The organism is Leifsonia sp. 71-9, from assembly GCF_001898805.1.
Classification (GTDB): domain Bacteria; phylum Actinomycetota; class Actinomycetes; order Actinomycetales; family Microbacteriaceae; genus Leifsonia.
Genome location: NZ_MKVJ01000022.1, coordinates 166,761 through 207,614, shown reverse-complemented (window position 1 = coordinate 207,614; position 40,854 = coordinate 166,761). Strand labels below are relative to the sequence as shown.

Here is a 40,854-nt window from a genome sequence, read left to right as displayed (position 1 = left end):
CGGCGACGCGGCGCACATGTCCCGCCACAGCGCACTCGGCAAATGCATCGGCCGCCGCGTTGCCGCAGGCGGGGCGTCGGGGCTCGCGTGTTGGGAGCGGGCGACGGCGACGCGGCGGGACGTCTGCGGCGCGGCGACATGTCAGGAACGTCCCGCGAGACCGCCGATGCACCGCGACTCCACGCGCGCGCACGGGAATGGGCACACGCAGGCGCTCGGCCCTGTGCCGCGGCGCCGAGCGGTGGACAATGGGGGCATGACCCGCGCCACCTTGCTGACCGTGACCGCTCCGACCGTCTCCGACCCGGCCGCGACCCGCGCCGACGGCGACCCGGGCTTCGTGCTCGCCGATTTCGGTGCCCCGCAGGCCCGGATCACCGACCTCGGCATCACGCGCGGCGACGGCGTGTTCGAGACGATCGCGGTGATCGACGGGCACCCGCAGGCGCTCGAGCCGCACCTGGAGCGGCTGGCGCACTCGGCGGCGCTCCTCGACCTCCCGGAGCCGGATGCCGCGGTGTGGCGGGAGGCCGTGCTGGCCGGGGTCGCCGACTACCGGTCCCGCAACGGCGACGGCGGCGAGCTCTTCGCCAAGCTCATCCTGACCCGTGGAGTCGAGGGCGAGGGCCGGGCGAGCGGCTGGGTCTTCGTCGACGAGGGCGAGGACTTCGCGGCCCAGCGCCTCGGCATCCGCGTGGTGGCGCTCGACCGCGGCTGGCGGCACGACGTCGCCGAGACCTCGCCGTGGCTGCTCGCCGGAGCGAAGACGCTGTCGTACGCGATCAACCGGGCTGCGGGCCGGGAAGCGGCGCGCCGGGGAGCCGACGACGTCATCTTCATCAGCTCCGACGGCTATGCGCTGGAGGGGCCGACCTCCAATGTGATCTTGCTCTCCGACGGGGTCGTGCGCACCCCGCAGACCGATCAGGGTATTCTCGCCGGCACCACGCAGGCCGCCGTGTTCGCGTTCTTCGAGGAGCGCGGCTACCCGACCGAGTACCGCCGCATCACCGCCGACGAACTGCGCGATGCCGACGCCCTCTGGCTGGTGTCGAGCGTCCGCCAGGCGGCGCCGATCACGACGCTCGACGAGCGCGACTACCCCGTCGACGACGCGCTGACCGCCGACCTGAACGCGTACCTCCTGTCGCGCACGGACTGAGTCGCGCGCAGGCCTGAGTCGCGCGCAGGCCTGAGTCGCGCGCACGGCCCGACCGGGCCGGTCGTCTGCCCCGATGCTTTCATCGTTCGGCTACTGCGGCGGAGCGGATGGATTCTGCGCCGGCGGCGCGCTGGCGGGCGGCGCACTCGCGGGCGGCGCACCCGCGGCTGCTTGCGAATCAGGTCGCCCGGATCCCGGGTAGGGAGGGAACGACCCACCCGAGGGCGGGGAGACCAGGCCGGACTGCCCTCCGTCGTGCGGTAGGTGCGCGTACCCCGGGGGCCGGTATCCGGCGGGAGCCGTGTCGCGCCCGGCACGCGGAGCACGCGGTTCGAAGGCGCGCACGACGAGGGGGATCACCGCGAGCACGACGGCGACGAGCGCGGTGGCGCCCGCTGTCCGCATCCACCAGTCCGGCCAGTCAGGTTCGGGGAAGGCGGCCGTCGCGGCCAGCAGAAGGGCCGTCAGCCAGAGGAAGGCCAGCGTGACCAGAGCGGAGGTCCTCGCGATCGTCCGCGTCGCCCTGACCACGAAATAGAGTCCGTAGAACTGCGTGATCAGCAGTGCGAGGCGGAGAAGGACCACCAGGGCGAGGAACAGGAAGAGCTGCTGCGTCCAGACCCGCGCGTCCGCCGTGTCCGCCGGTTGCAGCCAACCGTTCCAGATCTTCATGAGGCCGAGGGCGACCAGGACCACGTTCGTCATCACCGAGGCCGGCGTGTACCAGCGGTTCGGACCGTCGCCGTAGGTCGCGTCGAGGAGCACGGCTCCCGCGAACCCGGCGACGAGGACCAGCGTCAGCCAGGCACGTCCGGCGACGTTCGCCTGATCCCCGACGATGATGAAGAACCCGCCGAGCAGCGCGGCCCCGACCAGCATGCCGATCGCGAGCGCGAGCGCCAGCGTTCGGGTGCGCGTCGGATGTTCCGCCATCGGTTCGGTGCTGGTCATCGGTTCCTCCTCGGGGAACGACGCCCCTCATCCGATCGCACGGTGAGCGTCGGCGAGGGCTGCCCCCACGCCGACGACTCGCTGTCGCCTGACATTCAATCACGCTTGACGTGAAGCATCAAATACACCGTTTTTTATATGGCAATGGCCGGCGGGCTCGGGAGGGACGACCCCTCGCCTGCGAGCGGCCCGGCCCCCACGGGGGCGGTAGACCTCTCGTTACGCCCCGATTCGCGAGCGTCGGCCGTGCCGTCTAGGCTGAACGCACCGTTCCGGCGACGAGGCCGGATCCACCGTCAGCGGAGGGAGGTCGCCCGTGACAGAACACGTACCCCGGAGCATCGAAGTGCTCCGTCAGCAGGCGCGCGATGAGCTCTCCGCGATCATCGAGCACCGCTGCCGCGCGGGCGAGGACCCGTGGCACTTCATCCCGGACCTCCCGAGCGTCGACGAGCAGGTCGTCATCTCGCTGCGGGCGACCGCGATCGAGGCGTTCGACCTCGGCGAGCAGCAGTCGCGGGCCCACCATCCGGCCGCGGGCCGCGAGATCTTCACGCGCTTCGAGTACTCGGTGCTGCGCCGCATCGCACTGGAGCATCCCGAGCTCAGCGAAGCCGTCTGGGGCATGCTCGACAAGCTCGAGCGCGCCTGACGGCCGGCGCCGCCGGCGCCGATCGCGGCGCCAACTCCGGCGATCTCGCGGCATCCCGGCCCGTTCTCCGTTCGAACGGAGAACGGAGCGGCGTTGCGTGGCCGATTGCCGGAGTCACGCGCCCGCGCCCGTGCCGCCGGCACGACGGCCAGCGCGGTGCCAACTCCGGAGATCCTCCACGACACGCCGACGAGACCGCCGTTGGTCCGGCGATTCCGCGCCGATCGCGCGACATCACCGGAGTTGCGCGGCCAGACGCGCACCCGCCCGGCTCACGCGCCCGCGGCCTCCCGCAACTGCTCCGGCCGCGTGACCGGCAGCCGGCACACGAAGTCGCGGCAGAGGTACGCGGTGGGGAGCCCGTCGTGCGCCGTCCGCCCGGCGAACAGGTCGAACCCTTCGTCCGCGAGCGCCGCGGCCTGCGCCTCCCCGACGACGGCGACCACGGCTGCGGGATGGGTCCGCACCGCTCCCAGCAAACCCTCCGGATCCGCCGGGCCCGAGGGATGCGCGCCCGGTTCGGCCCCGGCTGGCAGCACGGTCACGAGCTGCACGGCGTCGGCGTCGAGGCGCGACATCAGGGCGAGGGAGGCGCCGAACCCGGTCGGGCTCTGCACCGCCTGCGCGGCGACCAGCCGCATCCCCTCGCGCGCGGCCCGCTCGTAGCGCCGCTCGCCGGTCAGCAGGAAGAGCGTGTGCGCGGCGCTCGCCATCGACGACAGGCCTGAGGGATACGCACCCTCGGAGGGATCGACGCGCACGGACAGCCCCGTTGCGGCGAGCACCGGATCGCCGCCTCCCGGCGCTTCGAACGGCCCCGACCCCGGAGCAGCACCCGACGCTCCCGAAGCACCCGCCCCACCTCCGGCGTCGAGGCAGATGTCGACGAGGTCCCGCGCGGCGACCGCCATCGCCGGGTCCCCCGACGCGAGCGACAGCTCCAGGAGGCCCGCGGCCAGCGCGCCGTAGTCCTCCAGCGTCGCCTCCGCGTCGGAGAGCCGGTCGTCGAGCGACATGCGCAGCAGCGTGCCGTCGGCGCGGCGATGCCGCTCCAGCAGGGTGTTCGCCGCCGTGGTCGCCGCGACGATCCACGCGGGCCGGTTCAGGATGCGCGCCGCGCGGGCCAGCGCGCCGATCGCCAGGCCGTTCCAGCCGGTCAGCACCTTCGCGTCGACCGGCGGCGCCTCCAGCAGTCCTCGTTCGGCGGCCGGCCGCTTGTAGTACTCGCCCTCGACCCGGGCGCCGTCGATGACGCTCTCGGAATCCTGGGCAGAGGCGAAGCCGCCTCCCGGCCGGCGCAGCACGCCGAGCAGGAACGCCGCCACACCGTCGGCGGTCTGCTCCGCCCACGGCTCGCGCGTCTGCAGCCACGCCGTCGCGTAGGCGTCCAGCAGCAGGGCGTTGTCGTAGAGCATCCGCTCGTAGTGCGGGTCGCCCCAATCGCGCCGGGTCGCGTAGCGGAAGAACCCGCCGTCGACCGGGTCGCGGAGCGGGGAGTCCGCCATCCGCCGCAGCGTCCGGTGCGCCAGCTCCTCCCCCGAGGGGCGGCCCAGCAGGAACCCGAGCACTGGCGCGACCGGGAACTTCGGGGCCGCGCCGAACCCGCCGAACTCCTCGTCCTCCGCCCGCGCCAGCAGCGCGACCACCGTGTCGAGCTCGCGGCCGTCCGGGAGGTCGTGGACCGCGGTCGCGGACGCGGAGGCCGCGGCGAGCGCCGCCACGACGCGCCCCGCATCGGTCTCCACCTGCTCCCGCCGCTGCTCCCACGCGTCCGCGACGGCGTCGAGCACCTGGCGGAACGACGCGCGGCCGCCGACCGGGATCGGCGGGAAGTAGGTGCCGGCGAAGAACGCCCGCCCGTCGGGGGTGGCGAAGACGGTGAGCGGCCAGCCTAGGTTGTCGGTGAAGGCGCTGGCGGCGGAGAGGTAGGCGGCATCCACCTCGGGATGCTCCTCCCGGTCGACCTTGATCGGCACGAACCGCGCGTCGAGCTCGGCGGCGAGCGCGGGATCGGAGAAGCTCTCGCGCGCCATGACGTGGCACCAGTGGCAGGTCGCATAGCCGATGGAGATCAGGACGGGCACGTCGCGCCGCCGGGCTTCGGCGAACGCCTCCGCTCCCCACGGCCACCAGTCGACCGGGTTGTCCGCGTGCGCGCGGAGGTAGGGACTGATCGCGTCCTGCAGCCGATTCGCCATGGCCACACCCTACGACCGCTGACCGCGGCCGCAACGGCTGGTAGCGTGGTGGATATGGTTGCAAACGCAAATACTCCGACCCTGACCCTCAACAACGGAACCACCATCCCGCAGCTGGGCTTCGGTGTCTTCAAGGTCGACCCGGCCGAGACGACGCGGATCGTCACGGATGCGCTCGAGGTCGGCTACCGCCACATCGACACCGCCGCGATCTACGGCAACGAGAAGGGTGTGGGCGACGCCCTCGCCTCCTCCGGCATCGCCCGCGACGAGCTGTTCGTCACCACGAAGCTCTGGAACGACCGCCAGACCGACGCGCAGGCCGCGTTCGACGAGTCGCTCGAGAAGCTCGGCCTCGACTACGTGGACCTGTACCTCATCCACTGGCCGACCCCCGAGAAGGACACCTTCGTCGAGGCGTGGAAGTCGCTCGAGACCATCTACGCGTCGGGCCGCGCGAAGGCCATCGGCGTCTCGAACTTCCTCGTCCCGCACCTGGAGAAGCTGCTCGCGAACACCGACATCGTGCCGGCCGTCAACCAGATCGAGCTGCACCCGGCGCACCAGCAGCCGGCCGTCACCGCGTTCGCCCGCGAGCACGGCATCGAGATCGAGGCGTGGGGACCGCTCGGCCAGGGCAAGTACCCGCTGTTCGAGCTGCCCGAGGTCGCCGGCGCCGCCGAGGCCCACGGCAAGACCCCGGCCCAGGTCGTCATCCGCTGGCACCTGCAGACCGGCAACATCGTGTTCCCGAAGTCGAACCGCCGCGAGCGCATGGCCGAGAACTTCGACGTCTTCGACTTCGAGCTCACCGACGCCGAGGTCGCCGCGATCACCGGTCTCGAGCGCGAGGGCCGCGTCAGCGCGCACCCGAACGAGGTCAACTGACCCCCGCCGGATAAGCTCTCCCTCGTGAAGTTGAGGATCACGACGGCAACGGGCAAGGTCGCCTACATCATCGGGGGCTACGGCCTCCTGCTGGCGTTGAACGTCTTCCTGTTCCAGCAGCTCGTCGACGCGACCGCCGACGTGCTGATCGTGGCCGTCCTCAACCTGCTCTACGTCGGATTCGGCGTCCGCATCTTCCGCGGCGCCGGTGAGAACCGCGAGGACCCGCGCCCCTGGTGGCGCGCGACCGCCCGGCCCGCCGCCGGTTTCTGGATCGGCGGCGGGTTCACGGCGGCCGCCTTCGTCTCGTGCGTCGGCGCCCTCGCCAGCCGGCCGGAGAACGCGTTCATCCCCACCGTGGCGTGCATCTGCTACGCGGTGCTGGCGGCGTTCTACCTGCACTCGTCGGTGCGGCTGGTCACGATGGACATGGCGTCCTGACACGGCGCGCCGCGGCGCTCGGCACCGCAGCGCCCGGCGTCCGCGGCGCCCGGCACCGCAGCGCCCGGCACCCGCATCACACGGTCGCGGCCGCCTCGTAGCGCGCGACCAGCTCCCGCTTGAGCACCTTCCCGCTCGGTCCGAGCGGGAGCGCCTCCAGGATCTCCACCCGTCGCGGGAACTTGTACGCCGCGACGTGCTCCTGTGCGAACGCGACGAGGTCCTCCCCGGTCGCCTCCGCGCCCGGCATGAGCGTGACGGCGGCCATGACCTCCTGGCCGTGCGTGTCGTGGGCGACGCCGAACACGGCGACCATCGCGACAGCGGGATGGGTGGAGAGCACCTCCTCCACCTCGCGCGGGTACACGTTGTAGCCGTTGCGGACGATCATGTCCTTCTTGCGGTCGACGATGGTGATGTAGTCGTCGTCGCTCTTCGTGCCGAGGTCGCCGGTGCGGAACCACCCGTCGACCACCGCCTCCGCGTTCGCCTGCGGGAGGTTGAGGTACCCCTTCATGAGGTTGTGCCCGCGCACGACGATCTCGCCGAGCTCGCCGCGGGGCAGGAGGTCGATGCGGTCGTCGACCTCGGCGTCCGCGATCTCCACGTCCACGCCCCAGATCGGCGTGCCGACCGTGCCGACCCGCGTCGGGCGGCCCCGGTGGTTGAAGGAGGCGACGGGGGACGTCTCGGTGAGACCGTAGCCCTCGTGGACGTCGATGCCGTAGACCTCCTTCATCCGCTCGATCACGGCGACGGGGATGGCCGCGCCGCCGCTCATGCCGTAGCGCAGCGGCGGCCGTTCGGGATTCGTCTTGGCGGCCTCCAGGAGCGCGATGTACATCGTCGGGACGCCGGTCATGATCGTGCAGCCGTGCTCGTTCAGGAGCCGCAGCGCCGTGGCGGGGTCGAACTTGGGGACGAGCACGACGGTCGCGCCCGCGCGGAAGCCCATGTTCATCACGCAGGTCTGCCCGAAGGTGTGGAACAGCGGCAGGCAGCCCAGGATGCGGTCGCTGGGCTCGATGTCGAGCGTCCCGGCCAGCAGCACGTTCACCTGCTCGATCAGCGAGAAGTGGCAGCCCTCGGCGCCCTTGGGCTTGCCGGTGGTGCCGCTGGTGTAGAGGATGGTCGCCGTGTCCAGCGGGTCGCGCGGCACATAGGTCAGCACGGGCTCAGCGGCTGCGGCCTCCACTTCGAGCCGGGGGAACGGCAACTGCTCCGCCAGTTCGTCGGGCACGAGCACGGAGAGCACCGGGATGCCGGCGAGTGCCGCTCCCTTCGCACCCTCGCCGAGCAGCGGGGCCGCGCAGATCAGCAGGGCGGCGCCGGAGTCCTGCAGCACATAGGCGATCTCCTCCGCCTTCAGCAGCGCGTGGATGGGGACCACCGTCGCGCCCAGCGCCAGCGCGCCGTAGTAGACACGCGGGAAGTCGGGCACGTTCGGGATCATCAGGGCGACGCGGTCGTCCGGCCCGATCCCCCGGTCGCGCAGCGCCCCGGCGTAGTGGAGCGTCTGCTCCCAGAGGTCGCCGTAGCTGATCTCGGTGCCGTCGAAGATCAGCGCGACGCTCTCGGGGCTGCGATGCGCCGTCTCCGCGAGGATGCTCGCGACGGACATGGTGGCGAAGCCGTGGGACATGGGGTGGTCTCCTTCATCGTCGTTGACAAGGACCGGGTGAGGGAAACCTACTCCATTCACCCCCCGATGATGCTGCGAAGTGCCGCCGTGTAATCCTCGAATGCGCGGCGGCCGGTCGTCGTGAGGGCGAGGTAGGTGACGGGGACGCGGCCGCGGTGCGTCTTCTCGACCGTGATGTAGCCGGCATCCTCCAGTTTGCGCAGGTGGGTGGCGAGGTTGCCCGCGGTCAGGTCGAGCAGCTCCTGCAGCCGGAGGAAGGACATGCTGCCGTCCTCGGGGACGGTCGCGAGGGTGGCCGTGATCTTCAGACGCGCGGCCGCGTGGATGACCGGGTCGAGCTCGTCCACGGGCCTCAGCTCCGCAGCGAGCGGGCCGTGACGACCGCTCCGGAGCCGAAGATGACGGCGGCGGCGATGGCGAGCACCAGGAGGTTCGGGCCGAGACCGAGGAACGGGACGACCGCCCCGACCACCAGCAGTGCCAGGCCGAGGACGAGCTGCACCGTGTCGTGCCAGAGCGCCGCGCCGCCGAGATAGAGCGTGCCGCACATCAGGGCGTACGCGCTCGGGAAGTAGATCCCGGCGAGGTCGTCCGGCATCCCCTGGGCGAGGAGGCCGGTGCCGAGCAGGGCGAACGCGATCGAGCACACCGACCACGAGATGCCGTAGACCGTGCCGGCGAACTGGGACTGGCCGCGCAGCCCGCGCCCGATGCGCGAGCCGATGACGGCGGACGCGACGATGGAGGCCACGATCAGCACCGCGAAGACGATGCCGGCGGCCACGGGGTCGAAGACGCCGAGCACGGCGAGGTAGAGCGCGAGGAACCCGACCAGCCAGGCGAACGCCCAGATGGAGTAGAGCCACACGACGGGGAGGCGGAGTCCGCGGTCGACGCGACGTTGCTGACCATCGATCAGGTCGAGCATCTCCCGGGCGTCGCCGGAGTTGTCATCGTTCATGGTTAACTTTGTAGCACAAAGTACTCTGCATCCACAACGATTTTGTGATCGCTGCGCCGGATAGAATGGAGGGCTCATGACTGCGACCTCCGCCCTCCCCCGCATCACGTTCCCGCCCGAGCTGCCGGTCAGTCAGAAGCGGGACGACATCGCGCGCGCCATCCGGGACAACCAGGTCGTGATCGTGGCCGGCGAGACGGGCTCGGGCAAGACGACGCAGCTGCCGAAGATCTGCCTCGAGCTGGGCCGCACCTCCATCGGCCACACCCAGCCGCGCCGCATCGCGGCCCGCACGATCGCCGAGCGCATCGCGGAGGAGCTGGGCCAGTCCGTCGGCGAGCTGGTCGGCTACCAGGTGCGGTTCACCGACCGGGTGTCGGCCGAGACGCGCATCAAGCTGATGACCGACGGCATCCTGCTCAACGAGATCCACCGCGACCGGCTGCTGCGCAAGTACGACACGATCATCATCGACGAGGCCCACGAGCGCAGCCTCAACATCGACTTCCTGCTCGGCTACCTGCGCGAGCTGCTGCCGAAGCGGCCCGACCTCAAGGTGATCATCACCTCGGCGACCATCGACCCGGAGAGCTTCGCCGCGCACTTCGCGGCGGCCGACGGCTCCCCCGCGCCGATCGTGGAGGTCTCCGGACGCACGTTCCCGGTCGAGGTGCGCTACCGCCCGCTGGTCGCCGAGACGCTCGAGGACGAGGACGACCCCGATCCCGTCCCCACCGCCGACCGCGACTATCTGCAGGGCATCAACGACGCGCTGGACGAGCTCGCGCGTGAGGCTCCCGGCGACGTGCTCGTGTTCCTCTCGGGCGAGAACGAGATCCGGGATGCGGCCGACGCGATCCGCGGACGCAACCTCCCGGGCACCGAGGTGCTGCCGCTGTACGGGCGCCTGTCGTCCGCCGAGCAGCACCGCGTCTTCCAGCCGTCGTCCACGCCCGGCGTCCGCCGCCGCGTCGTGCTCTCGACCAACGTCGCCGAGACCAGCCTCACCGTGCCCGGGATCAAGTACGTGGTGGATGCCGGAACCGCCCGCATCAGCCGCTACAGCACGCGCGCCAAGGTGCAGCGCCTCCCGATCGAGGCCGTCTCGCAGGCGAGCGCGAACCAGCGCTCCGGCCGCTCGGGCCGCACCAGCGACGGCATCGCGATCCGCCTGTACTCGCAGGAGGACTTCGAGAAGCGCCCCGAGTTCACCGAGCCCGAGATCCTGCGCACCAACCTCGCGGCCGTCATCCTGCAGATGATCTCGCTCGGCCTCGGCGACATCGCCGCCTTCCCGTTCCTGACGCCGCCGGACTCCCGCGGCATCAAGGACGGGCTCGACCTGCTCACCGAGCTCGGCGCGATCACGACGGCGCGGGGCGGGGATCCGGCGCTCACGAAGGTGGGGCGCTCGCTCGCCCTGCTGCCGATCGACCCGCGGTTCGCGCGGATGGTCGTCGAGTCCAAGCGTCACAGCACCTCCCGCGAGGTGATGGCCATCGTCGCCGGGCTCACCATCCAGGACCCGCGCGAGCGCCCGGTCGAGAAGCGGGGCAGCGCGGACGAGAAGCACGCCCGCTTCGCCGACCCGACCAGCGACTTCCTCACCCTGCTGAACCTCTGGAACTACCTCGAGGAGCAGCAGAAGGAGCTCTCCTCGAGCGCGTTCCGCCGGCTCTGCAAGGCCGAGTACCTCAACTTCCTGCGCGTGCGCGAGTGGCAGGACGTCTACCGCCAGCTCCGCCAGCTCGCCAAGCCGCTCGGGCTGACGATCGGCGACGCGTCGGTGAACCCGGACGGCATCCACCGGTCGCTCCTCGCCGGCCTGCTGTCCCACATCGGGTTGAAGGATCTGCGCGAGTCCGGCAACAAGGGCGGCGCGCGCACCCGCCAGTCCGAGTACCTCGGCGCCCGCCAGGCGCGGTTCGTGATCTTCCCGGGCTCCACGCTCGCCAAGAAGCAGCCGAACGCCCTGATGAGCGCCGAGCTGGTCGAGACGAGCCGGCTGTTCGCGCGGATGAACGCCGCGATCGACCCCGCCTGGGCCGAGCCGATCGCCGGCGACCTGTGCAAGCGGCAGTACAGCGAACCGCACTGGGAGAAGAGCCAGGGCTCCGTCGTCGCGTACGAGAAGGTGACGCTGTTCGGCGTGCCGATCATCCCGCGCCGCCGCATCCAGTACTCCCGCATCGACGCACCGCTCGCGCGCGAGCTGTTCATCCGGCACGCCCTCGTCGACGGCGAATGGGACTCGCACCAGGCCTTCGACCGCGCCAACCGCAAGCTCCGCGCCGAGCTGCGCGAGCTGGAGGAGCGCACCCGCCGCCGCGACATCCTGAACGACGACGAGAGCGTCTTCGAGTTCTACGACCGGCGCATCCCGGCCGAGGTGGTCTCCACCCGCACCTTCGAGGGCTGGTGGAAGAAGGCGCGCACCGAGACGCCCGACCTGCTCACCATGACGCCGGAGTCGCTCCTCGACGAGGACGCGGCCGAGATCGACGAGGAGGCGTTCCCGCCGGTCTGGCGTCAGGGCGACCAGCGCCTCACGCTGCGCTACCGGTTCGAGCCGGGCGCCGAGGATGACGGCGTCACCGTGCAGGTGCCGCTCCCGCTGCTCGCCGGGCTCGTCCCGGACGGCTTCGACTGGCAGGTCCCCGGCCTCCGCCACGAGCTGGTCACCGCGCTCATCAAGTCGCTCCCGAAGGCGATCCGCCGCCAGGTCGTCCCCGCCGCCGACTGGGCGCAGCGCTTGCTCGGCGAGCTCTCCACGACCGCGGGGATGCGCGCCCACGAGGGCGAGCGACCCGCCGCCTCCCTCACCGACACCCTGGCCGCGACCATCTCGCGGCTGACGGGCTCGCGGGTGAGCGGCACGGACTTCGACACCGAGCGGCTCCCCGCGCACCTGCGCCCCACCTTCCAGGTGATCGGCGAGCGCGGCCGCCCGCTCGCGAGCGGCAAGGACCTCGGTGCCCTGCAGGAGAGTCTGCGGTCGCGCGCCCGCGACTCCGTCGCCCGCGTCGCCGAGGCGCGCACGCCCGACGCGATCGAGCGCACCGGTCTCACGACGTGGGACCTCGACGAGCTCCCTCGCTTCCTCGACAGCACGCACACCGGTCCGGGAGGCTCGACCAACACCATCCGCGCCTACCCCGCCCTGGTGGACGACGGGCAGAGCGTCTCCATCCGCCTCATGAGCACGCCCGCCGACCAGGCGAAGGCGATGCCGGGCGGGGTGCGGAGGCTGCTGCTCGCGAGCATCCCGTCGCCCGTCGCGTACGTGCAGCAGCACCTGACGGCGAACGAGAAGCTCACCCTCGCGGCGAGTCCGTACCCGAACACGAAGGCGCTCTTCGACGACTGCCTGCTCGCGGTGATCGACTCGGTGCTCTACCGGATGAAGCCGGACGGCCAGGTCTTCATGCGCGCCGAGTTCGAGGCGGTGCGCGACCGCGTCTCCGCCATCGTGATGGACTCGATGTTCGAGACGGTCGCGCTCGTCACCCGCATCCTCACCGCCGCCCGCGCCGCCGAGAAGGCGATCGGCGGGGCGACCTCGCTGGTGTTCCTCGCGTCACTCAACGACGCGAAGGCGCAGCTCGCCGGGCTCGTCTATCCGGGCTTCGTCTCGGCGACGGGCGTCGAGCAGCTACGGCATCTGCCGCGGTACCTGGCCGGCATCAGCCAGCGCATCCAGGCGCTGCCGGTCAACCCCGGCCGCGATCGCGCCTGGCAGACCCAGGTGGAGACGGCCGTGGCGCTCTACACCGATGCCGGCGGCCGCATCCCGCTCGCGCCGGACAGCCCGCCGAACGTCGTGCACGCCCGGTGGATGCTGGAGGAGTTCCGCGTCTCGCTCTTCGCCCAGTCGCTCGGCACCGCCGAGAGCGTCTCCCTCCAGCGCATCCGCAAAGTCCTCGCCGGCTGAGCCGCCGAGCACAGCAAATGTGCTCGTTCGCGACCTGTTTTCGAGCACTTTTCCTGTGCTCGGGGGCTTCAGACGCCGAGGTTGAAGCCGCCGTTGGAGTGGAGCAGCTGGCCGTTGATCCAGCCGCCGGCGTACGAGAGCAGGAAGGCCACGACGTCCGCCGTGTCCTTCGGCGTGCCGAGCCGCCCGAGCGCCGTCTGCGCGGCCAGGTCGGCGGCGAGCTCGGGAGTCATCCATCCCGTGTCGATCGGCCCCGGATTGACGAGGTTCGCGGTGATCCCGAGGGGTGCCAGCTCGACGGCGGCCGCCTTGACGATGCGGTCGAGCGCGCCCTTGCTCGCGCCGTACGGGACGTTGTGGGCGGTGTGATCGCTCGTCAGCGCGACGATGCGCCCCCAGCCGTGCGGTCCCTCGTACGCCTCGGCGAACGCCTTGATCAGCAGCCAGCTCGCGCGGGTGTTGACCGCGAAGTGGGCGTCGAAGGCGGCGACCGATGTGTCCAGGATGCCGCTGTCGACCGAGTGCGCATGACTCAGGACCATCGCCCGCACCGGGCCCAGCTCGTCGCCCACGCGGGCGATCAGGGCCGCGGGCGTCTCCGGATCGGCGAGATCCGCCTCCAGAGGCAGCACCCGTGCCCCGGACGCGCGCAGCTGCTCCGCCAGCTCGTCGTGGAACGACGGCTCGCTGCCGAACGGCATCGTCGCGTCGTAGCCGTCCCAGTACGAGAACGCCACATCGTACGGCCCGGCGAGGTACCGGGCGATCTGGGCCCCGATGCTCCGCGCCCGGCCGACTCCGGTGATCAGGACGACCGCGCGCCGCTCGTCGTCCTGCCTCGCCTCGTCACGCATCCCCCGATGCTAGCCGTTCCGGACTTCCGCACGCGACACGCGATGCGTGGGCGTGCAGAAGTCCGGAACGGAGGGCGGGAGGCTAGAGCACCTTCGAGAGGAAGGCCTGCGTCCGCTGGTGCTGCGGGTTCGCGAGCACCTCGCGCGGGTCGCCGGACTCCACCACGACGCCGCCGTCCATGAAGACCAGCTCGTCCGCGACCTCGCGGGCGAAGCCCATCTCGTGCGTCACGACGACCATCGTCATGCCCGACTGCGCCAGGCCCTTCATGACGTCGAGCACCTCGCCGACCAGCTCGGGGTCGAGCGCGGAGGTCGGCTCGTCGAACAGCATCAGCTTCGGGTCCATCGCCAGCGCACGGGCGATCGCCACGCGCTGCTGCTGACCGCCCGAGAGCTGCGACGGGTAGTGGCCGCCCTTGTCGCTGAGGCCGACCCGCGCCAGCAGTTCCGTCGCCCGCTCGACCGCGCGGGCCTTCGGCAGGCCCTTCACCCGGATGGGCGCCTCGATGATGTTCTCGAGGGCGGTCATGTGCGGGAAGAGGTTGAACCGCTGGAACACCATCCCGATCTCGCGGCGCTGCTTCGACGCCTCCTTGGGCTTGAGCTCGTAGAGCTTGTCGCCGTGCTGGCGGTAGCCGACGACCTGGCCGTCGACCGACAGCCGGCCGGCATCCACCCGCTCGAGGTGGTTGATGCAGCGCAGGAAGGTGGACTTGCCCGAGCCGGAGGGCCCGATGATGCAGAGCACCTCGCCCTGCTTCACCGAGAGGGAGATGCTCTTGAGCACCTCGTTGGAGCCGAAGCTCTTGGAGACGCCCTCCGCGAGCACCATCGGCGTCGTGGATGTGCGTGCGTTGGTGTCGGTCATCCCTTGCCTCCGAGGTCGTTGCCGTCCGGTGCTCCCGCTGCCGACAGCGCGCCCGTGGCGAGCGCCGGCTCGCGGTCGGGGCGGCGTGCGTTGACGCCGCGCGAGAACCGCTTCTCGAGGAAGTACTGCCCCACCATCAGGATGGAGGTGAAGAGCAGGTACCACAGCGAGGCGACGATGAGCAGCGGCACCGGCGTGTAGGTCACCGCCGAGATGTCGCGAGCGACGCCGTACAGGTCCGTGGTGAGCGGGATGGCCGCCACCAGCGAGGTCGTCTTCAGCATCGAGATGACCTCGTTGCCCGTCGGCGGGATGATCACGCGCATCGCCTGCGGGATGACGATGCGGGTCATCGTCTGCCACCAGGACATGCCGAGGGCGGTGGAGGCCTCCTCCTGGCCCTCGTCGACCGAGAGCAGACCCGCGCGCACGATCTCCGCCATGTAGGCGGCCTCGTTGAGGGCGAGGCCGATGACCGCGATGAGGAACGCGTTCTGCATGAAGCCGAGATCGAACGAGACGTGGAACTCGGTCCACGGCACCCCGAGCACGACCTGCGGGTAGATCAGCGAGAACAGGCCCCAGAAGACGAGCTGGACGTAGACCGGCGTGCCGCGGAAGATCCACAGGTACAGCCAGGCGACCGACTTGACGACGGGGTTCGGCGAGAGGCGCATGACCGCGAGCACGAGCCCGAGGATGACGCCGATGACCATCGAGTAGATGGTCAGCTGGAGGGTGACGAGTGCAGCCGCGCTGATGCGCTTGTCGAAGACGTACTTGCCGACGTACTCCCAGCCGTAGGCGCTGCGCTGCGCCGCGTCGACGAGGAACCAGACGAGCACGAGGATGAGCACGACGGCGAAGACGATCCGCCACGGGTGCTTGAGTTTGACGGCTTTGAGCGGCTCGGAGGCCGGGGCGCCGGCCGGCGGCGGGGTCGCCCCCGCCACCGGTCGGCCCGGGTTGCCCTGGGACATGCGGGTCAGCCCTTCGACGCGGCGTTGACCTCGGCCTTGGTGACGGCGCCGTCGGCGACGCCCCACTTGTCCAGGATCTTGCCGTAGGTGCCGTCGTCGATCAGCGCCTGCACCGTCTTCTGCAGCACGGGCGTCAGCGCGGAGCCCTTCGCGACCGGGAGACCGTACGGGGCGACCTCGAACGCCTTGCCCGCGGCCTGCAGCTTGCCGTCGGTCTTTGAGATCGCGTACGCGGTGACCGGCGAGTCGGCGCTGAGTGCGTCGGCCTTGCCGAGGATGACGGCGTTCGTCGCGTCGTCCTGGGTGTCGTAGCGGAGGATCTGGATGGCGGCCTTGCCGGCGTCGGTGCAGGCCTTCGACTTCGCCGGGACCTCGTCGGTGTCCTCGACGGTGGTCGACTGGACGGCGACCTTGAGCCCGCAGGCGTTGTCGGGGTCGACCGTCTTGCCCTTGGCGGACGCCCAGGAGATGCCCGCCGTGTAGTAGTTGACGAAGTCGACCTGCTGCTCGCGCTCGGCGGTGTCGGTGAACGAGGACATGCCGTAGTCGTTCTGGCCGCCGACGACCTTCGGGATGATGTTGTCGAACTTGGCGATGGAGAACTCGGTCTTGACGCCGAGCTTCGCGCCGATGGCGTTGGCCAGCTCGACCTCCCAGCCGACGGGCTTGCTGTTGTCGTCCTTGTACTCGTTCGGCGGGTACGTGTTGTCCATGCCGACGACGAGCGTGCCGGCCGACTTGATCTTCTCGGGCAGCGAGGCCGCGAGAGCGTCGTCCTTCTTCACGTCGATGGCGGCGGCGCTCGACGTCGAGGTGCCGCTGCTGGACGGGGTGGAGTTGTCGACACAGCCGGTGAGGGCCAGCGCGGCGACAGCGGCGAAAGCGGCCACCGGGGCCACGGATCGGATACGCATGATGGTGATGGTCCTTCTTCCTGGATGCAAGGGTTGCAGGAGGTATGGGGAGCATACCCCAGCGCTCGGGCGCAGTCCTCACACTAATTTGCGCGTGAAACGGCGTTTTTCCTGCAGGTTTCGAACAGATTTCGCGTTTCGTTGCGTGGAATCCGTTGCGAATGACGATGTGTGACCCCGTTGCCGCGCGTGTCGCGGCGCTGTCGTATGGTCGATGCGTGACCGAACCGAGATCCGGCGACGCGCCGGAGAAGACTCTGGCCGCGACCGCCCGTGTCGTGGTCACCCGCCCCGACGATCCCCGCGCCGCGCCGCTCGTCGAGGAGCTCTCGCGGGAGTACGACGAGCGCTACGGCCTGAACGACGGCATCCCGTCGTCCGTCGAGCTCAGCCGCTATCCCGCCGAGCGGTTCACGGCCGAGGAGGGCGGGACGTTCCTGCTGCTCGTCGACGACGAGGGCCGTGCCGTCGCGGGCGGCGCCTTCATGCGGGAGGACGCCGAGACCGTCGAGGTCAAGCGGGTCTGGACGCACTCGGCGCACCGCAGGCAGGGCCTGGCGCGTCGCGTGATGGCCGAGCTCGAGGCGGAGGCCGCCCGGCGCGGCCTGCGCTCCATCGTGCTCACCACCGGCGCCCGCCAGCCCGAGGCCGTCGCCCTCTACCTCTCGCTCGGCTACGCGCCGCTCTTCGACCTCGACGACGACTGGGAGGCGGTCTCCTACCTGGGGTTCCGCAAGGACATCAGCACGACGTGAGCTGCTCCACCGCGGGTGCGAGCGAGTTCGGACCGCCGATCACGGTCACGGCCATGGAATGCCAGGCCGCCATGGACGACGTCACCGTCTGAGGGACGCAGCCCCCGGTGGTGAGGAGCAGGGGCTGCTTGACGGCGGCGGCGAGTCCGGAGCCGGTGAGCGCGTCGGGGAAGTCGATCCCCGACGCGAGGTACACCGTCTGCGCCGTCGGGTAGACGGATTGCGCGACGAGCTGCGAGGTCCCGAACCGGTCGCCTCCCCCGATCCGCACGGTCGTCGCGATCCCCGACAGCTGCGAGTAGATCCCGCCCGACACCGACGCCGCTCCGCCGACGACGGTGATCTTCGCCGGATGGAGCGAGCGGATGGTGCTCACCGTGTCGGCGTCGAGCGAGGCCGCCCCGCCCAGCACGGTCAGCACGGGCGTGCCGGTCGCTCCGGCGGCGGCCGAGGCCGACAGCGAGTCGGGGAACCCGACGCCGCTCGCGATGTAGAGGTTGCTGACGGAGGAGCCGCCGAAGGCGTCCGTCACGATCCGGCGGGCCGTGTCGAACCGGTCGCCGCCGGCGATGCGCGTGATCGTGGGGGCGAGGCCGGTGAGGCTCTGCAGCAGCTCGGGGCCGAGTGCGACCGGACCGCCGACCACCACGATCCGGTCCGGCGCCAGCCGCTGGATCTCGGCGCGCACCCCTGCCGAGATCCCCCACGCCGGGGCGAGCAGGACCGGGCCGCCGAGCTTGGCCGCCGCGGCCGTCGCGACGAGCGCGTCCGGGAAGTTCCAGCCGTTGGCGAGGTAGACGACGCGCGCGCCGTCCGGGAAGGCCTGCTTCGACACCTGGACGGAGGTGTCCTGCCTGTCCCCGCCCGCGACCCGGGAGGTGGTGATCGCCACGGGCAGGTAGGCGGTCGCGGAGGGCGCTGACCGGTTGTAGGAGCCGTACGAGGCGGTGACGGAGACGGTGTGCACGCCGGCGCTCAGACCGGTGGGGGCGAAGGACCAGCTGCCGTTCGCCGCGACGGGCGCGGTGGCGGCCGCCGTCGTCGAGCCGTCGATGTACAGCGAGACCGTGGTCCCCGTCGTCGCGTTCGGCACCGTTCCCGACACGGCCGGAGTGGTCCCGCCGCCGGTGGACGAGATGACCGGGGTGTCGATCGCGACCTGGAGCTGCCAGCCGGGCTGCTTCTGCGTCAGGCTGTCGGACGAGCCGCCGAGCGGGTAGATCGCGGAGTACCCGTTGCGGTCGTTGCAGGCCGCGGTCGACCAGGTGCCGGACGAGTTCACGCCGACCGCGAAGGCGCCGATCATCGCGGGTCCGCCGCTGTCGCCGTGCCACATGCACATCGAGGTGAGCACGGAGTTCACCGAGACGATGCCCCCGCCGTCCACCAGGATCTGCTGGGCGTAGTTGACCTTGAGGACGGTCCCGCACGTCCAGCCCGTGGTGCGGCCCGACTTGCAGATCGGGGCGCCGACTGTCGCGTTCGTCATCCCGCGGACGGCGACGGTGGAGCCGTTCCAGGTCGAGACCTGGCCGCGCGGCGTGAGGTTCGCCCCCGTGACGGGGACGAGGCCGGAGTCGTTGCCGCTGCCGAACATGAACGTGGACGATGCGAGGGTTCCGATCGCCGCGCTGCTGGCCGTGCCGTCCTGACCCGGCGCCGTCTGCAGGTAACGGTAGGCCACGGCCGGGTCCGGCGGCACCGGCGAGTTGCCCAGGAGGCAGTGGCCGGCCGTCGCCATGGTCGGCGCCCCGCCCGCACCGAACCCGTTGAAGCCCGTGGAGCAGATGGAGATCGTCGAACCGCCGGTCCGCAGGTACCAGCCGGTGCCGTTGTCCAGGTTGTCGTACGCGGCGGCCTTCTGGTCCGGAGCAGGGCCGGAAGGCGGCGTCGCGGTCGTCGGGGTCGCGCCGAGCGAGGTGGCGAGGCGCTCCTGCGCCGCCGTGGTGGTGTGCACGTTGATGGTGGAGCCGTCCATCCACACCTGTGCGGGGTCGATGCCGCCGGTCGTCAGGTCGGGGAGGATGTCGGAGGCGTGCCCGGCGGCGGCAGCGTCGGCGAGGTACTGCTCCGGCGTGATGCCGAGATCGCGGCGGACGGCGGCATCGAGCCCCTGCGGCAGGTCGCCCGCAGCCGTTCCGCCGTCGGCGTCGTCGCCGGCGGGGGCCTTCTGCTCCGGCGCGGGATTCGCCGACGACGCTCCGGTGCGCGGCGCGGTCGTCATCGTGGCGGCCGCCCCCTTCGCCGCTCCCGCGGACGGGGTCTGCGCAGCGGCTGCGCATCCCGTGAGCAGCACGGCGACGAGCACCGCGGCCATTCCTCCTGCGGACGCACGACGCATCGGCTGACACCTTCCTCGCCCGACGATCGAGCCCCAGGGAGAAACTAGCGGAGTATGGCCGCTGCGTCGTGAACGAGATTCCGAGCGGGCGCTCCGGAGGCGATCAGCTCCTCCAGGCGCACCGCCAGCGGACCGGTCACGGCACCGGCCGGGAGGGCTCCGTTCACGTGGAGGAGCTCGGCGGCGTGCAGCGCCTCCGCGGCGAAGACCTCGGCCGCCAGCGCGAGCGAGCGCTGAGCGAGACGCAGCGCGAGCGGTGCGAAGGAGGAGTGGTCCTCCACGCCGGAGAGCGTCGTGCTGCCGAGGGTGGCGGGGACGGCCAGCTGCTTGAGCTCGGCGGCGGCGGACGCGGCGGAGTACAGCAGCAGCCCGGCGACGCGCGTCCGGCCGTCGGCCCGCGCCGGTGCCAGCGCGACGGAGTGCGCGGCGGTGCGCCGTTCGGACGCCGCCGCGACGTGCGCGATCGCGAGGCGCAGGCCCTCGAAGGCGAGCGCGAGCGGGAGGGCCTGGAAGTTGCCGCCCGAGACCAGGCGATCCGACGCGATGTCCACGACCGGGTTCTCGCTGCGCGCGGCGAGCTCCACCTCGAGCTCGGTGCGGACGCGCTCGACGGCCTCCCGGAGCGCTCCGTGCAGCTGCGGTGCGCTGCGGAAGGCGAGGGGATCCTGCACGGTCACCGGGCGCGCGGAGTCGTGCAGCACGCTGCCGTCGAGCGCCTCGCGGATCGCGGCGGCCGAGTCGATCTGCCCCCGCCCGCCGCGGGCCTCGGCCACAACGGCCGTGTACGGGCTGGGGTTGCCGGCGGGGCCCGCCGCGGCGGCGGCCTCCAAGGAGAGCGCGACGGCGTGGTCGGCGACGACGGTCAGCGCCTCCGCGTCGAGCAGCGCGAGGGAGCCGACGCCGATGCTGTAGGCGTTGGAGCTGAGGGCGGCGAGGGCCTCGTGCGGGGCGGGGTCGAGCGGCTCGAGCCCCGCGGCGGCCAGCGCGTCCCCGGCCGGGGCTCCGGCCGCCGTGCCGTCGAGGACGGTTCCGTCGCCGGTCACCACGGCCACGACCTCCGCCAGCGCGGTCAGATCCGCCGCGCCGACCGAGCCGCGCGACGGGATCAGGGGCACCACCCCGGCGTTCAGGAGGTCGGCGTAGGCCTGGGCGAGCACGGGGCGCACCCCGGCTCCCCCGCGCGTGAAGCCGGCCAGCCGGGCGGCGACGACGGCGCGCGCCTCACGCGCGGAGAGCGGATCGCCCACCCCGCCGCGGTGGTTCGCGATGGTGCGTCGCTGGAAGGCGGCGAACCCCTCCGGATCCACCGCGTCGTCGCGGCCGGCGCCCAGCCGACGGTTCAAGCCGTAGACCGGCTCGCCCGAAGCGATGGCGTGCTCCACGACGGCACGGGAGGCCGCGAGCGTCTCGCGCGCCTCGGGCGTCAGCTCCACCACCGCACCGTCGGCGACGGCCGCGATGTCCTCCGGCCGCGGGGCCGGGGCGCCGAACCGGATCGCGGCAGCAGCCATCAGAAGTCCTGGAGGTTGCGGCGCAGCCCGCCGTCGCCCAGCTCGCTGCGCAGCAGGCCCCGACGCCGGAGCGCGGGCACGAGCGGGTCGAGCGTGCGGTGCACGTTCGCGGGATGCACCTGACCGGTGAAGAGGAAGCCGTCGCCGCCGACCGCCTCGCCCAGCTCGCCGAGGTGGTCCGCGATCTCGTCGGGCGTGCCGACGATCGCCAGACCGTCCTTCTTCGCCCGGGTCTGCAGGATCTCGCGCAGCGTGGAGCCCGCCGGCGCCGAGCGGACGAAGTTGTCGAGCGTGCCCTGGTTGCTGTTGGTCGTGAGCTCGGGGAGCGGCGCGTCGAGGTCGAACGTCTTGAAGTCGACCCCGGTGAGGTACGAGATCGACTGGAGCTGCTCGTCGATCGCGGCCTGGGTCAGCTCGGCACGGGCGGCCCGCACGGTCCTGGTCTCCTCGGCGTTCGCGGTGACGATCGGCTGCACCACGAAGAGGACCTTGATGGCGTCCGCGTCGCGGCCGTTCTCGACCGCGACGGCGCGGATGCTGTCGCGGTACTCCTTCATCCGCTCGGCCGTCGAGGCGAGGGCCAGCACCACGTCCGAGTTCTTGCCCGCGAAGTCGCGCCCGCGGCCGGACGCACCGGCCTGGACCATCACGGGCTCCTCCGCGGCGGGAGCGGTGTTCAGCGGACCGCGCACCCGGAAGAACCGGCCCTCGTGGTCGATGGTATGCACCTTGCGGAAGTCGGCGAACACGCCGTTCGCGGCGTCCTCGACGATCGCGTCGGGCTCCCAGCTGCGCCAGAGCTTGCGGACCACGTCCACCCACTCGTCGGCGCGGTCGTAGCGGAGGTCGTGATCGATCTGCTTGTCGAGCCCGTAGTTCTGGGCGGCGAGGTCGGAGCCGCTGGTCACGACGTTGAAGCCGAGCCGGCCTCCCGCGAAGTGCTGCAGGGTGCTGAGCAGGCGCGCGGCCGTGAACGGCTCGTAGAAGCTGGCGCTCAGCGTCGGGACGATGCCGAGCCTGCTCGTCGCCCCCAGGAGGTACGGGACGAGCGGGAGCGGATCGTGCTTCGGGACGAAACGCGCGGCCGAGAGGTTGACCTCGGCGCTGCCGCCGTAGGTGTCGGGGACCGCGACGCCGTCCTCGATGATGAACAGGTCGAGCCCGCTCGCCTCGAAGGTGCGTGCCGCATCCTGGTAGATCGGCGGCTGGCGCCAGTCGTACCCGACGCCGTACGTCGGGTCGCCCCAGCCTTGCACGCCGAAGCCCGCACCGAGGAACCAGCCGAAATGGAGGAGTGCCATGTGTCTCTTTCGTCCGCGTCGTCAGTCGGCGTCGACGCCGGCGGCCTGCAGCCACAGCGGGTCGAACGCCTTCGTCAGGTAGTTGATGCCGCCGTCCGGCGCGATCGCCACGACGACGGATCCCGCAGGAGCCCGCTCGGCGATGCGCAGGGCGGCCGCGACCGCCAGCCCCGACGAGGGGCCGAGCAGGAGGGCCTCCTCGGCCGCCAGACGGCGCACCGTACGGTACACCTCGGCGTCCTCGACGGTGTGGACCTCGTCCACGACCGCGTGATCGAAGGTCTCCGGCCAGAACTCGCGCGGCCACGCGCTGCCGACGCCGTCGACGAGGATGCGCCCGGCGGGGCCGCCGCCGTAGGTGGAACCGACCGGGTTGGCGCCGTAGACGCGCACGGCGCCTCCGGTGACGTCTTTGAGGAAGCGGCCGGTGCCGCTGACCGTGCCGCCGGTCCCGATCGAGGCGACGAAGTGGGTGACCTGGCCGCCGGTCTGGCGCCAGATCTCCGGGCCGGTGCCGCGGTAGTGGGCGTCCGGGTTCGCGGTGTTGGCGAACTGCGCCGGCCGCCAGGCGCCGGGCGTCTCCGCGGCGATCCGGTCAGCGAGGGCGCGCGGGTTGGCCGGGTCGTCCGGTGCGGCCTCCCAGTCGGCCTCCACCAGGCGGGCGCCGTACGCCGCGAGCACCTTGCGCTTCTCGTCCGAGATGTCCGCAGCGTGCACGATGACCACAGGATGCCCGGTCAGCCGGCCGATGAGCGCCAAGCCGATCCCGGTGTTGCCGCTCGTGGCCTCCACGATTGTGGCACCGGGCGCGAGGGCGCCAGACGCCTCCGCGGTGCGGATCATGTTGAGCGCGATGCGGTCCTTCGACGAGCCGCCGGGATTGCGGCCCTCGAGCTTGACCAGCACCCGGGAGGCCAGCCCGCGGGTGAGCGTGTGCAGCTCCACCACGGGGGTGTTCCCGATGAGCGCCGCGACGGAATCGCAGACCTCGACCTCCGGCAGGGCGCCGGGGAGGTCGGAGGGGCGGACGTCGAGCGTGGTCATGGAGGGAGACTAGGCGCTCCCGCTGGGAGGGCGCTCGCCTGTTGCCGCGTATTACAACCGAGCGGGTCGCCTCGCGGGCGGCCGTCCCGGATTCACTCCCCGGTCGCGACCGGCCGGGAGGGGTCGTTGGACCAGGCGGAGAACGATCCCGGGTACAGCGCGGGCGTCGGCAGGCCGGCGGCCTCCATCGCGAGCACGGTGTGGGCGGCCGTGACGCCGGAGCCGCAGTAGACGGCGACCGCCGCACCGGGCACGGCGCCGAACGCGGCGAAACGCTCGGCGAGCCGGTCGGGCGGCAGGAGCAGGCCCTCGGCGTCGAGCGAGTCCACGGTGGGAGCGCTCCGCGCGCCCGGGATGTGGCCGGCGCGCGGATCGACGGGCTCGACCTCCCCGCGGAACCGCTCCCCCGCACGGGCGTCGAGGAGCACGCCGCCGGCCGGGAAGTCCGCCGCACGATCCGCGTCGATGGTCGGGAGACTGCCGAAGGCGAGCGAGACGCCTCCCGGCTCCGGGACGGACGCCCCGGTCTCGACGGCGCCCCCGGCCGCCCTCCACGCGGCGAGACCGCCGTCGAGCACGCGGACGCTGCTCACACCCGCGTGACGGAGCAGCCACCATGCGCGGGAGGCGGAAGTGCCGGAGACGTCGTCGTACACGACGACCGCGTCCCCGTCGTCGAGCCCCCACCGGCGCGCGGCGGCCTGGAACTCGTCCTCGTCGGGCAGCGGATGCCGTCCGTCCGTCGGCGCGCCATGGCCGGCGAGCTCGGTGTCGAGATCGACGTATACCGCTCCGGGAATGTGGCCCCGCTCGAACTCCTCGGCCCCGGGAGGTCCGCCCAGTATCCACCGGACGTCGAGCAGTCGCGGAGGGGTGGAGGAGGCCAGTTCGGCGGCGAGGTCGGAGGCGGAGACGAGAGGGCGCATGAGCCGATTCTCGCATCCACGCCCCGACCATCGGGCGTGTGTGGGTTGTGCTTTGCGAAAGAGTGAGTGTACAGTCACTCACATGGCACGAACACTCTCCACCGCCGACGACCGCCGCGAGGCGGTGCTCGCCAGCGCGATCACCGCCTTCGCCCGCACCGGCTACCTCGGCACGCCCATCGCCGCCGTCGCGACGGATGCCGACATCTCCCCCGCGTACGTCTTCAAACTGTTCCCCGGCAAGGAGAGCCTCTTCGTCGCCGCCCTCGACCGCTGCTTCGAGCTCATCGAGGAGGCCCTCGAACGCGGAGCGCGCACGGTCTCCGACGGCACCCCGGACGAGATCCTGGACGCCATGGGCCTCGCCTACGCCGAATTGATCGCCGACCGCTCGCTCCTCATGCTGCAGGTGCACGCGCAATCCGCGGCCGACGTGCCGGAGATCCACGACGCGCTGCGCCGCGGCCTCGCGCGAGTGACGCGGTTCGCCGCCACGCGCTCGGGCGCGGACGGCGCCGCCATCCAGCACTTCATCGCATGGGGGCAGTTGTGCCACCTCACGGTGACCCTCGGTCTCGACGACCTCCCCGACGAGTGGGCGCGCACGCTCACCCGCGGCATCCGTCACCCCTGACGGAGCCGGCCCGCTTCCCTCCTCGCCCGACCACCCGTTGCTCCACCCCTCAAGAGTGATTGATTGATCACTCACAGTGAAAGGATCGCCCTCATGGTCACCTCCACCGGCACAGACGCCTCGGCATCGTCCGTCGGATCCACGCCTCCGGCCCGGTCCGCCCATCCGTGGTGGGCCCTGACGGTGCTCGCCTTCGCGCAGTTCCTCGTCATCCTGGACGCGTCGATCGTGAACATCGCCCTCCCCAGCGTGGGCGCCGCCCTCCAGCTCGACACCTCCGCCCTCACCTGGGTCGTGACCGCGTACGTGCTGCCGTTCGGCGGCCTGCTCCTGCTGGGCGGCCGGCTCGCCGACCGCTTCGGCCACCGCCGCGTCTTCCTCGTCGGCGTGACCGGGTTCGCCGCTGCGTCGCTGCTCGCCGGACTCGCGCCGAGCGGTGGGATGCTGCTGGCCGCCCGTGCCCTGCAGGGCGGGTTCGCCGCCCTCCTGGCCCCGGCCGCGCTCGCTCTGCTCACGCTCCTCTTCCCCGACGGCGCCGCACGTGGCAAGGCGCTCGGCGTGTGGGGCGCGGTCGCCGGGATGGGGAGCGCCGCCGGTGTGCTCCTGGGCGGCGTGCTCACGGCCTCGTTCGGCTGGCCGTCGGTGTTCTTCGTCAACGTCCCCATCGGGATCGCGGTCGTCCTCGTGCTGCCGCGCCTGCTCTCCCGCGACCCGCGCACGAGCGGTCAGCGGATCGACCTGGCCGGCGCCGTCACGGCGACCCTCGGCCTCGCGGCGGCCGTGGCCGCCCTGAGCGAGGGAGGGGTCCTGGGCTGGACGCACCCGATCGTCATCGCCCTCGCGGCCGGCGCCGTAGTGCTGCTCGCGGCGTTCGTCCTCGTGGAGCGCCGCGTCGCGCATCCGCTGCTCCCGTTCGGGTTCTTCCGCAATCGGGACGCCGCCGCGGGCAACGTGGCCATGCTGCTCGTCGGCGGGTCGACCGTCGCGCTGTTCTTCGCGCTCTCGGTGTACCTGCAGGAGGTGCTCGGGCTCGACGCCCTCAGTGCCGGACTGAGCCAGCTGCCCCTCGCGCTCGCCCTCGTCGCGGTGGCGGGCGGCATCCCGGCGGTCGTGGCGCGGGCCGGGCTCCGGCCGACCCTGGTCGGCGCGCTCGTGCTGCTGGCGGTGGGCGTCGTCTGGTTCGCCCTGGCCGGACGGAGCGGGCTCGTGACCGGCTTCATCCTCCCGAGCGTCGTCATCGGGGTCGCCCTCGGGGCGACGTTCGTGACCGCCACGCAGCTCGCCGTGCGCGGAGTGGGCGAGGCCGAGTCGGGGCTCGCGAGTGGATTGGTGAACACCAGCCAGCAGATCGGCGGCGCCCTCGGCCTGGCCGTGCTCGGCGGGATCGCGGCGGCCCAGACGGCGTCGCTCGTGGCCTCGGGATCCGCACCGGCGGACGCGACGGCGGGCGGATTCCAGCTGCTCTTCCTCGGCGTGGCCGCGCTCGCGGTCGCCGGCGCCGGCGTGACGGTGCTCCTGCGGGCTCGCCGCTGACCGGCGCTGACCGGCGCTGACCGCCGCAACGCCGAAGGGGCGGACCGGATGTATCCGGTCCGCCCCTTCGGCGTGTGCGTTTCGGCGCGCGTGCGCCTGCGCGCGAGTGCGTCAGTGTCCGGTGGACGCCTTCGCGTTCGACTCGTACGAGGTGTTGGTCGACTCGAAGAAGTTGACCAGCTCGAGCGTGTCGTTGGCCGTGGCCATCCACTTCGCCGGGTTGGAGACCTTGTACTCGGCCTCGAAGCCCAGCTCCTCCAGACGACGGTCGGCCAGGTAGCGGACGTACTGGTTGATGTAGTTCGCGTTGAGGCCCAGGATGCCGCCCGGCAGGAGGTCGCGGTTGTACTGCTCCTCCATCTCGACGGCGTCGAGGATCATCTGGCGGATCTCGTTCGCGAACTCCGGCGTCTGCAGGTCGGGGTTCTCCTCGAGGACCGTGAGGATGAGGTTGATGCCGAACTTCAGGTGCAGCGACTCGTCGCGCACCACCCAGTCGATCAGCGAACCGAAGTTGCGCAGCAGGTTCCGCTGACGGAACGAGAGCGCGACCATGAAGCCCGAGTAGAACCAGATGCCCTCGAGGATCACGTTGTACGCGACGAGGTTGCGGATGAAGTCCTGCTTGCCCTCGGTCGTCGTGATGTCGAGGGTCTGCTCGGTCATCCGCTTGATGAACTGGACCTCGAACTCCTCCTTGCGGGCCATCGACGGAACGTCGACGTGGGAGTTGTAGGCCTGCTCGCGGTCGATCGGGAACGTCTCGAGGACGTACTCGAACGACATGCAGTGGTTCGCCTCCTCCCACATCTGCTTGGCGAGGTAGAGGTGCGCCTCGGCCGCGTTGATGTAGGGGTAGACACCGAACGCGAGCGCCTTGTTGACGAGGAGCTCGTTCGGGTTGAAGTAGCTCATCAGGAAGGTGACCGCGTGACGCTCCTCGTCGGTCATCTTCTTGAAGTCGGCGATGTCCTCACCGAGCTGGATCTCGTTCGGGAACCAGGTGTTCGCGACGGCCTGGTCGTACAGGTCCATCGCCCACTGGTACTTCACCGGCTTGAGCAGCAGGCCCTCTTCGATCCCGGTACCCAGGATGCCCATAGTTCTGTTTCTCCTCTTCAGACTCGACGGCGCGCGCAGTGCGTGATTACTGGCAGGACTCGCACTGCAGGTCGTCCATCGGGTCGACCGGCACGTAGTACTCCTCGATCTTGGTGGCGGTGTTCATTACTTGTCACCTCCCGAGAGACCTCCGAAGCCGAACCCGCGGCGAGCGGGTGCGGCGGGAGCCGGAGCGGCGGCGGGCTCGGCCGCGGCGGCCGGCGCACCGGCGCCGACGGTCGCGAAGCCCTTGCGGCCGCCCGAGATCTCCTCGGACTTGTTGACCTTGACCGTCGACTGCTCGGCCTGGTGACGCGGCTTCATGTGGAGGTAGTACGTCGTCTTGACGCCCTTCTCCCAGGCCGCGTAGTAGATGTCCATCATGTCGCCGATGTCCCGGGTCTCCAGGTACATGTTGCGGCTGATGGCCTGGTCGATCCACTTCTGGGCGCGGGCCGCGACCTCGATGAAGGCGTGCGGCGAGAGCTGGAAGCTCGTCTTGAACGTCGCCTTGACCTCGTCCGGGATCGCCTCGATGCCCTGGATGTCGCCCTGCGAACGGAGGATGGACTCGCGCACGTCCTCCCACAGGCCACGCTCCTGGAGCGCGGCGACCAGGTTGCGGTTGACCTCGAGGAACTTGCCCGACGAGGTGGACCGGCTGAAGATCTGCGAGAACTGCGGGTCGAAGCCGGGGGTCGTGCCGGCGACGAGGCCGATCGACGCGGTCGGGGCGATCGCCATCAGGGTGGCGTTGCGCATGCCCCCCTTGACCTTCTCGCGCAGGCGGTCCCAGTCGAGGCGGATGGTGCGGTCCACGGTGATCGGGATGCCGCGGTCGGCCTCGGTGAGGGCGATCGAGTCGTAGGGCACGAGGCCCTTCGACCAGCGCGAGCCCTCGAAGTTCGGGTACGCGCCGCGCTCCTGGGCCAGGTCGGCGCTCTCGTCGATCGCCGCGTACGAGACGTGCTCCATGATCTCGTCGATCAGGGCGTACGCCTCCTCGCTCTCGTAGCTGAGGCCGAGGCGCTCGACGATGTCGGTGAAGCCCATCACGCCGAGACCGATGGCGCGGTTCTGCTGGTTCGAGAAGTCGGCCTCGTCGACGCTCGACACGGTGATGTCGATGAGGTTGTCCAGCTGGCGCACCGCCTGGCGGGCGCTCTCCTCGATGCGGGCGAAGTCCATCTTGCCGTCGACGATGTGACGGGAGAGGTTGATCGACGCCAGGTTGCAGACCGAGACGTTGTCGCGGTCCTGCGGCAGCGTGATCTCGGTGCACAGGTTCGACAGGTGGATGGTGCCGGTGTTGTTGTTGAGGGCACGGTTGTTGATCGTGTCCTTCCAGGTCAGCCACGGGTGGCTGGTGGTCTGGAGGCTCATCAGGATGTCCTTGAACTGGGCGCGCGCGCTCATCTTCTTGAACATCACGATGCGGCCGGCCTCGGCCTCGTCGATGTAGTGCTGGTAGCGCTCCGAGAACTCCTTGCCGTAGAGCTCGTTGAGGTCGGAGACCTCCAGCGGGTCGAACAGGTACCAGTCCTGGTCGTTCTGGACGCGCTTCATGAACTCGTCGCTGATCCACACCGCGGTGTTGGCGGTGCGCGTGCGGCGGTAGGGGTCGCCCGAGTTCTGGCGCAGGTCCAGGAACTCCGGGAAGTCCATGTGCCAGTTCTCCATGTAGAAGCACAGGGCGCCGAACTTCTTGCCGCCGCGGCTCACCGCACGCAGCACCGAGTCGATCGTGTGCATGAACGGGATCGGGCCGGTGGAGGTCGTGTTGTTGGAGCGGATGGGCGAGCCCTGGGCGCGCAGCTTGGTGACCGAGAGGCCGATGCCGCCGGTGCCCTTGGTGAGCCACATGACGTCGCGCACCGACTTGGCGATGTGCTCGATGTCGTCCTGCATCTCCATGACGAAGCAGTTGGAGAGCTGCGGGTAGGCGGTGCCGGCGTTGACGAGCGTGGAGCCCGCCGCCAGGTACTCGAGCTTCGACATCTTCTCGTAGAAGGCGAGCGCGTGGCTGGTCGGGTCGGCCTCGTTGAGCGAGAGGCCCATCGCGATGCGCATCCAGAAGTACTGGGGCACCTCGAGCGAGTCGCCGTTGCGGGCCTTGATGCCGTAGCGGTTGTTGAGGGTGACGACGCCGATGTACTTGAGCAGCTCGTCGCGGGACGGGTCGAGCGCGACGGAGAGACGGTCGAGGTCGAAGAGCTGGGTGAAGCGGGAGTCGAGGAGGGTCTCGGAGACGCCCCGCTCGATGTACGCGCGGAAGTGCGAGCTGTGCAGGGAGACGAGCTCGTCGAAGTCGGCGTAGTCGCCGAGCACGCGCTTGTAGATCGTCTTGAGGAGGAGGCGCGCGGCGACGGTGTCGAACGCCGGGTCGTCCTTGACGTTCTGGAGGGCGACCTGGATGACCGCCTCGTCGAGCTGCTGCGTGGTGATGCCGTCGAAGAGAGTGAGCTCGAGCTCGCTCGCGATCTGGGTGACCCACGTGATGTTGTCGTCCAGGCCCTGGGCCGCCGTCTCGATGGCCAGGTTGATCTTGTTGGCGTCGTACGGCTCGCGCTCGCCATTCCGCTTCACGACGGTGATTGGCACGTTCTCTCCCTCTTCGCACTGCCGTCAACCCGAGTGGCGGCATGGTCGTGCACCGGCTCCCTCGAAGGGCTGGTCCGGCGCTGTTTCCCCGTGGATCGAGCCGCAGCAGGACGATTTCCGTGTGCTGCGGCGATCCGTGTTTGACCACTATATAGCGGGGTGCCGACATTTCCATCCCCCCACATCTAGTGGGCGTGTCGTCCACAGATGTGCATGAGTTATACACATTTCCACAGCCCCGAACGCGGGTGGTGCACCGGCCGTGGACCCTCGTGGAACGTCGTTCCCTCCCGATAGAGTGATCGGATTGTGAGCAGTTACTCGAGCCTTCTGAAGACCCCCGGCGTCGCGCGGATCATCGCCGCCCAGCTGACGGCGCGGTTCCCCTTCGGCATGCTCTCGCTCGCCTTCCTGCTGCACATCGAGCGCGTCCACCACTCCTACGGGGCCGCCGGTCTCGTCCTCGCCGCCATGAGCATCGGCCAGGCCATCGCCGGCCCGATGACGAGCCGACTCATGGGCGTGCTCGGGATGCGCGTCGTGCTGTGGACGACGCTCGCCTTCTGCGCCGCCGCCGTCGCCGTGATCGGCCTCGTCGTGATGCCCATCCCCGTCACGATGGCCGTCGCCTTCTTCGCCGGCCTCAGCATGCCGCCGATCCAGCCGGCCGTGCGCACCATCTACCCCAAGATGGTCAACTCGCGGCAGCTCACCCCGCTCTTCTCGCTCGACGCCTCCGCGCAGGAGATCATCTGGATCGCCGGTCCGGTGGCGATCACGTTCGTCTCCACCCAGATCGGCACCGTCGAGGGCATCCTGATGTCGGTTGCGATCATGCTGCTCGGCGGCTTCTGGTTCATCGCGTCGCCCGAGGTCGGGCGGGTGCGCATCCCGCGCAGCAAGCGGCGCTTCGGCGTCGTGCTCACCCGGCCGCCGGTGCTGCTGGCGACCGTCGTCGGCTTCCTGCTCATCGGCTCGTGCGCCGCCGTCGAGGCGGGTGTCGTCGCCACCTTCGACGAGGGCTCCCCGCTTTCGGGCATCGTCCTCGCCATCTGGTCCGTCGGCTCGCTCGTCGGCGGTCTCGCGTTCGGGCACGTCCCGATCGGGCCGTGGGCCACCGCCCGGCGCATGCTCCTCGTCTTCATCGGCGTCAGCCTGTCGAGCTTCATGCTGTGGTCGCCCTGGGCCCTGTCGGCCACCCTGCTCATCGCGGGCGTGGGCATCGCGCCGGCCCTCGCGGTGCTGTTCGCGATCGTGTCGGCGAGCGTGAAGTTCTCCGACACCGCCGAGGCGTACGGCTGGGTCGGCACCGGCCAGCTCATCGGAGCCGCCCTCGGTTCGGCCCTCGCCGGCTTCCTCATCGACGGTTTCGGCGCCCTCGGCGCCTTCTGGGCCGCCGCACTCTTCGCCCTCGTCGGATTCGTGGTCGCCGCCCTGGCCCACCGCATCCACCCCGACCTCCGCGGCCGCGACGCCTCCCCCATCCCCGACACCGAACCCGTCCCCGTCCAACCCTCCTGATCGGCTCCGCGAGACGTGAGTTGTTGCGGGTGTGGGGCGCTCCCCACCCACAACAACTCACCTCTCGCGAGAGTGGGGTGTGGATAAGGGACCGGACGAGAGGAATGTCCGGGCAGGGTGTGGGGATGGTACGGATCACACCCCTCCCGGAGGCACTCCGCGGGCCCTTCCACGTGCAGGATGCGCTGCGGAGCGGCGTGAGCTCGGGGCGTCTCCGAGCGTCCGATCTGCACAAGCCCCTGCGCGGAGTGCGAATCGCGGCAGTCTCGACGACGCTTCACGAGCGCTGCGCAGCCCTGCTCTGCCACCGGGACGAGCGCATCGTGTTCAGTCATGTCACGGCGGCGCGGCTCTTCGGCGCCCCGCTGCCGCGCCGCTGCGAGGAGGACGACGCGCTCCACGTCAGCGTCCCGGCGGGCGAGCGGTCACCGCAGATCGCGGGCATCCGCTCCCACACGATCGCGGCCTGGTCGCCGACCCTGGTCGGCGACCTGCCGGTGACCTCTCCTGCGCAGACATGGCTCGATCTGGTGCCACTGCTGGATCGCCCCTCGTCGATCGCCGTGGCCGACTACCTGGTCTCGGGGACGGCACCGTGGACGACGCGAGATCACCTCGAGGCGATCGTGGCGGCCTCGCCAGGGCGTCGCGGAGTGAAGCACGCCCGAGCCCAGCTCCCAGCCATCCGGACCGGCGTCGACTCTCCCGGCGAGTCACGGCTGCGCCTGCTCCTCACCGACGCGGGGCTTCCCGAGCCCGCAGTGAACTTCACGCTGCTCGACCGCGCCGGGACGGCCCTCGCTCGGGCCGATCTCGCCTATCCCATCGAGCGGGTCGCGCTCGAGTACGAGGGCGACATCCATCGCGTCGACCGACAGGTGTGGATGAAGGACCTCCGGCGGCGGGAGCGCGTGGAGGATCTCGGCTGGCGGATGGTCCGCGTGACCGCGTCCGACCTCCACGAGCCCGCCGCGCTCCTCACGCGCATGCGAAAACTCCTCGCGAAACGTGACAACTCGTGGGTGTGAAGCCCCGCGAACCCACAACTACTCACGTCTCGCGGCACGGGGCGGGGGCGGGGGGCTACCAGCGGGGGTGGATGGTGGGGCGGAAGTGGGTGTCGTAGATGGCGTGGACGGCGGGGTCGAGGTCGGGGAGGTGCGGGAAGCGGGCGGCCTCGGCGTTGGCGCGGGCCTGCTCGGCGGAGCGGGCGCCGGGAATGACGGTGGAGACGCCGGGCTGGCCGATGATCCAGGCGAGGGCGGTCTGCGCGGGGGTGAAGCCTTCGGGGGTGAGCGCGGCGAACTCGCGCGCGGCGAGCACGCCCTCGGCGTAGTCGACGCCGGAGAAGGTCTCCCCCACGTCGAAGGCCTCGCCGTTGCGGTTGTAGGAGCGGTGGTCGTCGGCCGAGAACTCGGTCTGCTCGGTGTAGCGGCCGGTGAGCAGCCCGGAGGCGAGCGGAACGCGGGCGATGATCCCGACGCCGGCCGCGCGCGCCGCGGGCAGCACCTGATCGAGAGGCTTGAGGCGGAACGCGTTGAGGATGATCTGGACGCTGGCCGTGCCCGGGCGAGCGATCGCGGCGAGCGCCTCGTCGCAGGTCTCGACGCTGACGCCGTAGTTCGCGATGGCGCCGTCGGCGACCAGGGTGTCGAGCGCGTCGTACACGGCGTCGTTCGAGAAGACGGGGGTGGGCGGGCAATGGAGCTGGACGAGGTCGAGTGTGTCGACGCCGAGGTTGCGGCGCGAGCGGTCGGTCCACTCGCGGAACTTCGCGAGGGTGAAGTTCGCGGGGTCCTGCGCCTCCCGGCGACCCATCTTGGTGGCGACGGTCAGCGGGAGATCGGGACGGGCCGCCCGGAACCGGCCGATGAGCTGCTCGCTGCGCCCGTCGCCGTAGACGTCGGCCGTGTCGAAGAAGGTGACGCCGGCCGCGGTCGCCGCGTCGAGGACCTCGAAGGCATCCTCTTCGCGCACGTCGCCCCAGTCGGCGCCGAGCTGCCAGGTTCCGAGTCCGACGACCGAGACCTCGCGGCCGGTCCTGCCCAGGGTCCGTTGCTCCATGCGCCCACCCTATCCGGGTCGGTCAGCGCCGGGCCCGCTTCCCGCCGGACCAGCTCCCGTCGGCCCGCCTCCGGCCCGCCCACGTCCAGCCGACCCGCCTTCAGTCGGTCCACCTCAAACAGGCCCGCCTCCCGCAGGACCTCCCACGCCGCCGGACCACCCCTCAGACGGGGACCGCGGCACCGGCCGGCTCGACGGACGCCGCCCGCTCGGCCTCACCGGTTTCCGCGGAGCCCGGCGCGGCCGCAGCGACGACCCGCTGGTTGCGGAAGTGCCCGACGGTCATCCCGATCAGTCCGAGCACCGCCCAGCCGAGGAGGATGAGCCACGAGCCGCTCGCGTCGGCGTCGGGGAAGTACGACAGGTCGCGCAGGAGGGTGACCGAGGCGCCGGGCACGAACCACTGCCCGATCTCGCCCCACGGTCCGGCGATGAACTGCATCGGCTGGGCGGCGGCCGACAGGGGGTTGCCGACGAGGATGGTCAGCACGGCGCCGACAGGGATGCCCGCCGTGCCGATGAGCGCGTTCATCCCGACGATGAAGGCGGCGGTGGCGAACATCGAGAGGCCGACGGCCAGGGCGTTGAGGGCGTAGTCGCCCTGGAGGATGCCGAATCCGGCCTGCAGCACGGCGGCGACGCCGAGTCCGCCCGCGACGGCGTAGACGACCACCGCGGTGAGCCGTCGCCAGCTGCCGGCCACGAGGAGCGCGATCAGGACGCCGCCGAGCATCCCGCCGAGGACGAGCGGGAAGGAGGCCGCCGAGAGCCCGAGTCCGCGGGCGTCGGTCGAGGCGAGGGGAACGACGTCGGTGACGGCGACCGTGATGGTGGGCGCGACGGTGCCTGCCGGCGCCTGCCCAGCGGCCACGGCCTGGGCGACCGCGGCGGAGGCCTGCGCGTTCGCCTGCTTCTGGATGGTCGCGGCGACCTGGCCGAGCAGCTGGCTGACCGCGGCGCCGTTCGCGGAGGCGGTGAGCACCTCCGGCCGGTCGCCGAGCACGATCGCTCCGTCGACGGCGCGCGTGCGGATGAGGTGCACGGCGTCGCCCCGGGAGGCGACCGTCGTCAGGTCGAAGACGCCGTGCGCGGAGGAGGCGAGCTGCTTCTCGACCTGCGCGGCGGCGGCCGAGTTTCCGGCCACGGCGACGGGGAGGTCCTTCACCGTGGAGGTCATCGTCGGCCAGAGGAAGGCGAGGACGACGATGAGGACGGCGACGGCGGCGCCGACGGCCAGGAGGACCGAGCGCAGCCAGGGCGTGTGCGGGGTGAGGGTGCTGCGGGACATGACGCCTCCAATAAAAACGAATGATCGTTCTTTATAGTGAGCCTCCGGTCCGCTATTGTCAAGAACGAGCATTCGTTTTGACAGCGCGGGAGGAGGCACCGATGCCGAAGGTCACCGAGGAGCACCGCAAGGCCCGTCGGGAGCAGATCACTCGCGCTGCCCTCCGCCGCTTCGCCCGCTCGGGCTTCGCCGCGACGTCGATGGCCGACATCATCGAGGAGTCCGGGCTCTCGGCCGGCGCGATCTACGGCCACTACAAGAGCAAGGACGAGCTGATCCGCCTCGCGGTCGCCGAGATCATGGACGCGCGGTTCTTCGACATCGCGACAGCGCGGGACAGCGACCCCATCCCCTCACCCGGCGACGTCGTCCGCCTGCTGGTCTCCGGCCTCACGGAGCAGGTCGGCGAGCTGCAGCTGCTGCTCCAGGTCTGGGGCCAGGTGCCGATCAATCCCGAGCTCGCCACGGTGGCGGCCGAGATCGGCGACCGGATCACCGGGATGCTCCGCGACTACCTGACCCACTGGTACGCGAGCGCTCACGGCGTGGATGCGGACCATGCCGCGACGCTGGCCCAGCGCTATGTGAGCATCTACGTCGGCCTCGTGCACGGCTACGTCACGCAGTCCTCGCTGTTCACGGGCTTCGACGGAGCGGCCTACCTCGCCGCCATCGACGCGATCGCGCTGCCGACCGACTGACGCGGATCACGCGTCCGGCCCGACCACCCGCACCGCGTACCCCGCACCCGCCTCACCCGCACGCCGTGGCGACCACCCGCGCGAGCCGCTTGCGGATGATGTGGTCGTTCGCCTCCACCCGGTGCATGGTCACGTTGCGCAGCGCCTCGACCACCGCGAGGCTGCCCGGCGCGATGAAGGCGTCCAGCGTCCCGTAGACGACGTGCACCGGAACGCGCACCCGGGCGAGATCGCTGACGACGGTCTGCTGCTCGATGCAGTTCTCGAGCGAGCGGACGAACGGCGTCCAGTTGCGCTCGGTGATCTCGAAGACCCCTTTGATGGGCAGCGTCCGGGCCAGGATGGTGGCGTTGCGCATGGTGAACTCCTTGTTCGCCCGCAGGAACTCGTAGGCGCGCAGGTAGGCGCTGACCCGAGTGCGGACGCGGCGGTCACCGATGGCGGCGGGAGGCCCGTAGACTGGCGGCCCGACCAGCACGAGCCGAGTGAGGGCGGCGGGATGGTCGGCGGCGTAGCGCGCGACGATCAGGCTGCCGAGCGAGTGGCCGACGAGCACGAACGGCGCGCGGAGCCGCAGCGAGCGCAGGGTGCGGTGCAAGGCGTCGACGTGCTCCTCGAGCGTGTACCGCGCATCCTCCGGGGCCGGCGAGCGGCCGAAGCCGAGGATGTCGATCGAGATGACCCGGTGGTTCGGCTCGAGCAGCGGGACGAGGTTCTGGAAGGTCACCGAGGACGACGCGATGCCGTGCACGAGGACGACGACCGGCCCCTCTCCCTCGTCGCCGGCGACGTTGAGGAGCGGGGCGCGGCGGAACCAACGGTCGAGGGTGTCGCGCAGCCGGCCCATGCCTCCATTATCCGTGCGGGCCTCTCAGGAGGCTGGGGAGTCGCGCGGCGGCACCGGCCGGTCGGGCCACCACGCCGGGGTGAGCCGCCCGATGAGGTCGAGCAGGCCGTCCACGTCCCGCGGCCGCGGCCGGCTCAGCCAGACGTCGATCGCGCCGATGGTCCCGTCGGCGAGGTAGCGCGCGATGGTGCGCCGCTGGACGTCGTCGGCCGCGGGCACGTCGACGCTGTGCTGGTCGAGCAGCAGCTCGATGGAGCCCTCGAAGTGCTCGCTCAGGAGGGCGTGGAGGCTGGAGCTGCCGCTCTCGGCGCCGAGCCCGCGGCGGTAGATCACGTCGTGCGCATCCACGTGCTGGAGCACCGCGCGCGTCACGCCGCGCACGGCGGCGGCCGCATCCTCCGGGGCGATGTCCACGAGGTACGCTGCGCGCAGTTCGTCGAGCTCGGTGCGCAGCACGCGCTGGAGCAGGTCGACGGGCGACGCAGCGTACGTGTAGACGGTCGAGCGGTGGACGCCCGCCGCCGTCGCCAGCGCGGAGACCGACACGTCGGCGACCGGTCCGGCCGTCGCGAGATCGAGGATGGCCGCCGTCAAGCGGCCGAGGGTCTTCTCCTGGCGTGCATCCACTTTTCGATCGTACAATGGAGTTATCCGACAGGTGTCGGATATCTGAAGGGAGATTTTCATGGCTCAGTACGACGTCGCCGACCGGTCCGCGATCGTGACCGGAGGCGGCTCGGGCATCGGGCGCGCCGTGGCGCTCACTCTGGCGGCGAGTGGCGCAGCCGTCCTCGTCACCGACCTGAACGAGGAGCACGCGCAGGCGGTCGTGGCCGAGATCGAGGCCGCGGGCGGAAAGGCCGCCGCTCTCGCCGGCGATGTGACCGACCCCGCGTTCGGCGAGGCGAGCGTCGCCGCGGCGAACGCTCTGGCGCCGCTGGGGATCGCGGTCAACAACGCGGGCATCGGTGGCGAGGCCGCCACCGTCGGCGACTACTCGCTCGACAGCTGGCGCAAGGTCATCGAGGTCAACCTCAACGCCGTGTTCTACGGGATGCAGCCGCAGCTGAAGGCCATGGCCGCGAACGGCGGCGGCGCGATCGTCAACATGGCGTCCATCCTGGGCAGCGTCGGCTTCGCGAACTCGTCGGCCTACGTGACCGCCAAGCACGCCCTGCTCGGCCTCACGCAGAACGCCGCGCTCGAGTACGCCGCCGACAAGGTGCGCGTCGTCGCGGTCGGCCCCGGCTTCATCCGCACGCCGCTCGTGGAGGCCAACCTCTCCGCCGACGCGCTGGCGTTCCTCGAGGGCAAGCACGCCCTCGGCCGCCTCGGCGAGCCGGAGGAGGTCGCCTCCCTGGTCGCGTTCCTCGCCTCCGACGCCGCGAGCTTCATCACCGGCAGCTACCACCTGGTGGACGGCGGCTACACCGCTCAGTGACCGGGCGACAGCCCGTATCGTGCACGGTCGCGCTCCCCTAGGCTGAGGAGCGTGACCGAGCACGAGCTGTTGGGCGACGACCTCCTGGAGCGGTTCCGGGGCCGTGCGGCCGTCTACGACGCCGAGAACCGCTTCTTCGACGAGGACTTCGCCGAGCTGGTCGAACTCGGGTACCTGCGTGCGCTGGTGCCCGTCGAGTTCGGCGGCCTGGGTCTCGGCCTCGAGCAGACCGCCCGCCTGCAGGTGCGCCTGGCCGGCGCCGCCCCGGCGACCGCCCTCGCGGTCAACATGCACCTGGTCTGGACGGGCATCGCGAAGACGCTGCACGACCGCGGTGACGACTCCCTCGACTTCGTGCTCCGGGAGGCCGGCGCGGGCGAGGTGTTCGCCTTCGGCCTCAGCGAGGCGGGCAACGACCTCGTGCTGTTCGGCTCGACGACGGAGGCGCGGCCCGCGGACGACGGCTCGTACACCTTCCACGGCCGCAAGATCTTCACCTCCCTCTCCCCGGCGTGGACGCGGCTCGGCACCATGGGGCTCGACGCGACGAGCCCCGACGGCCCCAAGATCGTCTACGGCTTCGTCGACCGCGACGGCGGCGGCTTCGAGATCCGCGACGACTGGGACACCATCGGGATGCGCGCCACGCAGAGCCGCACGACGATCCTCGACGGCGCCCGCTCCCCCGCCGACCGGATCGTGCGGAGGCTGGACCCCGGCCCCAACCCGGACCCGCTGGTCTTCGCGATCTTCGCCAACTTCGAGATCCTGCTCGCGTCGGTCTACACCGGCATCGGCGCCCGCGCGCTCGACCTCGCCGTCGCCGCCGCCCACCGGCGCACCAGCCTGAAGGACGGCGGCCGCAGCTACGCGAGCGATCCGGACATCCGCTGGCGTGTGGCCGAGGCGGCGATCGACCAGGACGCGCTCCTCCCGCAGCTCGACGCGCTCGCCCGCGACATCGACACCCAGGCGAACCATGGCGCGCTCTGGTTCCCGAAGCTCGTCGGGCTCAAGGTCCGCGCGACCGAGACGGCCCGGCGCGTGGTCGACCAGGCGATCCGGGTCTCGGGAGGCTCGACCTACTTCTCCGGGAACGAGCTCGGTCGGCTCTACCGCGACGTGCTGGCGGGCATCTTCCATCCCTCCGACGCCGAGTCCGCCCACAACACCGTGGCGAACGCCTGGCTCGGCCCGGCGGAGAGCTGACCGGCCATGCAGCAGCTCACCGCGCAGCACTTCACCGAGCGGCTCCGGCGGGGAGCCGCACAGGCCCGGGTCGCCGGGTTCGACGCCCTGCTCGTCGCCCCGGGCCCCGACCTCGCCTACTTCGCCGACTACCTCCCGATCGCGACGACCGAGCGCATCACGCTCCTCGTCGTCCCGGCGGAGGGCGAGCCGACGATGATCGTGCCCGTGCTCGAGCACGACAGCGCTGCGGCGACGCGCGCGACCGGTGCCTTCCACATCGTCGACTGGTCGGACGGGGAGGACGAGTACGTGCCGACCGCGGCGCTGCTCGAGCCCTCCGGCCGCTACGCGGTGTCGGACGCGCTCTGGGCGATGCACCTCCTGGGCCTGCAGCAGAAGCTCCCGGAGGCGCGGTTCGCGGCCTTCTCGCGCGCCCTGCCGATGCTGCGGGCGGTGAAGGACGCCGATGAGATCGACCGGCTCGCCGCTGCGGGCGCTGCGGCCGACGCGACCTTCGAGGACATCCTCGGCGTCCGCTTCGCCGGGCGCACCGAGCTCGAGGTCGCGGCCGACCTCGACCGCCTGCTGCGCGAGCACGGCCACTCCCAGGTCGACTTCACCGTCGTCGGCTCCGGCCCGAACGGCGCCAACCCGCACCACGAGGCCGGCGACCGCACGATCGCCGAGGGCGACATTGTCGTGCTCGACTTCGGCGGGTTGATGGACGGCTACGGGTCCGACACCACGCGCACGGTGCACGTCGGCGAGCCGACCGACGAGGAGCACGAGGTCTTCGAGATCGTGAAGCGCGCCCAGCAGGCGGCGTTCGAGTCCGTCGCCGTCGGTGTCCCGCTGCAGGAGATCGACCGCGTCGCGCGGGCCGTCATCCGGGATGCGGGATACGGCGACTTCTTCATCCACCGGGTCGGACACGGCATCGGCACCACCACGCACGAGCCGCCCTACCTCGTCGAGGGCGAGGAGCTGCCGATCGAGGCCGGGATGTGCTTCTCGATCGAGCCGGGGATCTACCTGCCCGGGCGGTTCGGCGTGCGCATCGAGGACATCGTGGTCGCGGCGGAGGACGGCGCGCACCGGCTGAACAACACGAGTCGCGAACTGCACCTGGTCCAGTGACGCCCGCACCCGAGGTCCTCACCCCCGCGGCGGAGCACGATGCCGAACGGCGGCGCGCCCTGCGGCGGATGAAGCTCCTCGCGACCTCGCTGCTCATCGTCGCCGCCGTGATCTTCACGGTGGCGTTCGCGCTGCAGGACCGCTACCCCTGGCTGGGCTACGTGCGGGCGGCCGCGGAGGGGGCCATGGTCGGCGCGCTCGCAGACTGGTTCGCCGTGACCGCGCTGTTCCGGCATCCCCTCGGCCTGCGCATCCCGCACACGGCGATCATCCCGACCCGCAAGGACGAGATCGGCGAGAGCCTCGGCGAGTTCGTGGAGACCAACTTCCTCGCCGATGACGTCGTCGCGGGCAAGCTCGCGTCGATCGACATCGCGGGCGCCATCGGCGGCTGGCTCGCCGAACCGGAGAACGCGCGCCGCGTCGTGGCGGAGGGCTCGGCCGCGATCGTCGGGCTGGCCGGGCTGCTCGA

Annotated in this window: 34 protein-coding genes and 1 pseudogene; 15 read left to right on the top strand and 20 right to left on the bottom strand. The window is 71.1% G+C overall.

What is annotated here, in order from left to right:
* The first annotated feature begins 256 nt into the window (after nucleotides 1–256).
* Nucleotides 257–1,162, top strand: coding sequence for an aminodeoxychorismate lyase (locus tag BGO91_RS21040; protein WP_290474687.1), 906 nt, complete (start codon nucleotides 257–259; stop codon nucleotides 1,160–1,162).
* A gap of 90 nt (nucleotides 1,163–1,252) precedes the next feature.
* Here BGO91_RS21040 and BGO91_RS21035 read toward each other — a convergent pair whose 3' ends face one another.
* Nucleotides 1,253–2,113, bottom strand: a complete 861-nt coding sequence (locus tag BGO91_RS21035; protein WP_290474686.1) for a hypothetical protein — start codon at nucleotides 2,111–2,113, stop codon at nucleotides 1,253–1,255.
* A 316-nt stretch (nucleotides 2,114–2,429) separates the two neighbouring features.
* Here BGO91_RS21035 and BGO91_RS21030 point away from each other — a divergent pair, with 316 nt between their 5' ends.
* Entirely contained in the window at nucleotides 2,430–2,765 is a 336-nt protein-coding gene (locus BGO91_RS21030) for a hypothetical protein (protein ID WP_039923102.1), read from the top strand.
* Nucleotides 2,766–3,037: 272 nt separating this feature from the next.
* On the opposite strand, the gene BGO91_RS21025 is transcribed toward BGO91_RS21030, so the two are convergent.
* Nucleotides 3,038–4,963, bottom strand: a complete 1,926-nt coding sequence (locus BGO91_RS21025; RefSeq protein ID WP_290474685.1) for a DUF255 domain-containing protein — start codon at nucleotides 4,961–4,963, stop codon at nucleotides 3,038–3,040.
* Between the two features lie 54 nt (nucleotides 4,964–5,017).
* Here BGO91_RS21025 and BGO91_RS21020 point away from each other — a divergent pair, with 54 nt between their 5' ends.
* Nucleotides 5,018–5,851 carry an aldo/keto reductase gene (locus BGO91_RS21020; protein ID WP_021765491.1) on the top strand — a complete coding sequence of 278 codons (834 nt, stop codon included), beginning with the start codon at nucleotides 5,018–5,020 and terminating at the stop codon, nucleotides 5,849–5,851.
* A gap of 24 nt (nucleotides 5,852–5,875) precedes the next feature.
* Nucleotides 5,876–6,292: a hypothetical protein gene (locus BGO91_RS21015; RefSeq protein WP_290474684.1), complete on the top strand. Its 417-nt coding sequence runs from the start codon at nucleotides 5,876–5,878 to the stop codon at nucleotides 6,290–6,292.
* Nucleotides 6,293–6,368: 76 nt separating this feature from the next.
* On the opposite strand, the gene BGO91_RS21010 is transcribed toward BGO91_RS21015, so the two are convergent.
* Genes BGO91_RS21010 through BGO91_RS21000 form a run of 3 tightly spaced genes read right to left on the bottom strand, consistent with a single transcriptional unit; the run spans nucleotide 6,369 to nucleotide 8,895 of the window.
* Nucleotides 6,369–7,934, bottom strand: coding sequence for a long-chain fatty acid--CoA ligase (locus BGO91_RS21010; RefSeq protein ID WP_290474683.1), 1,566 nt, complete (start codon nucleotides 7,932–7,934; stop codon nucleotides 6,369–6,371).
* A 56-nt stretch (nucleotides 7,935–7,990) separates the two neighbouring features.
* Nucleotides 7,991–8,281 carry a transcriptional regulator gene (locus BGO91_RS21005; protein WP_290474682.1) on the bottom strand — a complete coding sequence of 97 codons (291 nt, stop codon included), beginning with the start codon at nucleotides 8,279–8,281 and terminating at the stop codon, nucleotides 7,991–7,993.
* 5 nt (nucleotides 8,282–8,286) lie between these two features.
* A complete protein-coding gene (locus BGO91_RS21000; RefSeq protein WP_290474681.1) occupies nucleotides 8,287–8,895 on the bottom strand; it encodes a hypothetical protein in 609 nt (202 codons plus the stop codon).
* 76 nt (nucleotides 8,896–8,971) lie between these two features.
* On the opposite strand from BGO91_RS21000, the gene hrpA reads away from it, so the two are divergent.
* A complete protein-coding gene (gene hrpA, locus BGO91_RS20995) occupies nucleotides 8,972–12,826 on the top strand; it encodes an ATP-dependent RNA helicase HrpA (protein WP_290474680.1) in 3,855 nt (1,284 codons plus the stop codon).
* A 68-nt stretch (nucleotides 12,827–12,894) separates the two neighbouring features.
* Here the strand turns inward: hrpA and BGO91_RS20990 are convergent, their stop codons facing one another.
* The 4 genes from BGO91_RS20990 to BGO91_RS20975 form a co-directional block, all read right to left on the bottom strand.
* Nucleotides 12,895–13,680 (bottom strand): SDR family oxidoreductase, encoded by a 786-nt coding sequence (locus BGO91_RS20990; RefSeq protein WP_290474679.1) that lies wholly within the window; start codon nucleotides 13,678–13,680, stop codon nucleotides 12,895–12,897.
* A gap of 82 nt (nucleotides 13,681–13,762) precedes the next feature.
* A complete protein-coding gene (locus BGO91_RS20985) occupies nucleotides 13,763–14,551 on the bottom strand; it encodes an amino acid ABC transporter ATP-binding protein (RefSeq protein ID WP_290474678.1) in 789 nt (262 codons plus the stop codon).
* Nucleotides 14,548–15,531 (bottom strand): amino acid ABC transporter permease, encoded by a 984-nt coding sequence (locus BGO91_RS20980; protein WP_290474677.1) that lies wholly within the window; start codon nucleotides 15,529–15,531, stop codon nucleotides 14,548–14,550. The genes BGO91_RS20985 and BGO91_RS20980 overlap by 4 nt, the downstream gene beginning before the upstream one ends.
* Before the next feature lie 5 nt (nucleotides 15,532–15,536).
* On the bottom strand, nucleotides 15,537–16,445 hold the full coding sequence (locus BGO91_RS20975) for an ABC transporter substrate-binding protein (protein ID WP_290474676.1): 909 nt from the start codon (nucleotides 16,443–16,445) through the stop codon (nucleotides 15,537–15,539).
* 218 nt (nucleotides 16,446–16,663) lie between these two features.
* On the opposite strand from BGO91_RS20975, the gene BGO91_RS20970 reads away from it, so the two are divergent.
* Entirely contained in the window at nucleotides 16,664–17,200 is a 537-nt protein-coding gene (locus BGO91_RS20970) for a GNAT family N-acetyltransferase (protein WP_290474675.1), read from the top strand.
* Here the strand turns inward: BGO91_RS20970 and BGO91_RS20965 are convergent.
* The 5 genes from BGO91_RS20965 to BGO91_RS20945 form a co-directional block, all read right to left on the bottom strand.
* The gene (locus BGO91_RS20965; RefSeq protein ID WP_290474674.1) at nucleotides 17,187–19,541 is read right to left on the bottom strand and encodes a cell wall-binding repeat-containing protein; all 2,355 of its coding nucleotides are present in this window, start codon (nucleotides 19,539–19,541) and stop codon (nucleotides 17,187–17,189) included. The genes BGO91_RS20970 and BGO91_RS20965 overlap by 14 nt on opposite strands.
* Before the next feature lie 44 nt (nucleotides 19,542–19,585).
* Nucleotides 19,586–21,052 carry an aromatic amino acid ammonia-lyase gene (locus BGO91_RS20960; RefSeq protein ID WP_290474673.1) on the bottom strand — a complete coding sequence of 489 codons (1,467 nt, stop codon included), beginning with the start codon at nucleotides 21,050–21,052 and terminating at the stop codon, nucleotides 19,586–19,588.
* Nucleotides 21,052–22,353 carry an NtaA/DmoA family FMN-dependent monooxygenase gene (locus BGO91_RS20955; RefSeq protein WP_290474672.1) on the bottom strand — a complete coding sequence of 434 codons (1,302 nt, stop codon included), beginning with the start codon at nucleotides 22,351–22,353 and terminating at the stop codon, nucleotides 21,052–21,054. The genes BGO91_RS20960 and BGO91_RS20955 overlap by 1 nt, the downstream gene beginning before the upstream one ends.
* A 21-nt stretch (nucleotides 22,354–22,374) precedes the next feature.
* The gene (locus BGO91_RS20950) at nucleotides 22,375–23,397 is read right to left on the bottom strand and encodes a PLP-dependent cysteine synthase family protein (protein ID WP_290474671.1); all 1,023 of its coding nucleotides are present in this window, start codon (nucleotides 23,395–23,397) and stop codon (nucleotides 22,375–22,377) included.
* A 92-nt stretch (nucleotides 23,398–23,489) separates the two neighbouring features.
* Nucleotides 23,490–24,323 carry a sulfurtransferase gene (locus BGO91_RS20945; protein ID WP_290474670.1) on the bottom strand — a complete coding sequence of 278 codons (834 nt, stop codon included), beginning with the start codon at nucleotides 24,321–24,323 and terminating at the stop codon, nucleotides 23,490–23,492.
* A gap of 82 nt (nucleotides 24,324–24,405) precedes the next feature.
* Here BGO91_RS20945 and BGO91_RS20940 point away from each other — a divergent pair, with 82 nt between their 5' ends.
* Both BGO91_RS20940 and BGO91_RS20935 read left to right on the top strand, forming a co-directional pair.
* The gene (locus BGO91_RS20940; RefSeq protein WP_290474669.1) at nucleotides 24,406–24,957 is read left to right on the top strand and encodes a TetR family transcriptional regulator; all 552 of its coding nucleotides are present in this window, start codon (nucleotides 24,406–24,408) and stop codon (nucleotides 24,955–24,957) included.
* A gap of 93 nt (nucleotides 24,958–25,050) precedes the next feature.
* Entirely contained in the window at nucleotides 25,051–26,490 is a 1,440-nt protein-coding gene (locus BGO91_RS20935) for a DHA2 family efflux MFS transporter permease subunit (RefSeq protein ID WP_290474668.1), read from the top strand.
* A 111-nt stretch (nucleotides 26,491–26,601) separates the two neighbouring features.
* Here the strand turns inward: BGO91_RS20935 and BGO91_RS20930 are convergent, their stop codons facing one another.
* On the bottom strand, nucleotides 26,602–27,591 hold the full coding sequence (locus BGO91_RS20930; RefSeq protein WP_021763909.1) for a ribonucleotide-diphosphate reductase subunit beta: 990 nt from the start codon (nucleotides 27,589–27,591) through the stop codon (nucleotides 26,602–26,604).
* A 126-nt stretch (nucleotides 27,592–27,717) separates the two neighbouring features.
* A complete protein-coding gene (locus BGO91_RS20925) occupies nucleotides 27,718–30,192 on the bottom strand; it encodes a ribonucleoside-diphosphate reductase subunit alpha (protein WP_290474667.1) in 2,475 nt (824 codons plus the stop codon).
* A gap of 309 nt (nucleotides 30,193–30,501) precedes the next feature.
* On the opposite strand from BGO91_RS20925, the gene BGO91_RS20920 reads away from it, so the two are divergent.
* Together BGO91_RS20920 and BGO91_RS20915 are read left to right on the top strand one after the other, a co-directional pair.
* Nucleotides 30,502–31,713, top strand: coding sequence for an MFS transporter (locus BGO91_RS20920; RefSeq protein ID WP_290474666.1), 1,212 nt, complete (start codon nucleotides 30,502–30,504; stop codon nucleotides 31,711–31,713).
* Between the two features lie 323 nt (nucleotides 31,714–32,036).
* Nucleotides 32,037–32,741 carry a hypothetical protein gene (locus BGO91_RS20915; protein ID WP_290474665.1) on the top strand — a complete coding sequence of 235 codons (705 nt, stop codon included), beginning with the start codon at nucleotides 32,037–32,039 and terminating at the stop codon, nucleotides 32,739–32,741.
* A gap of 55 nt (nucleotides 32,742–32,796) precedes the next feature.
* Here the strand turns inward: BGO91_RS20915 and BGO91_RS20910 are convergent, their stop codons facing one another.
* Together BGO91_RS20910 and BGO91_RS20905 are read right to left on the bottom strand one after the other, a co-directional pair.
* Nucleotides 32,797–33,777 (bottom strand): aldo/keto reductase, encoded by a 981-nt coding sequence (locus BGO91_RS20910; protein ID WP_290474664.1) that lies wholly within the window; start codon nucleotides 33,775–33,777, stop codon nucleotides 32,797–32,799.
* A gap of 163 nt (nucleotides 33,778–33,940) precedes the next feature.
* Nucleotides 33,941–35,065, bottom strand: coding sequence for an ABC transporter permease (locus tag BGO91_RS20905; RefSeq protein ID WP_290474663.1), 1,125 nt, complete (start codon nucleotides 35,063–35,065; stop codon nucleotides 33,941–33,943).
* Nucleotides 35,066–35,166: 101 nt separating this feature from the next.
* Here BGO91_RS20905 and BGO91_RS20900 point away from each other — a divergent pair, with 101 nt between their 5' ends.
* Complete coding sequence (locus BGO91_RS20900) at nucleotides 35,167–35,766, top strand: TetR/AcrR family transcriptional regulator (RefSeq protein ID WP_290474662.1); 600 nt, start codon at nucleotides 35,167–35,169, stop codon at nucleotides 35,764–35,766.
* Nucleotides 35,767–35,818: 52 nt separating this feature from the next.
* Here the strand turns inward: BGO91_RS20900 and BGO91_RS20895 are convergent, their stop codons facing one another.
* Entirely contained in the window at nucleotides 35,819–36,613 is a 795-nt protein-coding gene (locus BGO91_RS20895; RefSeq protein ID WP_290474661.1) for an alpha/beta hydrolase, read from the bottom strand.
* 24 nt (nucleotides 36,614–36,637) lie between these two features.
* Entirely contained in the window at nucleotides 36,638–37,240 is a 603-nt protein-coding gene (locus BGO91_RS20890) for a TetR/AcrR family transcriptional regulator (RefSeq protein WP_290474660.1), read from the bottom strand.
* A gap of 58 nt (nucleotides 37,241–37,298) precedes the next feature.
* Here BGO91_RS20890 and BGO91_RS20885 point away from each other — a divergent pair, with 58 nt between their 5' ends.
* The 4 genes and pseudogenes from BGO91_RS20885 to BGO91_RS22180 all read left to right on the top strand — a co-directional run.
* Nucleotides 37,299–38,054 (top strand): SDR family NAD(P)-dependent oxidoreductase, encoded by a 756-nt coding sequence (locus BGO91_RS20885; RefSeq protein WP_290474659.1) that lies wholly within the window; start codon nucleotides 37,299–37,301, stop codon nucleotides 38,052–38,054.
* 51 nt (nucleotides 38,055–38,105) lie between these two features.
* Complete coding sequence (locus tag BGO91_RS20880) at nucleotides 38,106–39,263, top strand: acyl-CoA dehydrogenase family protein (RefSeq protein WP_290474658.1); 1,158 nt, start codon at nucleotides 38,106–38,108, stop codon at nucleotides 39,261–39,263.
* A gap of 6 nt (nucleotides 39,264–39,269) precedes the next feature.
* A complete protein-coding gene (locus BGO91_RS20875) occupies nucleotides 39,270–40,382 on the top strand; it encodes an aminopeptidase P family protein (protein ID WP_290474657.1) in 1,113 nt (370 codons plus the stop codon).
* Nucleotides 40,383–40,450: 68 nt separating this feature from the next.
* A pseudogene (locus tag BGO91_RS22180) lies at nucleotides 40,451–40,765 on the top strand (DUF445 family protein); the annotation flags it as partial.
* Between the last annotated feature and the right edge of the window lie 89 nt (nucleotides 40,766–40,854).

Coding starts and splice junctions, on each gene's coding strand:
- BGO91_RS20905 (WP_290474663.1), bottom strand. CDS start 35,065: ATGTCCCGCAGCACCCTCACCCCGCACACGCCCTGGCTGCGCTCGGTC.
- BGO91_RS21025 (WP_290474685.1), bottom strand. CDS start 4,963: ATGGCGAATCGGCTGCAGGACGCGATCAGTCCCTACCTCCGCGCGCAC.
- BGO91_RS21040 (WP_290474687.1), top strand. CDS start 257: ATGACCCGCGCCACCTTGCTGACCGTGACCGCTCCGACCGTCTCCGAC.
- BGO91_RS20910 (WP_290474664.1), bottom strand. CDS start 33,777: ATGGAGCAACGGACCCTGGGCAGGACCGGCCGCGAGGTCTCGGTCGTC.
- BGO91_RS20955 (WP_290474672.1), bottom strand. CDS start 22,353: ATGGCACTCCTCCATTTCGGCTGGTTCCTCGGTGCGGGCTTCGGCGTG.
- BGO91_RS20985 (WP_290474678.1), bottom strand. CDS start 14,551: ATGACCGACACCAACGCACGCACATCCACGACGCCGATGGTGCTCGCG.
- BGO91_RS20875 (WP_290474657.1), top strand. CDS start 39,270: ATGCAGCAGCTCACCGCGCAGCACTTCACCGAGCGGCTCCGGCGGGGA.
- BGO91_RS21010 (WP_290474683.1), bottom strand. CDS start 7,934: ATGTCCCACGGCTTCGCCACCATGTCCGTCGCGAGCATCCTCGCGGAG.
- BGO91_RS20990 (WP_290474679.1), bottom strand. CDS start 13,680: ATGCGTGACGAGGCGAGGCAGGACGACGAGCGGCGCGCGGTCGTCCTG.
- BGO91_RS21000 (WP_290474681.1), bottom strand. CDS start 8,895: ATGAACGATGACAACTCCGGCGACGCCCGGGAGATGCTCGACCTGATC.
- BGO91_RS20980 (WP_290474677.1), bottom strand. CDS start 15,531: ATGTCCCAGGGCAACCCGGGCCGACCGGTGGCGGGGGCGACCCCGCCG.
- BGO91_RS20935 (WP_290474668.1), top strand. CDS start 25,051: ATGGTCACCTCCACCGGCACAGACGCCTCGGCATCGTCCGTCGGATCC.
- BGO91_RS20930 (WP_021763909.1), bottom strand. CDS start 27,591: ATGGGCATCCTGGGTACCGGGATCGAAGAGGGCCTGCTGCTCAAGCCG.
- BGO91_RS20945 (WP_290474670.1), bottom strand. CDS start 24,323: ATGCGCCCTCTCGTCTCCGCCTCCGACCTCGCCGCCGAACTGGCCTCC.
- BGO91_RS20895 (WP_290474661.1), bottom strand. CDS start 36,613: ATGGGCCGGCTGCGCGACACCCTCGACCGTTGGTTCCGCCGCGCCCCG.
- BGO91_RS20975 (WP_290474676.1), bottom strand. CDS start 16,445: ATGCGTATCCGATCCGTGGCCCCGGTGGCCGCTTTCGCCGCTGTCGCC.
- BGO91_RS21035 (WP_290474686.1), bottom strand. CDS start 2,113: ATGACCAGCACCGAACCGATGGCGGAACATCCGACGCGCACCCGAACG.
- BGO91_RS20940 (WP_290474669.1), top strand. CDS start 24,406: ATGGCACGAACACTCTCCACCGCCGACGACCGCCGCGAGGCGGTGCTC.
- BGO91_RS20900 (WP_290474662.1), top strand. CDS start 35,167: ATGCCGAAGGTCACCGAGGAGCACCGCAAGGCCCGTCGGGAGCAGATC.
- BGO91_RS20885 (WP_290474659.1), top strand. CDS start 37,299: ATGGCTCAGTACGACGTCGCCGACCGGTCCGCGATCGTGACCGGAGGC.
- BGO91_RS20960 (WP_290474673.1), bottom strand. CDS start 21,052: ATGGCTGCTGCCGCGATCCGGTTCGGCGCCCCGGCCCCGCGGCCGGAG.
- BGO91_RS21020 (WP_021765491.1), top strand. CDS start 5,018: ATGGTTGCAAACGCAAATACTCCGACCCTGACCCTCAACAACGGAACC.
- BGO91_RS20965 (WP_290474674.1), bottom strand. CDS start 19,541: ATGCGTCGTGCGTCCGCAGGAGGAATGGCCGCGGTGCTCGTCGCCGTG.
- hrpA (WP_290474680.1), top strand. CDS start 8,972: ATGACTGCGACCTCCGCCCTCCCCCGCATCACGTTCCCGCCCGAGCTG.
- BGO91_RS20950 (WP_290474671.1), bottom strand. CDS start 23,397: ATGACCACGCTCGACGTCCGCCCCTCCGACCTCCCCGGCGCCCTGCCG.